Here is a 56,964-nt window from a genome sequence, read left to right on the forward strand (position 1 = left end):
TGATCCGCGGGCCGGAATCGCCGCCGGAGGATCCGCCGTCGGGCAGGGGGATAGCGGGAATGAAGGCCCGGGCCGCAGCCGCGGGCGGCTGGGTCGAAACCGTCTGGGGCGAAGAGACCTTCGAAGTGATGGCGTTCCTCCCATCGGCAGGTCCTGACCAGCACCCTGACCAGCACCCTGGGGCGGCCCCGGAAGAGCCGCGCCTCCGCGCTTTGGAAGGAGCTACGCCATGACCGCCGTCCCAATCCGGATTGCCCTGGCCGATGACCAGCCGCTGTTCAGCGCCGGACTCAAAATGATCCTGCGCAGCCAGCCGGACATGGATCTCGTCGGCGACGCCGTCAACGGAGAGGCCGCCGTCAAACTCGTGCAGGACACGTTTCCTGATGTGCTCCTGATGGACATCAGGATGCCGGTCATGGACGGAATCACCGCCACGAGGAAGATCCTGGAATCGCCTGCCGGGATTTCAACCAAGATCATTGTGCTGACCACCATCCAGCATGACGAAGCCGTGGTCCGTGCCATTCAGGCCGGTGCCGCCGGCTTCCTGACCAAGGACACCACGCCGGACTTCCTGCTGGCCGCCATCCGAACGGTTCACTCGGGCCACTCCGTCATCGCCCCGGCCCTCACCAACGAACTCCTGCGGGACTACACCACGCCTTCAACCGGGAACGACGGCGCGCTGGTAAACCTCTCGGGGCGGGAACGCGACGTGTTTCTCCTGACTGCCAAGGGGCTGGGAAACGCCGAGATCGCGGCGTCACTGGTGCTCAGCGAGGCAACCGTGAAGTCACACGTGGGCAGCATCCTGGCGAAACTCAAACTTAAGAACCGGATCCAGCTCGTTGCCTTCGCCTACGAAAACAACGTACTCAACTAACACCCGAAACCGCCCGACCCAACGAGGCCTTCCCGGAGGGAAGGTCGGCCACCGCATTGCCTAAAACAACCTAGGAGCCAACATGAATAAGAAGAAGATCTTCGGCGCTGCCGTCCTGATGCTCGGCACCGGCGCCGCGCTGGCCGCCGCAGCCATCCCGGCCGGGCCGATCGCCCCGTCAGCGGAGCCCGTCGCAGGGGTCGTCCGGCAGGCAGAGGCCTACGCCCAGACCGATCCGGTCGCCGAACAGGGAATGCAGGAAGCCGTCCGGCTCTGCATGGCCAGGGCCGGCTTCGACTACACGCCGCCCAGGTGGAACCTGACACTGGACCTCAACGAAGCCATCGGATCGAAGCGGCTCACGGTCGAGGCTGCCAAAGCCAGCGGGTACGCCAGCAGCGGCCCGCAAGGGCCGCACGAGCCGGCACCGGACTCGGCAGACGGCAGGCTGTTCGCCGATCAGGCCTTCAACAACGCCCTCACCGGCCCCGCCGGAACCGCACCAATGACCACGGTGCAGGGCAAGGGGACGTCCTCGGGCGGGTGCCGTGGCGAAGCCATGACGCAGATCTACGGCAGTCCCGAAAACTACATGCTCGCCACCGGCATCGCGTACAACTCGTTCTACCCCGTCACCGACGCCGCCAGCCGCGACCCCGAGCTCGCCAAAGCCGATCAGGACTGGAAAGCCTGCATGAACGAAACCCCCTACTCCTCCTACGCCAATACCCAGCAGGCCACTGACGCAGGAAAGCGCGCCGGTGGCCAGGAGGAGTTCAAAATCGCCGTCACCGACGCCGTCTGCCGGGACAAAACCGGATTCCACGCGGCGCTCGACAAGATCCTCGACAAATACCTGACAACCCGCATGCAGCAACTTGCCCCGGAAATCGAAAAGGTCCAAGGGATCCGGCGCAACGCCGCCGCAAACGCGGCAGCCCTGGGTGTCCCTGCCGCGAAATAGCGCTACATCGAAACAGCCAGCGGCGTCCTGTCAGTATTCGGGGGTGACAGGACGCCGGCAACTTCGGTCTGTTTTGCAGCAGCGCTTGGGCTCGCCCGGCAAAGGCTCTTCAAACGTGCTCAGCGTTGCCGGGGGACTCTCCGGGAACCGTTGTCAGGGCGACCGGGGACGGCCTACGATGTGCGCACAGCCCCACTCCGGGGACCAGCTCCGGGACCTTCCCTCAATGTGCGTTGGGCACATCTTCGGATGCCCTCGTCCTGGACATCACGGGACAGGAAATACCATGACCAAATATCTGTTCGAAGCGAACTACGTGGGCGAGGGAATTAAGGGCCTCATGCGCGAAGGCGGCACAAAGCGCCGTGATGCGGTGGTCGAAGCCCTCAAATCCGTAGGCGGCTCGCTCGAAAGTTTCTACTACGCCTTCGGGGAGACCGATGTCCTGGGGGTCTTTGACATCCCGGAACAGGCCGACGCCGCCGCCCTGTCGCTCATGATCAATTCAACGGGCTCCGTGAACCTGCATATGAAACCTCTCATGACACCGGAGGATCTCGACGAAGCATCCAAGAAGACACCGTCCTACCGGGCCCCCGGGCAATAGACCAGGCCGCAGGCCAAGGCGCTGGCCTGGCAACACCTCGGTCATAACTCACCGAAGGCGGCAGCTCCGGGTCGTACTAATCGGGTCAAGGGGTCTGCGGCGTCTCCTTGGCCATTCCGGGATGAACGGGAACGAACTCGATCTTGTTCGCGGGGTGGATCGTCTTCTTGGGTGCCCGCGAGAATCCTTTCGCATCCAGGCGGTTCTCGGCCCGGTATACGGCCAGCGCCTCGTCATAGGCCTTGTTGAGCTGATGGCCGAAGAATTCCTCCGAGGACCCATCGCTGAAAGTGATGGAAATGACGGTGCTGCCCGGAAAGTGCCGGTTCATACGGATGAAGCCATCGGCGTCCTGCTGGAGATTGATCAATGTGGATCCTGCCTTCGTAATCGGGAGCTTCCAGTCTCCCGCACTTGGCGCCCCCGCATTCCACGGGCCGGCACAAGCGGAAGGCCCCTCGCTGAGGGGCCTTCCTTGGCCTTGCTGGGGCTAGACCTTCTCACGGGTCCGGTCGGCCGTCGCCGGCTCCTCGACCGTGAATTCCCGGCTGCGGCGGGGGAAGGCCCAGAACTTGAAGTCCTTCGCGTCCACCCGGGGCTCCGGGCGCACTTCAGGTTCCTTTGCGGCATCCTTCTGGACGTCCCGCCGGAAATCCCTGTTGTACTGGTAGCACATCACTGACCTCCTTCTGGTGACTGCCCTTTAATCCTCCTCCGTATCGGCCCAGCCGTCGATACTCGCGGGAGGCGCTCCGGGGAATTGTTCGGGCCGGTCCCATCCCTCGGCCCGCGAACAACGAACTCTTCTTCGGGAGGCCGTTGCGGACGTGGTCCAGGCGGCGGTCCGGAAGTGCAACCCTTCCATGCCGGACACCCCGGTGTTCCATGGAAAATCGCCGTTTTTACGCGGACGCCAGAGTAGCGTTATGCCGTTCGCCGTCGAATATAAGGAGCCGTAGTGAAGTCGTTTGCATGTGGTGATGTAGTGCCCGGTTGCGAGGCCCGATGGGTATGCAGCACGGCAGATGAAATCCTCGTCAATGTTGCCGCGCATGCCGCGTCCACGCATGGGCTGGTGGAGCTGCCGGCAGAGCTGGTCCAGTCGGTTCACAAAGCCATCGTTCCGGTTAGTTGAGCCGGCCCGCGGCAGGCGGACCGCCTCCCGCCGGCTCGTCGGCGGGCCAGGACTGGGAAGAGCTTTTGGCGGCCGCCTGCCGCGGTGAAGGCCTCGCCGCGGCATACCAGCCGATTATCGACACCTCCCGCGGTACGGTGGTCGGGTACGAAGCCTTAGCCAGGTTTCCCGGTTTCGCCGAGAAGAACCCGGACGCATGGTTTGCAGCCGCCCGGACCCACGGAAAGTCGGCGGAACTGGAAGCGGCCGCCCTCCGCACTGCGCTCGCGGCGCGGGCCACCCTGCCGCTCAACTGCTTCCTGACGGTCAACGTCTCACCCGAGCTGCTCCCCACGGAATGCATCCGCAGCGTCTGGCGGGACGAGGGGAACCTGGCCGGCGTCGTCGTCGAACTGACCGAGCAGACCCCCATTGACTCCTACGTCGAGCTTGAACCGGACCTCGATCAGCTGCGCGCGGCCGGCGCCCTGATCGCCGTCGACGACGCCGGTGCCGGTTACGCCGGATTGCGGCACCTTCTGGCGCTGCGGCCGTCGCTGATCAAGATTGACCGCGAACTGATCCAGGGCGTGGACCAGGACGAGGCGAAGCGTGCCCTGGTCAGCATGCTCGGGACTTTCGCCTGCCACGTGGATGCGTGGATCCTCGCCGAGGGCGTGGAACGGATCGAAGAGCTCGATGCCCTCGTGTCCCTCGGCGTGCCGCTGGTGCAGGGCTATTGCCTGGCCCGGCCTGCCCCGCCGTGGGCCAACATCGACCTCGATCTGGCGCACCGTCTGGCGTCGAAACGGCCGGCGGCGCACAAGAGAGTCATCCGGGACATCCTGGAAACGGCGGCAACGGCCACCAGCCCCGCGCTCGCGGCGGAGGCGTTCGCGGAGGACCCTGCCCTGCAGTCGGTGGTGCTGCTCGGGGACCACCTGCGGCCAGTCTCGGTGCTTGACGCCGGGACCGCCGGGCTCGGCATGGTCAGCCCGGGGATGCGTGTGAACCTGGATACGCCGCTGGGCGAAGCGCTTGCCCGGTCCATGACACGGACCAAGGCGAGCCGGTTCGAGCCTCTGCTGGTGACGGACAACGCCGGCCGCTACGCCGGCCTCGCGCGGATGGAACGCATGATCACCGCCCTGACGGTAAGCGGCGACTGAGCCCGCGCTTACCCAGGCCGTCCGAGGAGCTGGTCTGTGGCGGCATCGGGCAGCCCCTCGAAGTACTGGTCGAGAATCCGCTGGAAAACAGGTTCCTCCGGGTTTGTCCGCAGGAACAAGGTCATCGACGAGTGCAGTTTCCGCTCGTCCGTGCCGCCGAAGATCTGCCCGGCCGTGCGTCCGGCGATGCCGGCCACTGCCCCGGCACTTTCGATCAGGCGCGGACCCAGCACCGGATGGCGCAGGTAGGCTTTCGCCTCATCCAGCCCGGAGATGGCATATCTCCTGGCAGTCGGGCTGTGCCCAAGGCCCGCAAGCTGGGGGAAGATGAACCACATCCAATGGCTGCGCTTGAAGCCCCCACGGAGCTCCCGCGCGGCCTGAAGATAGGTCCCTCCCGCGTCCTGGGCGGTGATGAAGCGTTCAATATCATAGGGATCTTCCACGGTATCCTCCTGAGTTTCCTCCTCCGGACCGCTGCCACTCGCCTCCATCCAAGCACCGATCCGGTGCCGCCGAAAGCCTACTGAGCCCCTGCCAGCCGGTCCTGGGCCCGCTCGCCCCGCGGCCCCACCAGCACCAACTCCGTGGCTTGTCCCAGTCCCTGCGCCGGCATCGAGACATACATGCTCTCGGCCCGGTTCACCTGGAAGGTTTCATGCCAGATGCCGACGACGCCGGGGGACTTCCGTGCCCGGCGGTTGAAGTCCGTCCACGCGGGCCGGTGCTCCGACGCCGGGGCACCCGCATAGGCATACAGTTTGTCCACCGAATCCCAGTACTGCACGATCACGGGACCGCTTGAGCCCACGGTGAAACGGAAACCCAGCAGGCCGGACCCGGGTTCACGCAGGAGTTCGGCCAGCATCCTGGGCATGGCGAAGAATACCGGTAGCCACAGGTCCGGACGCCAAGGGCGGTTGATTCTCATTCCGATCAGGAAGACCACTAGCTCACCGGAATGGCGGTGCGTGAATCGCCCTGCATTGATGCGTGCCATACTTTTCTCCTCACTGGATACTGATACTCCCCAATAATGGGGAGTAGTACTATCCAAGTCAAGGAGAATCGGTTGCGTATTTCACAGCTGGCGGCGGCCACGGGCGTTCCGGTGGCGACCATCAAGTACTACCTCCGGGAGAAGTTGCTGCACGAGGGGGTGCTGACCTCGGCCACCCAGGCGCGGTACGACGACTCGCATGTCCGCCGGCTGAAGCTGATCCGCGCGCTCGTCGGCACGGCAGGACTGAGTGTCGCCGCCGCCCGCGAGCTGCTCCTGGGCGTCGACAACCCCCCGGAGGCCGGGCACGACTTGCTCGGCCTGGCCCACCGCGCGGTCACCCGCCCGGCGCCGGACGACGTCGACCTCGCGCCGGCGCAGGAGCTGCTGCGCCGCTGGGGCTGGGGGGAGCAGGCCTGCGACCGCAACACCCAGGCCGCCCTGGTGGAGGCTCTGGCCGGACTCTCCAGCGCCGGATTCGAGCTGCCGTCGCCGGTGCTGGACCGTTATGCGCAGGCCATGCGCGACGTCGCGGATGCCGACGTGGGAAGTGTTCCCACGGACTCGCCGGAGGCCGCGATGCGGTACGTGGTCCTTGGGACCGTGCTGATGGAGCCGGTACTGCTGGCCATGCGCAGGCTGGCCCAGCAAAGTGCCTCGTTTGAACGGTTCGGTGCCGGGGAGTTGGCCGGGGAGCCTCATCCCGGGTGAACCCCGGCGGCGGCTATTCGTCGAAGCGGGCCGACATGTCGGTGTCCCTGGCCTGACGTTGCTAGAGTCGGCGGTATACGCAGATGCTACCGGCCGGGCCTGCTGACCTGCCCGGACAGGAAGGGCGCGGCATGGCCGAAATGTTGGGACTTTTCACCGAGACAAGCATGGTGGAACTCCTGCTTCTGCTCGCCACCTTCGTCCTGACCTCCCTGATCGGCATCGAACGGCAGTTCCGGCAGAAAAGCGCCGGCTACCGCACCCACGTCCTCGTGGGCCTTGGATCATGTGGATTTACGCTCGTCTCGGCCTACGGCTTCGCCTACGTCCGTGACCCCGGCGTGACCATGGACCCGTCCCGGATTGCCGCGCAGATCGTCAGCGGCATCGGCTTTCTCGGCGCCGGAGTCATCTTCAAGGGCCGGGACGTCGTCCGGGGTCTCACCACGGCCGCAACCATCTGGGTGGCCGCCGCTGTTGGCATGGCCTGCGGTGCGGGCATGGTTTCCCTGGCCCTGGCGCTGACCATCTTCCATCTCATAACGCTGTTCCTCGTTGCGCCCGCGGTCCGAAAGATCCCCACGGTGGACCGGAACCGCGTACTGCACATCAGCTATGCCGATGGCCAAGGGGTCTTGCGTCAGCTGCTCGAAATCGCCACCACCATGGGCTTCAGCTCCTCGATCCTGCGCACGCGGCGGACCGGGGATGAGCAGAAGCCGATGGTCTCGATGGATGTCCGGTTCTTTGGGCACCCTCCGCTGCGCAACCTCGTTCCGCACCTGATGGACCTGCCCGGCGTCGAAAGCGTGATTGTCCGGGGCAGCGACAGCAACGAGGACGACGACGGGGACGACGACGATGCGGCCTGAGCAGCTGGCGGCCACCGATCCGCGCGTTGACGCCTTCATTGCGGCACTGCCCGGCTGGCAGCGTTCGATCTGCCGCGAGGTCCGTGAACTGGCAGGGCGAAGCCATCAACGCTCCCGCCCTGACCGAGACGTTCCGGCAGATCATCGCCAACAACCGGGCCGGCGGCTGGCGGAAGCTCAAAGCCGGCGGCTGAGCACTCCGCACGCACGGGGGCCCTCTGCCATGATGGCCGGATGGGAATGATTCAAGATCCGTGGACATCCCGGACCGCAGCGGCCGCCGGTCTGGAACTCGAGCAAGTGGCCCCGGCGGTGCTGGACGCGCTCGCAGACGGCGACCTGGACGCCGCCCGCGCTGCGGCCGCCCTGGAAATCACGCCCTACCTCGCGGGCCCCGAATGCGTCGGCGTCTGGCGCATGCGGCGGGACCAGATTGCCCGCAGTCCTGCCGATGCGGCATGGGTGACGCGGCTCGTGATCGATTTGGTATCCGGCAAGGTGGTGGGGCGGGCCGGCTACCACGGGCCGCCGGACGACGCCGGCATGGTCGAGATCGGCTATTCGATCGATCCCGTGCGCCGCCGCCGGGGCTACGCCCGCGGGGCCCTCGTGATCTTGCTGGAGACGGCAAATCGCCATCCTGAAGTCGCCGTCGTCCGTGCCTCGGTCCGCCCGGACAACCTTCCTTCCCGGCGGCTGCTGGACCAGTACGGATTCCGGGCCGTGGGGGAGCAGTGGGACGACGAGGACGGTCTGGAAACGATTCTCGAAGTGTCCGCCACTGGATCGTGAACCCGGGGCCGGCGAGTCATATCAGCCGTGTGACTCAAGGACCCGGCGCAGCTTCTGAAAGCTCTCCGACCAGCCGTCCCGGTGCAGGGCGAGCCGCTCCTCGGTGGCGAAGAGGCCGTGCCAGAGCGCCACGCGGGTGACGGAGCCCTCCGCGTCGAGGGTGAACGTGGCGGTGGTCTCCCGGTCGTCCGGCGTTGGCTCCTCCCAGTTGAACGTGTACGCGAGGCGCCGTGGAGGAGTGATCTCAAGGAACCTTCCCGAGAGATGGAAGGGATCGCCGTCGGCCGGTTTCATGGTGAAGCGGTAGCGGCCGCCCACCGTGAGGTCGAGCCGGGCTTCGGGCAGCGTGAAGCCGTGCGGACCCCACCAGCTGGCGAGTCCGTCCGGCTCGGTCAGCAGGGCGAAGATCCGCTCTGGCGGTGCGCTGAACACTGGATTCAGTTCCAGGAGCAGACCGTCGACTTGCCCGTTCATGTTTCGACTGTGGCACTTTGTTGGCCGGACGGGAAGATTCTGCCAGTGTCTTCCGGGTTTGATTTACTTGAGGACATGGAAACTCTCGCATCCGGCACAACCCTGACGGGCAGCGTCCACGTGAGGGTGTTGTGCGTGTCCGACGCCGAGCTCCTGAGCGCCGCGTATCAGCGCAACCGGGAACATCTGGCCCCCTGGGAGCCGCGGCGGTCTGAGGAATTCTTTACCGTGGCCGGGCAGGCGGCCAACATCGAGTCCAAGCTGGCGATGTTCATCGCCGGTTCCGAAGTCCCGTGGGTCCTGCTGGACGGCGGACGCATCGTGGGGATGATGACGCTGAGCGGTGTTGTCCGGGGCCCGCTCCTCAGCGCACACCTGGGGTATTGGGTGGACAAGGAATACAACGCGCGCGGGATAGGCTCGGCGGCCGTGGCCTACGCCGTCGGCGCGGCGCAGACGGAGCTGGGACTGCACCGGCTCCAGGCCGCGACCCTGCAGCACAATGCTGCATCGCAGAAGATCCTGAAGCGCTCCGGCTTCGAGGAAATCGGAATGGCACCGGCGTACCTGAAGATTGCCGGCGCCTGGCAGGACCACATCCTGTACCAGCGCATCCTGTACTGAGGGCAGGGCAGGGCAGGGTGCCGCGGCCGCCGGCTACCGCACCATGCGCATGATCCGCACCATCGTTTTTGTTACTGGCGGGTAACATGGAGACCATGCATCTGCTGCTCCGCACCCTGGTCCTGCTGTTCACATCCTCGCGGCGAACCCCATTGAGCATCTGGGACACGGCATCCCTGCCCCTCCGGGTCCTGCCCACGGACATCGACGTTGCCATGCATGTCAACAACGGCATGTACTTCTCCCTGATGGATCTGGGCCGCTTCGACCTCATGGCCCGCAGCGGAACCTGGAAGGCCATGCGCCGGCGCGGCTGGAGCCCGGTGGCCGCGGGGGAGACCATCGCCTTCCGCCGCTCACTGCAACTCTGGCAGCGGTACACGGTCGAAACGAAGATCATCGGCCTCGACGCGAAGGCCATCTACTTCGAGCAGCGGATGGTGGTGGACGGCGAAATCTATGCGCGCGCCTACATCGCCACCCGGCTGGTCGGCAAGGGAAAGCCGGTCAGCCAGGAGGAAATCCTGCGCGAGTTCGGCGAGCCGCCGGCGGGTCTCGAGTTGCCGGAATGGATCCACGAATGGCGCGAAACCAACGCGCTGCCCGGCGCCCGCCGTCCCGCGCCGCACGCCTGGGCTTGACTCCGACGGCAGATCCCCGGCGTCGCGGGCTGAGCCATCAGCGAAATGCGGGGGACTGCGGGGGACAAGGCACGGCTGCTCGCGTACCGTTGAACACATGGCAACCGTAGACATTACAGGTGAACAGTTCGCATCGACCGTCGAGAGCAACGACATTGTCCTTGTCGATTTCTGGGCAGAATGGTGTGGCCCCTGCAAGCAGTTTGGCCCGACCTACTCAGCAATTTCCGAGAAGCACCCGGACGTGGTCTTCACCAAGGTTGACACCGAGGCCGAGCAGCAGCTCGCCGCCGAGGCGGGCATCACGTCCATCCCCACACTGATGGCCTTCCGCGAAAAGGTGCTGGTGTTCTCCCAGCCCGGCGCCCTGAACGCCCAGCAGCTCGAGCAGGTCGTGGACGCGGTCAAGGCCCTGGACATGGAAGAAGTCCACGCCCATGTGGCCCGCTCGCAGGCCGAGGCCGCCGCCGCCGCGAACCAGCAGGACGGCACCCAGATCCCCGAGGCCTAGGCCCCTGGACCTGCAACGCGGGTTCTCCGCGTCCAAAACCTCCCTGCCCGGCGCCGTCCGGGGGCACTTTGACACGAAACACCGGGCCGGCGTCGTACGTTCGGCGCCGGGACGCCCCAAAGTAGCCCCGGACCGTCGGCGGACGCGCCCAGCAGCTGGGCGGTGTCCTCGGGGTCGGGCAGCGGGAGGAGTAGCGGGAGTAGCCTACATGGCTAGAGCTGTTCGAGCTTGATCGGCTCGGCCAGCAGGGCGCTGAGGGACTCGTGGAGGTCCTGGACCGCGCTGCCCTTGGAGTGAGTGTCCAGGTGGGCCTGCGAGGCCCACTGTTCCGTCAGCACCAGCTTGTCCTCGCGGGCCTCGGTGAGCTCGTAACGGATGCAGCCGGGCTCGGCCACCACCTCGTCAATCGCGATTTCCAGCGCGAGCTTCACGCGGAAGAACTCGCCGTCGTTGGGGATGAAAATGGCCTGAAGGTCAACGGGTGCACTCATGGTTTTCACAATACCGGGCCGTGGCATCCACCTCCGAACATTTCGTAGGACTTCCAAGCATCGCTCTTCTTTTGCCGCCGGTCTGTTGGTAGCGTCACACCATGCTTGCTTACACAGCCGGGGACACTGACGTCCCGCTGCTCGAGGAAACCATCGGCCAGAATTTCGAACGGATCGTCGCGAGGTTTCCCTTCCACGACGCCTTGATCGAGGCCGCCGCGGTGCCTGGCGAGGAAGCCCGGCGGTGGAGCTACACCAAACTGAACGACGACGTCGACCGCGTCGCCCGTGCGCTGCTGGCCCTGGGCGTCGCCAAGGGCGAGCGGGTGGGCATCTGGAGCCCGAACTGCGCGGAGTGGACCATCCTGCAGTACGCGACGGCGAAGGTCGGGGCAATCCTGGTCAACGTCAACCCCGCCTACCGCAGCCACGAGCTCGGGTTCGTGGTCAGGCAGAACGGCATGCGCATGCTGGTCGCGGCGCCGTCGGACCGGAACAGCGACTACACCGGCATGGCGCGGCAGGCGCTCGCGGAATGCCCCGAGCTGCGCGAGCTGGTCTTCTTGCCGGACGCCGGACTGCCCGGTCTCACCGCCGGCCTCCCGGAAAGCGAGGCGGAGCGGACCTTCGCGGAGCTGCTCAAGCGGGCAGACGACGTCGCGCACTCCGCCCTGAAGGCGCGCATGGCGGAACTGGACCCGCACGACGCCATCAATCTGCAGTACACCTCCGGAACCACGGGTTTCCCCAAGGGTGCCACGCTCACGCATCACAACATCCTGAACAACGGCTACTCGATCGGCGAGCTGCTCGGGTACACGGAGCATGACCGGGTGGTGCTGCCCGTGCCGTTCTACCACTGCTTCGGCATGGTGATCGGGAACCTGGCCGCGCTCAGCCACGGCGCCGCCACCATCATCCCGGGCCGCGGCTTCACCCCGGCCGCAGCGCTCGAGGCCGTTCAGGACTTCGGCGGAACCTCGCTCTATGGGGTGCCCACGATGTTCATCGCCGAGCTGGCACTGCCCGACTTCGACTCCTACGACCTCTCCACCCTGCGCACCGGGGTGATGGCCGGATCGCTGTGCCCCTTCGAAGTGATGAACCGGGTCATCTCGGAGATGAACATGGTGGACGTGGCCATCTGTTACGGCATGACGGAGACCTCGCCGGTGTCCACGATGACCCGCAGCGTGGATACCATGGCCCAGCGCACCGAGACCGTGGGGCGCACCATGCCGCAGCTCGAAAGCCGGATCGTGGACCCGGTCACGGGCGACGTGCTGCAGCGCGGGGAGATCGGTGAACTGTGCACCTGGGGGTACGCGGTCATGAAGGGCTACTGGAACCAGCCGGAGAAGACCGCCGAGGCCGTCGACGCCGAAGGGTGGATGCACACCGGGGACCTGGCCCGGATGGACGAGGACGGATACCTCGTGATCGAGGGCCGGATCAAGGACCTGGTGATCCGCGGCGGCGAGAACATCTACCCGCGGGAGATCGAGGAGTTCCTCTACACGCACCCGGACATCCAGGACGTGCAGGTGATCGGTGTCCCGGATGCCAGGTACGGCGAGGAGCTGATGGCCTGCGTGATCATGAAGCCCGGGGCGGCGCCGCTGGACGCGGCCGCCCTGGCGGAGTTCTGCCGCGGCAAGCTCGCGCATTACAAGATCCCGCGCTACGTCGACGTCCGGGAGAGCTTCCCCATGACCGTTTCCGGCAAAATCCGAAAAATGGACATGCGCCAGGAAGCCGTGGCCAGGCTGGGCCTGTAGCGCCGCCTTCCCAGCGACGCGGCTCCGCCTGCAGGGCGTGGCGCGTCTGCACCCCTCCCGTTAGCATGGGCGGATGAGGCGATACGGCAGGCGAGCTCTGATTGGATGTATTGCCGTTGGCTGGGTCCTGGCGGGGTGCACTTCGCCGCCGGCCGTGAACGGCACAGGCTCGATCGACCACGTTGTGGTCATCGTCGAGGAGAACAAGCCCGCCTCAAGCATTCTCGGTTCAAGTTCTGCCCCGTACCTCAATAAACTGGCCGACGAGTCTGCCCTGGCCGCCAACTACGCGGGAATTACGCATCCGAGCCTGCCGAATTATCTGGCCTTGACCGGCGGCACCACCGCCGGAATAACGGAAGACTGCAGCCCCAAGGACTCCAGCTGCACAGCAAATGTGAAGAGCATCGCCGAGGCACTAACGCAGTCCGGACGAAGCTGGAAGATGTACGCCGAAGGAATGCCGGCGCCCTGCAAGTCGGACAACTCCGGACGCTACGCGGTGCGGCACAACCCCTTCATGTATTACCCAGGCGTCACGGGGGACACGGGCTCCTGCGCGGCCCATGTGGTGCCGTTTACCGAGCTGGAAGAGGACCTGAAGTCCGCTTCCAGCCTTCCCAATTACGTGTTCATTAGTCCGGATCTCTGCAACGACATGCATGACTGCTCCGTAAAGCGAGGGGACGACTGGCTCTCCCGGGAGGTCCCCAAGATTCTCGGCTCCCCGGCCTTCACCACGCAGAAATCCCTCCTGGTCGTTACATGGGACGAAGGCGACGACTCCAGCAATCAGTCAGTCACGATATTTGCCGGTCCGGCCGCCCGAACGGCGGTCAAGTCCGATACGACGTACAACCATTACTCATTGCTGCACACGATCGAAAACGCGTTGGGCCTGTCACCGCTGACGGAAAACGACAAGAACGCACCCATCATGAGCGATCTGCTCAAATAGGCGACCGGCTCGGTCAGCATTGCGTGGAATGGGTTAGCGCAGATCCCAGATCGAATACTTGGGGACTAACTGCTCGGGATGGTCCGACGCAATTATCGCCACACCTGGATAGGACCGAAGGATATTTGCCAGCGGCTGGCACCCGTCCGGCCCAAGGTCAAAGTCAATGTGGTTCAGGAGCAGCAAGGGTGGGTTGCCGAGGGTGGCGCGGGCGATCTGGAGCTTGGCACGGTCCGAGACCGTCAATGGCTGGCCACCCCTCCGAAGCACGGTGTGCTCACCCTTCGGCAATTGCGCGACCCTGCTGGCCAGCTCAACCCGCGCCAGCGCGTAGGCTGTCTCGTCCTCCGGCAGGTCGGGGCGACGATAACGCACTGCCCGGGCAATGGTCCCGCGCTCTGTGTACGATCCTTTAGCCGCGTAGCCTGCCAGACGACGGCGCTCCGAACCAAGTGCCGAGCGCAGGTCCTGCCCGTCAACCCAGGTGTTCAGTTGTGTACCCGTCCGCAGGGCCAGGAGCAATTCAAAGAGTTCCGTCGATTCGCCCGGATCCGAGGTTTTGAGGATGATCCGGTCTCCTGGTCTGGCGATCAGGTCCGGCACCGGCCGGTGCCCGTTGAGGCGCAGGCCGGATATCCGCACGATGAAGTCGTCCGGGGCCTCCGGCTCAGCTTTTGTCCGGGCCGGACCGGGGTTGCCTGCCTTGGGTTCTTGTTGTACTTGTAGTACGGATTCGGCTGATGTCTCCGGGGAGAGGGCGGGGCCGATCATCCTTTTCGCTGCGTTGAATGTCTGGCGGTACTCCGCAGCCCGGCCAAGGTCGTTCACATGGTGCGCCAGCAGGCCGACAAGGGTCAGTGCAGCGGCTGTCGTGGCCGTGTGGATCGACAGCCAGGAACCAGTGGCAGCTACGCTTACTGCCGTCACTGCTCCGCTGGCGCCTGCGGCGGCGCGGATATAGCCTCCTACCCTGGCCCGGTCAATGGCAGCGGCGGATACTTCGCCACCCAGTCTGTGAATCTTCTCGACTTCACGCCGTTCGCCGCCCCCGGCTCGGATACTGACCGCGGCTGCCAGGGTATCGGAGACCTGCGCCGCCAACAGGCCGCGCTTTCTGCGTAGCTTCCTGGCCTTATTGAAGGCCGGCCGCGCAAGCAGGGCCAGAGCCACGCTGAGAATACATAGCGGAAGTGCCATGGCGACTGCCAGCGGCGGCGACAGAAGCCACAGCGCGGTCGTCGTACCGGCGATCAGCGGTATGCCCGCCGTCAACGGTGCTATGCCCATGGAGACCCAGTTCCGCACGCTGGAGAGGTCATTGGTGATCCGCGCTATGGTTATCCCCACGGACGGTCCGTTCATCTTCGCCAGGACAGCGGTCATCAAGCCCCGGCGAAGTTCCTGGACGTAGCTCTGGCCCAATCGTTCCGCCAGGACGCGCTCCGCGATGCGTCCGACTCCTATGCCGCCTGCCGCGGCCAGTAGGCCCCCTACCGCGGTAAGACGAGTCTGGTTATCGGTCGCCCTCAACAGAAACGCCACCAAGAACGCGCTGGCGCCTGATAGGGCTGCCATACCCAGGCCAGTCCCGACGAGGAGCGCCATCAACCTCCGCCGCTGTCCCACCAGCAGCTTCGGCAGTGCAGGCGCACCAGGCTCCGCTCCTAACTCGTTCATTTCGGAACAGGGGCGGGTTCCTCGGCACCTCGCGGCAGCAAAGCCACTGCCACCTCCGGCTCGCACAGAGAGACGGAGGTGAGTACCGGAACATCGATTGCCTCCGACGCTTCCTGGACCGCCAAGGGGGATGACGTCAAAACACCGGACACAGCGGCAACCGGAATATTTGCGGAACGGAGAACCTGCAGTCCTGCGCTGGCCCCGAGGGAATCGGTCGCGGTAAAGATCGCCCGATCGACAACGGCCTGGAAGATCGGGGATGAAAGGAGCCGGCGGGTCTCGCCTTGGTAAACGCCGTCAGCAATCTCTACGAGAACAACGTCCGTGGTTGAATCGATGAGCGCGGCGACCAAGCCGGTGAAAACGGCTTGAATACTGTTGTCGTCCAGCCGGAATGTGGTCGGAAAACCGAAATCGGTGAAGTCCAGGACTTTGACCGCACCGGCATCCACATACATTCCCGGGTCGTTTCCGGCCCCCGTGCCGGTGGCCTTGCCCGCCGACACCCTCAGTCCGGCAAGGGACAATCCTCTGACCAAGCAACTCAGTACTGTCGATTTGCCGGAATTCATCGACGTGCCCAGCACTGCTATGACCGGTGGACGGTGTACGGCAACGTCTCGGGCCGAAATAGCCTTAAGGGCCATGTTGGTCGTTGTGATGTCCGGCTGATGCGGCGCCAAGCTGCGGAGATTAACTACACCTGCGTCATCGGCGAGCAGACCGACCGGGGCCAGCAGTGTGGGCTGGCTCATCAGCGAATGCTGAGCGGTCACCAGGCCGGCTACTCCACCGGCGGCGACGAGATGGCACTGGCCCAGTCCGGACGGGACTTGGGCCAGGAACTGGTCAGGGGCGTAGCGGTGCCCATAGGGCACTAGGATCTCGTCGCCGACGAACAACGCCTGACGGCGGGAGGAAGGGCTTTCCAGCCTGGGATGCTGGCCAAGCTTAACAATCCTGGCCAGCACAATATCGCCCGAATCGGGCGCAATGCTGGCTCCGTCCTGCAGGTAGAATCCCTCGGGTGAATGGTCCAGGCGACTAGCGAGGAAGCGGGTCGTGTATGCCTTCTTGGCGCGAACCAAGCGCAGCGGCGGCAACGGCTCCGTCCGGACCAAGTCATTGCGTACCTGCCCGGGTCGGCTGGCGGTCACGTCATATGGGCTAAGGATATGTGCCATCTGAATTCTCCAATAGCGCTGGCTGGATCCAAGAAGAGACCCGGAACACCAGTGCGCACCTTCATTCTGGCGGTGAGCGTGAATCCCTAATTGCCATAGCAGGACACCGCGGCGGTCCACCAAGTGAAAGCACCAGTCAGGGTTGACCCCGGCTGCCCCATTTTCCCGAATCGTCCCCAGCGCCCGCCCATGGCAGCCAGCACACAGAGCAAGGTTTAACGCATTGGGAAGGTTTCAATTGTTTTTTAGATGAACTCGGCCTCATTGATCTGGCCCGCCCTATGGCACAGTCCCCGGGGGTGAGGAGGCTTACGTCGCAGCCCCTCATCAGCAGCACGATGCACACTTTTCGCCGACTCGGCCAACCGCGCCGAATGGCTCACGTTTTTATTCTAACAGTCTGCACTATTCTCTTCCGATCCCCGCTGGAAGTCCATCCCCCGCGATGCTCCTATTGATTGTCAACCCGCAACGACTGCCGTGGCCGGACTACCAGCCACTGAACCCGGCCGCATCCAACGCCGGATCCAGGCGCTCTCAGGCGAACTGCTCACCTCCACCACCTCAAAACAGGCTCCCAAAGCCCGGGCGCCCATCCGGGCAAAATCAAATGATTCCGCGAATCAGCCCAGGAGTGCTTCTTGACATGATTCCCCGGGCCCCGACGGCGGCGCGACGGTTGCCGAAGACGGTTGCCAAAGTCTCCAATGACGCTCAAAGTATTATTGTGCTTTGTCGCGTCGGGGCTTCCACATAGAGACCCCTGTCCTTGCAGCCGAGAACGCTCGGCGGTATGCGGTTGGCGCCTCGCTTGGTGGTGGGCAGGCAGCCGAGGCCAGCTCGCGTGAGCCGGGAATTGTTTCCCGGATACCTTCATCTGTTTCACGCATATAAACCATTTTCAGGAGCTGAATATGCCTGATACGCGCCGCGATTTTCTTCGGTATGTAGGAATAGCAGGCGGTGCTGGAGTCATGTACGGCGTCATGAGCGCGCTGGGTCTAACCCCCACGCCGGCGGATATACCCGCATTTGTGGCGCCGAGGTCGGGCGAACTCAATGGCCGCAACAAGACCGTCATTGTGCTCGGCGGCGGCATTGCAGGACTGACGGCCGCCTATGAACTGGGGAAGGCCGGTTACAACGTAACCATCCTCGAGGCCCGCAACAGGCCGGGCGGACGGAACTGGACCGTCCGCCGCGGGACCATGGAGACAGACCTCAAGGGGAGCATGCAGGTGGCGCAATTCTCCAAGGGGGAGTACATGAATGCCGGACCGGCCCGGATCCCGCAGCATCACGTCACGCTGGACTACTGCCGCGAACTCGGCGTCCCGATCGAACCGTTCGTGAACCAGAATGCGGACGCCTACCTGTACCGCGAGGACCACACCGCCTTGTCCAACACGGCAGTGCGGCATCGCGCAGCCAAAGCCGACGTGTACGGCTACGTTTCCGAGTTGCTGGCCAAGGCCACCGACCAGGGATCGCTGGACGGCTATCTGACCGCCGCAGACAAGGAGTCGCTGATCGACTTCCTGACCGGGTTCGGCGACATTGGCCCGAGAGTGCCCGGAGACGCCGCTGCCAGCTTCAGGTACACCGGAACCGGCCGCCGCGGCTACTTGACACCGCCCGGCGCCGGCCAGGAGGAGGGTACCCCGGTGCCGCCGTACCCCCTGAGCGACGTACTGGCCAGCGGCGTGGGCAACTACTTCTCCTTTGAGTTCGGCTGGGACCAGGCGATGATGATGTTCCAGCCCGTGGGCGGAATGGACCGCATTCCGTACGCATTCGAGAAGGCGATCGGCCCGGGAAAAATCTGCTACGGCGCTAGGGTTCTGGGGCTGCGCAACACCCCGGCAGGCGTCGAGGTGGACTACACGAACTCCGACGGGCAAACACGGCGGTCGGAGGCTGACTTCGCCATCTGCGCACTGCCTCCGCACATCGCCGCCAAGGTCCCGAGCAACCTGCCCGCCGAAACGATAGCGGCGCTGCAATTCGCCCAGCCAACCGATGCCGGCAAGATGGGCATCGAATACGGCCGGCGCTGGTGGGAACTGGACCACCGCATCTACGGCGGCATCACCAACACCGATACCGATTTAAGGAACATATGGTACCCGTCCAGCGGCTTCCACGGGGAGCGAGGGACGATGATCGGTTACTACAACGTTGGAGCCAAGGCCCGGAAGTTCGGTGCCATGCAACCCGCCCAAAGGCTGGCGAGCGCGTTGGAACTGGGGGCGAAGATCCACGGACCCGTCTATACCAAGGACGTTGCAGCATCCTTCTCGGTGGACTGGTCCAGCGTCATGCACACCGAAGGCGCCTGGGTGGATTGGCCCTCGCAGACAGACCCCAAATACAAAGAACTGCTGGAGCCAACCGGAAACATCTACTTCGCGGGCGACCACCTGAGCCACACCATTGCCTGGCAGCACGGTGCCATGGTGTCGGCCCGGGCAACGGTCACGTCCCTGCACAGCCGTGTCATGGGGGCATGACCCACGGGCGTGGTTTCGAAACAACGGTCCGCGCCACCTCCGCTGGAACCTGGGGCTGTATGCCGTCAGTGGCCGCGGTGGTCCTGGATGGTCATGCGGGGGCCGAAGGTCGGCTTCCGGAAGCCGCTCAGCCCGATCATCCGGACCACCCGCTGCCTGTGCCCGGACCACGGCGCGAGCAGCCGCAGCATGCCGGCGTCGTCCGTCCTGCGCCCGGTCAGCGCCGCGCCCACCCAGGCCGCCAGATGATAATCGCCCACCGCGATGGAATCCGGGCAGCCGTGCGTGCGCTGCACCACCTCGGCCGCCGTCCAGGCCCCGATTCCGGGGATGGTCTGCAGCTTCGCCCCCGCTTCCGCCGCCGGCAGGGCCGCGAGGCGTTCCAGCGCGACGGCGGAACGAAGCGCCCGCATGACGGTCGCGGAGCGCTGCGGCCCGACGCCGGCCTTGTGCCACTCCCAGGACGGGATGCGCAGCCACTGCCCGGCCGTTGGCTGGACCAGCAGATTGGCGGGAGCGACGGTGCCGGCCCCGGGGGCGGGGGTTCCGAAGCGGTACATCAGGTAGCGGTACCCGCGGCGGGCCTCTATGACGGTGACCTTCTGCTCCAGGATCGTCGGCACCAGCGAGTCGATCATTCGGCCGGTGGCGGGCAGCCGCACGGCAAGGTTCCGCCGTCGGGCTTCAACCACCATCCGGGGCAGAGTGGCGTGGAACGCGGGCTCATCAAAGCCGGACCAGTCGTCGTCGCGCCCCAACATGCGCGGTACGGAATCGACGGCATCGGCGGCGCCGGTACCCCAGGCCTGCACATCGACGGCCGGGTCCGCCCGCGGGCCGGCGCCGCTGAGACGAAGCGTGGCCGGACCGGACGGCGTCGTAAACGCCAGCCAGATCCCGTCCGGGGTGGTGCGGATGGAGGGATCGCCGTGGCCTCGCAGGAGCGTGCCGAGGGTCTGCATGAGGTCGAAAGGACCGCCCGGGTGCCACCGCGACGAGGCGTCCGCCGCGGCGGCAAAGCCCGCGGGGACGTCTGCGATGGTCATTCAAACATGTTCCCATGAACGACAGACAGGCACCGTATCCGCGGGCAGGCGGGGTGGGCCAAAAGGCCCTTAACTCCGTGGTTGCCCGGGACTAGACTCCGGTTGTGGCGTGGACCGCCCGCGCCTGGCCTTTCTGGCCAACTTTGGAATATCAGGTGAGCGTAATGGCCCGAGGAGTAGTGCACTTCGAGATCCCCGCCGACGACGAAGTCCGCGCCGGGAAGTTCTACAGCTCGGCGTTCGGGTGGACCGTCAATCCGGTGCCGGAGCTGAGCTACACCATGATCCAGACAACGCCGACGGACGAATCAGGCATGCCTTCCGTTCCGGGCTCCATCAACGGCGGCATGTTCCGCCGTCAAGGAACCGTCACCTCGCCCGTGGTGACTGTGGACGTCGACGACATCGACGCCGCGCTGGAGTCGATCAATGCCCTGGGCGGAGGCACGGTCATGCCCCGGCAGGAAGTGGGCAACATGGGGTGGTCCGCCTACTTCAAGGACACCGAAGGCAACATCGTCGGCCTCTGGCAGAACGCCGTGCCTGAAGGCGGCGCTGGCACCACTTCCAGTACCGCTGCCTCCGGGGACGACATCGGCGCCTGAGCGAACCCGGAGCCGTATCCGGGCTCCGCGACCGGGCCCGGGCCGGCGAGACGGTAACTTTGTACCTATGAAGTACGCCCAGTCCGTCCTGGACCTCATCGGCAATACGCCGCTCGTCAAACTCAACCACGTCACCGACGGCATCGGGGCCACTGTCCTGGTGAAGCTGGAATACCTGAACCCCGGCGGGTCCATCAAGGACCGCATCGCGGCGAAGATGATCGAGGAGGCCGAACGCACCGGCAAGCTCCTGCCCGGCGGCACCATCGTCGAACCCACCTCCGGCAACACCGGCGTCGGCCTGGCCCTCGTGGCCCAGCAGAAGGGCTACCGGTGCATCTTCGTGGTCCCGGACAAGGTCGGCGAGGACAAGCGCGCCGTGCTCCAGGCCTACGGCGCCGAGGTGGTGGTGACCCCCACCGCCGTGGCCCCGGACAGCCCGCAAAGCTACTACAGCGTCTCGGACCGGCTGGTCACCGAGATCCCCGGAGCGTACAAGCCGGACCAGTTCTCCAACCCCGCCGCCCCGGCCAGCCACTACGAATCCACCGGCCCGGAGATCTGGCGCGACACGGACGGCAGGGTCACGCACTGCGTGATCGGCGCCGGCACCGGCGGCACCATCACCGGCACCGGCCGGTACCTGAAGGAAATCTCCGCCGCGCGTCCCGAGGCCGACGGCGGCGTGGTCAAGATCATCGGCGCCGACCCGGCCGGCTCGGTCTACTCCGGCGGCACCGGACGGCCGTACTTCGTCGAAGGCGTGGGCGAGGACATGTGGCCGACCAACTACGACAAATCCGTCCCGGACGCCGTCATCGCCGTCAGTGATGCCGACTCCTTCGCGATGACGCGCCGGCTGGCCCGGGAGGAAGGCCTGCTCGTGGGCGGATCCTCGGGCATGGCCGTCATCGCCGCACTGGAGGTCGCGGAGGACCTGCCGTCGGACGCCGTCGTCGTGGTTATCCTGCCGGACTCCGGCCGCGGCTACCTGGCCAAGATCTTCAACGACCAGTGGATGCGCTCCTACGGCTTCCTCGCCAGCGGCGACGAAGCCTCCGTGGGCGAGGTCCTCAAGTCCAAGACCGGGGAGCTGCCGGACCTGGTCCACATCCACCCCAACGAAACCGTGCGCGACGTCATCAACATCATGAACGAGTACGGCGTCTCGCACATCCCCGTGCTGTCCCAGGAGCCGCCGGTGGTGATGGGCGAGGTGCTCGGCGCCGTCGACGAACGCACGCTCACGGCCAAGCTCTTCCGCGGCGAGGCGAAGCTGACGGACAAGATATCCGAGCACATGGAGCCGCGGCTGCCCGTGATCGGTTCGCTCGAATCGATCTCGACGGCCCGCGAGCTCCTCTCCGACGCCGACACCCTGATGGTGACGTTCGTCGGGGCTCCGGTGGGGATCCTGACCCGCCACGACCTCCTCGCCTACCTCAGCAACTGACCTCAAAACTGACCGCAGCAACTGACCTCCTCAACTGAACCGGAGCCCGGGCCCGCCCTTCCCGGGCGCCCCGGACACCGGCCGAAAGGACCGCACATGTCTTTGGCAGAAAGCTCTTCCTCAAAAATTCCCGGTTTCAACACCCGCGCCGTGCATGCCGGCCAGGCCTTCGAGCCGCGCACCGGCGCCGTGGTGCCGCCGGTGCACTTCTCCTCCACCTATGCCCAGGAAGCGATCGGCGTGCTGCGCGCCGGCTACGAATACGGCCGGGGCACCAACCCCACCCGTGACTCGCTGCAGGAACAGCTGGCCGCGCTGGAAGGCGGGACCGCCGCGTTCTCCTTCAGCTCCGGCCTCGCCGCCGAGGACTCGATGATCCGTGCCCTGACCCGGCCCGGCGACCACATCGTGCTCGGCAACGACGCGTACGGCGGCACCTACCGGCTGATCAGCCGCGTCCTGGGGGAGTGGGGCATCGGCAACACCCCGGTGGACATGTCCGATCTTGACGCCGTGGCGAAGGCCATCGCCGCTGGTGGTGCGGCCGACGGCGGCAGCGCGGCCGACGGCGGCAAGACCCGGCTCGTGTGGGTGGAGACGCCGTCGAACCCGATGATGAAGATCACCGACATCGAGGCCCTCGCCACGCTGGCGCACGACGCCGGCGCCCTCCTCGTGGTGGACAACACCTTTGCGTCGCCGTACCTGCAGAACCCGCTGGCCCTCGGCGCCGACATCGTGGTGCACTCGACCACCAAGTACATCGGCGGGCACTCCGACGTCGTCGGCGGCGCGATCATCGTCAACGACGCGGAGCTGGCCGAGAAAATCGGCTTCGTGCAGTTCGCCGTCGGCGCCGTGTCCGGCCCGATGGACGCCTTCCTCACCACCCGCGGCCTCAAGACCCTGGGCGTCCGGATGGACCGGCACAGCGACAACGCCCAGGCCGTGGCCGAGTGGCTGCTGACGCGGCCCGAGGTCGAGGCCGTGCTCTACCCGGGACTGCCCTCGCACCCCGGCCACGAGCTGGCCAAGAAGCAGATGACGAAGTTCGGCGGCATGATCTCCGTGCAGTTCAAGGGCGGCGAGGCGGCGGCACGCAAGGTGGCCGAATCGACCTCCGTGTTCACCCTCGCGGAGTCCCTTGGCGGCATCGAGTCACTGATGAACTACCCCTCGGAAATGACCCACGCCTCGGTCAAGGGCACCGAACTGGCCGTGCCGGTCAACCTGATCCGGCTCTCCTGCGGCATCGAGGACGTCGAGGACCTCATCGCGGACCTCGAGCAGGCCCTCGACGGCCTCGCCGGCACCGAGTCAGGCAGCTAGCACGCAGTGACCACCACCAGGGCCACGGCCTCCACCACCGTCGGCTGGCTCGCGACGGCGGCCGGCGCGCTTGCCGTCGTCGGCGCCCTGGTGGTGCTGTACAGCGCCTACATCCCGCTGCTGAACGACTTCGAGGTCTACTTCTACGGCGGCAGCCGGGTGCTGCAGACCGGCGAGACCGGCGTCAACGAGCTGTACGCGCCGCGGGACGGGCTGCCGTTCACCTATCCGCCGTTCGCCGCGCTGCTGTTCGCGGCGCTGGCCTCGCTCGGCCAGGGCGCGGCCAGCCTGGTGTTCATCACGACGGCGCTGCTGGGCGCCGCGATTGTCTCCGCGTGGCTGGCACGGCACTACTTCCGCCTCGGCCGGTGGCGGGACGCGGTGGCCGACTGGCGCTTCCGCACCATGGCTCTCTGCGGCACCGCGGCGATCCTGCTGCTGGGACCCTGGCGGGACACCTTCGACTTCGGCCAGATCAACATCATCCTGATGGGCCTGATCCTGGCCGACTTCGCGCTGCACGGAAAGGTCCGGGCCGGGGAAATCCGCTGGCCTGCCGGGCTGCTGATCGGCATTGCGGCCGGGATCAAGCTGACCCCGCTCGCGTTCGGGCTGTACTTCCTGGTCCGCCGCGACTTCAAGGCGCTCGGCTGGATGGCCGCCGGCTTCTTCGGCTCCATCGCCGCGGCCTGGGCGCTGCTGCCGACGGCCTCGGTCACGTTCTGGACGAAGATCCTGCCGGACACCGGGCGGATCGGCGGCCCGGCCTATGTGGACAACCTCTCCGTCAAGGGCCTGCTGCTGCACCTGGGCCTGCCCGACTCCGGCGTGACCAGCGTGGTGTGGCTGGTCCTGTCCCTCGCCCTGGCCGCAGTGGCCGCGCTGGTGATCAAGTGGGCGGTGGACGCGGACGAGAACTTCGTGGCCGTGTCCGCCACCGCCGTGCTGATGCTGCTGGTCAGCCCCGTGTCCTGGTCCCACCACTGGGTCTGGATGGCCGTGGCGCTGCCGTCGCTGGGGTTCGCGATCCACCGGGTGCCGTCCCGGGACGGGAAGATGCGCCTCGCCGGCTGGATCATCGTGGCTTTCTCCGCTGTGGCCTTCTACCTGACGCCCAAATACCTGTCGGTGATGGCCGGCGCGCAGGAGTGGGGCAAGGATCCGCAGACCCAGTGGCAGGTCATCGTCGCGAGCCTGGGCGTGGTCTGCGGCATCGCCATGCTGGCCTACTGGGCGCTGGCCTACCGGCCCTCCCGGACCCCGCTGCGCCAGGTTAAGTAGCCGCGGTAACTCCTGCCCCCGCCCCCGCCCCCGCCCCGCCGAGATGACAGTTCGCGGCAGTGTTGGCGGGGATTTATTGCCGCCAAGTGTCATCTCGATGCAACCTCTAGCTTTCTTGAAAAGAGTCAGCTAGGGTTTCGGCATGGCACTTCGATCCGACTGGTCCGCACAGACCTGCAGCATGGCCCGCGGCCTGGACATCCTGGGCGACCCCTGGGGCATGCTGGTTCTTCGCGAGATCTTCTTCGGCAACGGCCGCTTCGACGCCATCAAAGCGCGGCTGGGGGCAGCCGATTCCGTACTGACCAGACGCCTCGCGGCACTCGTGGACACCGGGCTGCTCACCCGCCGGCCCTACGACGACGGCGGCCGCACCCGCCAGGAGTACGCGCTCACTGCCAAAGGCGAAGACGCCCTGCCGGTGCTCAACGCCGTCGTTCTCTGGGCCGAAAAGCATCTCCCGGCGCCGTCCGAGCAGGCCCACATGTTCGTGATCCATTCGGGCTGCGGGGCCCGCACCTCCTCCGCGGATACGTGCACGGCCTGCGGCGAACGGCTCACGGCCGAGAACACCAGCTGGCACAGCCTCACCCGCACCACCGAGCCCGTATCCCTCGCCACCTCCACCCCGGCCACGTCCCTCAAGGCCCCCTCCCAGAACGGAACCGCGGCATGAGCGCGCCCAAAACCACCCCTCGGCAACGCCCCCGGCAGGTCCCCAAGCGGCGGCTGCACCCGGCCTGGACCGTCGCGGCAGTCGCTTTCCTCGCGCTGGTCGGAGCCGCGGGCTTCCGGGCCGCGCCCGGGGTGATGATGGTGCCGCTGCAGAACGAATTCGGCTGGTCCACCACGGTGCTCTCCTCCGCCGTCAGCATCAACCTCGTGCTCTTCGGCCTCACGGCACCGTTCGCCGCGGCCCTGATGGAACGCTTCGGCATCCGCGCCGTCACGTCCGTGGCGCTCGTGCTGATCGGGGCCGGCAGCGCCCTGACCGTCCTGGTCAACCAGTCCTGGCAGATCCTGCTCACCTGGGGGCTCCTGATCGGGCTCGGCACAGGCTCGATGGCCCTCGTCTTCGCCGCCACCATCGCCAACACCTGGTTCGCCCGGAGCCGCGGCCTGGTGATCGGCATCCTCACCGCGGGCAGCGCGGCCGGGCAGCTGGTCTTCCTGCCATTCATCGCCATGCTCGCCCAGGACCCGGGCTGGCGCCAGGCCTCGCTGCTGATCGCCGCGGGGGCGCTGGCCGTCGTCCCGCTCGTGCTGAAATTCCTCAAGAACTCCCCGGCCGACGCCGGCGTGCTGCCTTACGGTGCCGAGTCGGAAGCCGCCGCGGAACCATCCGACGGCGAACCATTTACGGAAGATCCGGAAGTCCCGGCGGAGCCCGCGGAGCCCGCGGAACCGCGCCGGAACGCGGCCGTGCGGGCGCTGCAGGCGCTCAAGCGGGCCAGCAAGGTCCGGACCTTCTGGGCCCTCGTTGCCGGGTTCGCCATTTGCGGCGCCACGACGAACGGGCTGATCGGCACACACTTCATCCCCTCCGCGCACGATCACGGCATGGCCGAAACCACCGCGGCAGGCCTGCTGGCCGTCGTCGGGATCTTCGACATCCTCGGGACCATCGCCTCCGGCTGGCTCACCGACCGCTTCAACCCGCGGATCCTGCTCGCGGTGTACTACCAGTTCCGCGGGATCGGCCTGCTGGTGCTGCCGCTGCTGCTCAGCGCCACCGTGCAGCCCAGCATGATCGTCTTCGTGGTGATCTACGGCCTGGACTGGGTGGCGACAGTACCGCCGACCGCCGCGATCTGTCGCCAGGTGTTCGGTGCCGACGGCAGCGTGGTGTTCGGCTGGGTGTTCGCCGCCCACCAGCTCGGGGCGGCCGCCGCGGCGCTGGCGGCGGGCGCCATCAGGGACGCCACCGGCCAGTACACCTACGCCTGGTTCGGGGCCGCCGCGATGTGCACCATCGCCGCCGTCATCAGCGCGACCATCCGCAAGGACGCCGGCAAGCGGGAGGCCGTCCCGGTTCCGGCGTAGCGTTCTCCTGGCCCGCACGGCGCCGAGATGACAGTTCACGGCAGTCGCGGCGCCGGACATTGCCGCGAAGTGCCATCTCGCGGCCAGCGCGGCGGTCCTAGCGGAACGCGGCGAGCCCGGTGATGTGCTGGCCCAGGACCAGGGTGTGGACCTCGTCGGTGCCCTCGTAGGTGCGCACGGACTCGAGGTTGGCGGCGTGCCGCAGCGGGGAGTAGTCCAGGGTGATCCCGTTCCCGCCCAGGATGGTGCGGGCCTCCCGGGCTATGGCGATCGCCTCGCGGACATTGTTCAGTTTGCCCAGCGAGATCTGCTCGGGTCGCAGCTGTCCGGCGTCCTTGAGGCGGCCCAGCTGCAGCGCCAGCAGGGTGCCCTTCTGGATTTCCAGCAGCATGTTCACCAGCTTCTCCTGCGTCAGCTGGTAGCCGGCCAGTGGCTTGCCGAACTGCAGCCGCTCCTGCGAATACTTCAGCGCCGCCTCGTACGAGTCCCGGGCCGCGCCCATCGCGCCCCACGCGATCCCGTACCGCGCCTCGTTGAGGCAGGTGAACGGGCCGCGCAGCCCGCGGGCCGCCGGCAGCAGCGCCTCCGGATCCAGCGCGACGCCGTCGAACGTGACGTCGCACTGGATGGAGGCGCGCATTGAGAGCTTCTGCCCGATCGGCGTGGCGGTGACCCCGGGGGTGCCGGCAGGGACCAGGAAGCCGTGGACGCCGTCGTCGGTCATCGCCCAGACCACCAGCACGTCCGCCACCGAGGCGAGCCCGATCCAGCGTTTGGCCCCGTCCAGGATCCAGCCGGCGTCCTCGCCCGTGCCGTCCCGCCGGGCGAAAGTCGTCATTGAGGCGGGGTCCGAGCCGGCGGCGGGTTCGGTCAGGGCGAAGCTGCCGATCAGCTCGCCGGCGGCCATCCGGGGGAGCCACTCCTGCTTCTGCTCCTCGGAACCCCACTTGTGGATCGCGGTCATGGCGAGGGAGCCCTGCACGGACACGAAGGTGCGGATGCCGGAATCGCCGGCTTCCAGTTCCATTGCGGCCAGGCCGTATTCGACGGCGGTGCGGCCGGGGCAGCCGTACCCGTCCAGATGCATGCCGAGGACGCCGAGTTCGCCCAGTTCCGGGGCCAGCTCCAGCGGGAAGACGGCGTCGTCATACCAGCGCGCGATGCCCGGACGGATCCGCTGGCTGGTGAAATCACGGACCTTCTCCCGGATGGCCAGTTCCCCGGCGCTCAGCAGGGAATCGATCGCCAGGACATCGGAAACGTCGGAAACTTCAGAAGGACGGCTCATGCCAGCATCCTACGGCCACGGCCGTACTCCCGGGCTACATCCGGGCCGGCGCGGGCTGCTGCTGCAGGAAGTAGTCCCGGGTGGACGGGGAGAAACGGCACACGGCCGCCAGCACGACGCCCAGCGCCAGCAGAGCCACGCCGCTGACGAAGGCCCCGCCGACGCCGAAGATCTGCGTGTCGCCGTACCCCGGATCCCACATCTGCACTGCCGAGACGAAGAATGCCGCGGTCAGCATGAGTGCGCCGAGCAGGGGCAGGATGCCGCGGAACCAGAGGTTGCGTGCCGAACTGCGCAGCGTCGCGCGGAAGTACCATACGCAGGCGAAGCCGGTCAGGGCGTAGTAGAAGGCGATGAACAAGCTGATGGAGCTGATCGAGTCGGCAAGCAGGTTCTCGCTCAGGAGGCTCATCAGCACGTAGTAGGCGGCGGCTGCGGCACCCATGACCCGGGTGGAGAAGCCGGGGGTCCGGTTGCGCGGGTGGACCTCGCCGAACTTCGGCGGCAGCGCCCCGTGCACGCCCATGGACAGGGTGCCGCGGGCGGTGGGAAGGATGGTGGTCTGGGTCGAGGACAGCACCGAGGCCAGCACCGCGACGACCATCAGCCAGCCCCAGGGGCCCAGCACCACGTCCTTCATCGCGAGGAAGACGTCGCTCTGGTTGGCCTCGTTCCCCAGCCCGATCCCGTCCGTGCCCACCGTGGCATACATCATCACCAACAGGGCCACGGAGACGTAGATCGCCACGAGGACAAACGCCGAAATCACGGCGCCGCGGCCGGGGGTCGTGGCGGGGTTCTCCGTCTCCTCGTTCACCGCGAGGCAGGTGTCCCAGCCCCAGTAAATGAACAGGGCCAGCAGGACGCCGTGCACCACGGCGCCCGGATCGGCGAAGGCGCCTGCCGGGTTGAACCACTCCGGGTCGAAGGCCTGGCCGGTTGTGGCCCCGCCAGGGACGCCGCCCGCGATCCGGAACACAATCGCCATAGCGAAAATGCCCAGCGAGACATATTGCACGTAGGTCAGGATGCGCTGGACATGCTCCCCAAGGCGGATGCCGCGGTAGTTCACGAGGGTCATGAAGACGATGAACAGTACGCCGGTGGCGGTGACCACGAGGCTGTTTCCGGCCAGCGAACCGTCGCCGATCAGCAGCCACAGGTACTGCCCGGCGACCTGGGCAAGGTTCGCCAGGACCACGAGGCCGGCCAGGGCCACGCCCCAGCCGCCCAGCCAGCCGGCCCACGGACCGAAGGCCCGGCGGGCCCAGATGAACGTGGTCCCGCAGTCCGGCATGGCGCTGTTGAGTTCACGGAAGGCGTAGGCAATGAAGAGCACGGGCACGAAACCCAGCAGCAGGATCAAAGGAGTGTAATTGCCGTTCACGGCCACGATCAGGCCCAGGGTCGCCGCGAGCGAATAGACCGGCGCGGTGGAGGCCAGCCCCAGCATGACGGAGTCTCCGAGGTCCAGGATCCCGGCGCGCAGTCCCTTGGCGGGAACGGCCACCGGACCTCCGGAGCCTCTGGCCGCCGTCGTCGTCTCTTTGCTCATAGTGTCACCGGGTTCATAAGGCGATACCTGCCTTGCTGGAGTGGGCCTGGTTCGAGCTCGGAACGGGCGGGGCCGGAGCGTCGATGGTGTTCGGCACGAAGCGGCAGAAGTAGTCGGTGATGGGGCCGTCGGATTCGCGGATGCCGCAGCCCACCGATTCGCCGTCGACCACCCACAACCCCAGCACGGGGCGGTTGCCGTCGAAATCGGGCAGGGCGTGGAACTGCTGGTAACACCAGCCTTCCCGGCCATAGCCGCCGGGCTGTTCCAGGTTGATGCCGGCGGCGTGGATCTTGATGTTGTCCCCTTCCCGGCCGTGCAGCGGCTTGGCCACCCATTCCTTGAGCGGGCCGGGGCCGTCCAGGTATGCCGGCAGCAGATTGGGGTGGTCCGGGTAGAGGTGCCAGAGCGCCGCGAGCAGGGCCTTGTTGGAGAGGAGCATCTTCCAGGCGGGCTCCACCCAGCGCGGATTGTGGGCGCGCTGGAGCAGCCGGTGCCCGAACGGCTCCTTCATCATCAGCTCCCAGGGGTAGAGCTTGAACATGGTGCTGATCATGAAGTTGTCCAGGTCCACGAAGCGGTTGAGGTTAGGGTCCCAGCCGATGTCGGAGATGTTGATCCCGATGGTGGTCCAGCCGGCCTGGCTCGCGACGTCCCGCATGTAGGCCGCCGTCATCCAGTCCTCGCCGGATTGCTCGGCCTCGGAGTGGGCGACGTGGAGCGTGCTCATGCCGGTGCGGTACTGCAGCTTCTTCCATTGCCGGATCAGAGCCTCATGGATGCCGTTCCACTGGTCCTTTTCGGGGAACACGTCCTGCAGCCAGAACCACTGGGCGACGGCGGCCTCGATGAGTCCCGTGGGGGTGTCGGCGTTATATTCGAGCATCTTGGCCGGGCCGCCCTGGCCGTCGTAGACGAAGTCGAAGCGGCCGTAGACGTCCACGTCACCGGCCTGCAGCGATTCGGCCGCCAGTTCCAGTGCCTGCGGCCCGATCCCGAGGGTGCCCATGGCTCCGGTGGCGAGGAACTTCGCGGCTTCCAAGCACATGCGGTGCATGTCCGCGGCGGTCTGTTCAAGGGTTTCCACCTCGTCCACGGTGAATTCGTAGTAGGCGCCCTCGTGCCAGTACTCGATATTTGTGCCGTCGGGCAGCGCGGTGGTGGAAAAGACCAGGCCCTGCTGCTCGATCCGCTCTTTCCAGTCCGGCCTCGGCGCGGAGATCAGTCGTTTCATCCCTAGCCTCCCGTGCTTCCGCCCTTGGAACTGCTGCCGAAGCCGCCCCTGCTGACCGTGCCGCCTGTGGGGCTGTACCCCGTGGACGCCTTGGCCCCGGTGGGGACGGTCCTGCTGTAGCTGGGGTAGCCTGACCGGTTCTGGCCCAGGCCGGGCACGCTGGCGCCGCGGGAGTAGAAGTACCAGGCGTAGATGCCGGAGCTCCGGCCGTCCGTGCTGCTGTTGCCGCACTGGGTGTCCTCGACGCGCTCGCCGGTGTCGTCGTTGAAGCACACCTGGGCGTAGTCGGCCTCGTCCTCGTTGCTGGCCACCATGGCGGTGATCGTGCTGGCCAGGAGCGCCGTGACGCCCAGCCCGACGACGACGGTGCGGCGCTGCGAGCGTTTCTTCCGCGCCGCCGCGCCCGCCAGTTCGCGCTCGCGTTCCCGCTCCAGTTCCCGGGCGAAGGGGTCAAAGACGGCGCCGGGCGGGGTTGGGTCCCCGGGAAGTCCCGGCGGTGCGGGCTCGGCGGGGTGGCCGGGAGGGTTCTGCTGCTCGGGCCGCAGTTCCGGCTGCAGTTCCGGCTGCGGGACCTGCCACGGGGGCTGCTTCCGGTCCTGCCGCGGAGGCTGTTTCCGATCCTGCGGCGGCTCATCCCTGCCCAAATCGTTCCCCTCACGTATGCCCGCAGGACGTGCCTGTCCCGCGGAAGACTTGCGTGCTTTTCCCGACGCCAGCCTAACGGGTTCCGGATCCGGGGCGATGAAGGGCTCCCCGTGTCTGCGCCGGGGCCGCGGCCTGTGGACGCAGGCCTACACTGGTGCCATGGACACCGCATCTCTGCTTGCCGTCTGCCGGGTACACCAGCTGCTGAGTGACCCCGGCAGCGTCGGCGTGACCGCGATCGACAAACGCCCCGTGGACGGGCCTGTCCGGGTGCACAAGCTCGGCCTGCACGGGGACATCCAGGCCAGTCGGGTCCACCACGGCGGCGAGGATCAGGCGCTCTACGCCTACTCCCAGGAGGATGCAGACTACTGGGCGGAGGAGCTGCAGCGCGCGCTGCCGCCGGGTATCTTTGGCGAGAATCTCCGCATCGCCGGAATTGATGCAAGCAACGCGATCATCGGCGAACGCTGGAAGATCGGACTGGACGTCGAGGTGGAGGTGACCTCGCCCCGCGTGCCCTGCGCCACCTTCCAGCGGCGGATGCACGAGCCTCAGTGGGTCAAGAGATTCGGCGAGGCCGGCAGGGTGGGCACCTATCTCCGTGTGGGCCGCACCGGTAGCATTCAGGCCGGGGACCACATCCACCGGATCTTCGTCCCGACGCACGGGGTGACGATCGGCAAGTGGTTCAGCGATCCCACGGTGGAGGACATGGAGGCCCTGCGGGACGCGGATGCCGACGGCCAGATCCGGCTCCAGCCCGAGTACCACGAGGAATTCGACAAGCTGCAGCGCCGGCTGGGTGTCTAGCGGACGGACCGTCATTCCGCCGGGCCGGACAGGCTGTGTGCGCAAGCTCACCGCCGCCGTCGGCCTCTTCAGTTACCCATGCGCGGATCAATGCCTTACTATTGAAATATCCCCCACTCCGGAAATCCCTTATTTCCTGCCCAATTCTTGAGGCAAGACTGGTAAGTGTTGGGGCCCGCGCGATTGAGATGCGGGCATTTTCATAGGGAGAGCCGGCTAAAGAAAACGCTGTACAGACTGCTGGGATAGCAGCCAAGAGTTGCAGCGGGAAGTCCTGCCACGGGATTGCGAAAGCGCCGGACTTCTATGTGACCGGCCGGTCAAAGTATGCCCGGCACGCTTTTGGTCACGCGTACTGCGGCTCCGCTCACCTCGGGTTGTGCCGCCTGGCCCCTATGGATGAGGAAATTTCACCTATGCCCGAAAATCAGAACAACTCCGTCGACACCGAAACCGTTCAGAGCGACGTCGAGACTTCTGAAACGGCTGCCCCCGCAGCCGAGTCCGCCCCGGTATTCACCGAGGCTCCTGCCTTCACGGAGGCTCCTGCGAGCACCGAAGCGCCTGCCGCCGCGGCTCCTGCGTTCACGGAGGCTCCGGTAGCCGAAGCGCCCGCCGCCGCGGCTCCTGCCTTCACGGAGGCCCCGGTAGCCGACAAGGCCCCCGAGACCAAGGCCGCTCCGGCCAAGGACGAAGACACCGAAGATGAAGGCGTCAAGTTCGTCGATCTCGGCATCGACGGCCGTGTCCTCGCTGCCCTGCAGGACGTCGGCTACGAGAAGCCGTCCCCGATCCAGGCAGCAACCATCCCGCTGCTGCTCGAAGGCCGCGACGTCGTGGGCCTGGCCCAGACCGGTACCGGTAAGACTGCAGCATTCGCAGTACCGGCACTGTCCCGCCTGGCCGAGCTCCACGACCTCAACGGCCCGTCCCGCAAGACCCAGGCCCTGGTGCTGGCTCCGACCCGCGAGCTTGCACTCCAGGTTGCCGAGGCATTCACCTCCTACGCCAAGCACATCGACGACTTCACCGTCCTCCCGGTGTACGGCGGCTCCGCCTACGGTCCCCAGCTCGCCGGCCTGCGCCGCGGCGCCCAGGTTGTTGTCGGTACCCCCGGCCGCGTCATCGACCACATCGCCAAGGGTTCCCTCGACCTGTCCGAACTCCAGTACCTGGTGCTGGATGAGGCTGACGAGATGCTCCGCATGGGCTTCGCCGAAGACGTCGAGCAGATCTTCCAGCAGACCCCCGAGGGCCGCCAGGTTGCACTGTTCTCCGCCACGATGCCGAGCCAGATCCGCCGGCTGTCCAAGCAGTACCTGAACAACCCGGCCGAGGTGCAGGTCAAGTCCAAGACCACCACGGGCGCCAACACCCGCCAGCGTTACCTGCAGGTCATGGGCCCGCACAAGCTGGACGCGCTGACCCGCATCCTCGAGGTCGAAGAGTTCGAGGGCGTCATCGCTTTCGTGCGGACCAAGATGGCCACCGAGGACCTCGCCGACAAGCTGCGCTCCCGCGGCTTCCAGGCTGCCGCCATCAACGGCGACATCCCGCAGCAGCAGCGTGAGCGCACGGTCGAGGCCCTGCGCGACGGCAAGATCGACATCCTTGTCGCCACTGACGTTGCCGCCCGCGGCCTGGACGTTGAGCGTGTCAGCCACGTGGTCAACTACGATATCCCGCACGACACCGAGTCCTACGTCCACCGCATCGGCCGCACCGGCCGTGCAGGACGTTCCGGCGACGCCATCCTGTTCATGACGCCGCGGGAGAAGTACCTGCTGCGTTCCATCGAGAAGGCGACCCGTCAGCCGGTGGAGCAGATGCACCTGCCCACCGCCGAGACGGTCAACACGCTGCGCCTGGGCAAGTTCGCCGAGCGCATCACGGAGACCCTTGAGTCCGAGGACGTCGCGGCGTTCCGTGACCTCATCTCCTCCTACGAGGAAGAGCACAACGTTCCGGCCTCGGAGATCGCCGCAGCACTGGCCGTTATGGCGCAGGGCGGACAGCCGCTCCTGGTCAAGGAACTGCCGGCAGCTCCGGAATACCAGAAGCGCGACCGCGCCAAGGACGGCTTCGGCTCACGTGGCCCCACCCGCACCCTGACCGAGGGCAACGCCACCTACCGGATCGCCGTCGGACGCCGCCAGCGCGTCATGCCGGGTTCCATCGTTGGCGCCATTGCCAACGAGGGCGGCATCTCCTCGGCCAACATCGGCGGGATCGACATCCGCGCGGACCACACCCTCGTGGAGCTCCCGGCGGACCTCAGCGCCGACCAGCTGAAGGCCCTGTCCCGCACCCGGATCGGCGGCGAGCTGATCCACCTCGAGCTGGACAAGGGCCGTTCACCAGCGAGCGACCGTGGCGGTGACCGCGGCGGCTACCAGGGTGGCAGCCGCGGCGGCGACCGTGGCGGTTACTCCGGCGGAGGCTCCGGCGGCGGCGACCGTGGCGGCAACTTCAAGGGCAACGGCGGCTTCAAGCGCGAGTTCCGCAAGAGCGACGGCGAGCGGTCCTCCGCCGACCGTGGCGGACGCTCCTTCAGCGATCGAGCCGAGCGCGGCGTCGGTTCCGACGCGGCACGCAAGCCCCGCGCCGAAGGTGGCTTCAAGCCCCGGAACAAGTGGTAACCACTGGTTCTAAGGTGAACTGAGAACGGGCCGGCTTCCAGCCGGCCCGTTCTTGCTTAAGTTCGCTTCGTCACATCCGCCCCGGAGGACGTTCCCGGGTCCGTTCCCGGGCCGGCCGGAGGCCCCTGGGGCCCGGATTTCCGCTGTTTCCGGCGGGCCCGGCCCGGCCCGGGAGCCGATTTGTTGAGCGGGCAATCTTCCGGTAGAGTATTTACTCGTTGCCCCCCTAGCTCAGTGGTAGAGCGCGTTCTTGGTAAGAACGAGGTCACCGGATCGATTCCGGTGGGGGGCTCTGGATGAGGGCCTGTGTCAAGGCGGTTTTTGACCGGCTGAGCACAGGTTTTCCTCATTTATGGCGGTGTAGCTCAGTTGGTTAGAGCGCACGACTCATAATCGTGAGGTCGGGAGATCGAGCCTCCCCACCGCTACCAGATAAGACCCCCGGATTCCTTGAGAGTCCGGGGGTTTTTGTTTTGCTGATGGGATTGATCGGGGAAATTTCTCCCGAGACGCCCCCTACGCCAGTTACCGCGCGCAATGTCGCGTCTGCCCGCCCAAGGTTTTCCCAAGCTGCTCTTCCTAGCGTCTGTCTTGTGACTTAGGACCAGTACTGCAAGGGGGCGCAGATGGATCGCAGAACAGCGCCGATCCTCTTCCCCGTGACCAGATCCCTTGGGAGGCACTCCAGCCAGGGGCGCCCGCGTGCTTCCTTCCGGCGGCGCCGCACCACACTGGTTCGATCCCTCAATTTGGGGCCGACGGCCGGCCGGCATCGGGCTGGCGGCGGCGGAACGCGGGGGCCAGTGATCCTGGAGGCGCCGCGTGTTGGAATTCTCCGCGCATCCACACTTCTGGTGACAGTCCTCCTGATCATGGGGTATGTGGCGGCGGCTCCGCGCGACTCCCCAAGCGCGGCCGTATCGCACCTGCACAGCCCGCCGGTTGGGTGGCAAGTGCCAGCGATGAAGAGGTGGCCGGCGAGAACGGGCGAGCCAGCAACGTGCTCGACGGCAATGCTGCCACGTTCTGGCATAGCAAGTGGACCGCACCTGCCATCCCGCTGCCGCACACCATCACGATCGACACCAAGGTGACGCGAAGCATCTCGGGGTTGCGCTATCTCCCGCGTTCCAACGTGAAAGGACGGGTCGGCGCCTATTCGATCGGAGTCAGCTCCAATGGAGCCATCTGGAGCCCGGTCGCCAGCGGCATGTGGCCGGACACGAGTGCGGAGAAGACGGTGGCCTTCACTCCGGTCAGCGCCCGGTACGTCCGGCTGACTGCGACCACCGAGGCCGGCAACCGCGGGCCCTGGAGCAGCGCCGCGGAGATCAATCTCCTCGGCCAGAGCGGCAACCCGCCGCCCGCGCCAGGTGGGTCGCGGGGGTCCTGGGGTCCGACGATCAACTTCCCGATCGTCCCGGTCGCGGCGGCGCTATTGCCCGGCAACAAGCTGCTGACCTGGTCCGCCTATGCCCCCACCGCTTTCGGTGGCGACAGGGGCTACACCCAGACGTCCATCCTGGACCTCACCACCGGCAAGGTGAGCCAGACCCAGGTGTCCAACACCGGTCACGACATGTTCTGCCCCGGGACCTCGCTGCTACCGGACGGCAGGATCATGGTCAGCGGCGGCAGCAGCAGCACGAAAACCAGCCTGTACAACCCTGCGACGAACACCTGGAGCCCGGGGCCGGACATGAAGATCGCCCGCGGCTTCCACAGCAACGTGACCACCTCCACCGGTGAGGTGTTCACCATCGGCGGCTCGTGGTCCGGCGGTATCGGCAACAAGAACGGCGAGGTGTGGTCCGCCGCCGGCGGCTGGCGAAAGCTGCCGAATGTCCTGGTGGACAACATCCTGACCGACGATCCCCGTGGCGGCTTCACTTCCGACAATCACCCCTGGTTGTTTGCCGCCCCCGGTGGCCGCGTGTTCCACGCGGGGCCGAGCCGCCAGATGAACTGGATCTCCACCACCGGCCAGGGCAGCATCACCTCGGCCGGACTCCGGGCTGACAGCGCGGACGCGATGAACGGTGACGCCGTGATGTACGACGTCGGAAAGATCCTCACCGTGGGCGGGGCGACCGCCTACGAGAAAACCCCCGCCACGGCGCGGGCGTACACCATCGACATCAACAACGGTGTCAAAGTGGCCCGGACCGCAGACATGGCCGTGACCCGGTCGTTCGCGAACGGGGTCGCGCTGCCCGATGGCCAGGTTCTCGTGGTCGGCGGTCAGGCCACCCCGGTTCAGTTCACGGACACCGGCGCCAGGATGGCCCCGGAAATCTGGAACCCGGCAACCGGAAAGTGGACCACGCTGGCCCCGATGGCCATCCCCCGGGCGTATCACAGAGTCGGCCTGCTGCTTCCCGACGCCCGGGTCTTCGTCGGCGGTGGCGGGCTGTGCAACACCTGCACGACCAACCATCTGGACGGCGAAATTTTCACCCCGCCCTACCTGTTGAACGCCGACGGCAGTGCACGCACCCGGCCAGCGATTGTGACCGCACCGGCCACCGCCGCGGCCGGCAGCACAATTTCGGTGACCACCAAAGCGCCCGTCACCAACTTCTCCCTGATGCGGATGAGCACCGTGACCCACACCGTGAACACCGACCAGCGGCGGATCCCGCTGACCGCAACCGCGGTGTCGGGCAACACCGCCTCGCTGAACTTGCCGGCGGACCACGGCGTGCTGGTGCCGGGCAGCTATCTGCTCTTCGCAATGGACGCCAACGGAGTGCCCAGCGTCGCCTCGACGATCATGATCAGCTGATGACGACGACACAGGGTGGTGCGCGCGAGATCCTCCGTTGCGCTGTCACCTGGAGTCCCTCTGAGGCCCCGCAGCCGCGATAAGTGATAGCGCAACGCGTGCGGGGCAGTGGTGAGGTGGGACGGGACGAACAGCCGCTATCCCGGGAAGTCCACCTGGATGAAGTTCCTCGCCGGGTCGAGCCGGTTGATGTCCACCGTGTACCAGATGCCCCCGATGGCGAGGTCTCCGTCGCCGCCAACGACACGGACCAGCCACCCGCGCTGTTCGGGACCACCTGGATGTCCTTCGTGGCCAGCACCGCCCCGGCCTGGGTGACGGCGGGCTGGTTGGCCCGGAACGTGATGACCGGGTTCTGCCCCGGGAGGGCGGCAAGGCCGAAGTCCTGCAGCGTGCCAGAGAATTCGGCACGGGTGCCTTCTGGGGCGTGATGTATTAATTTGTGGATCCAGTTAATTCGTGGATCCAGCCGCTACACTCACGGCATGGGAAAACTTGCGGGACTCGTGCTTGTTGCTCTGCTCGGAATCACTGGATGCTCAGCCCCGGCGGCAACCGAATCGGCACCTACCGAATCGGCACCTACCGAATCGGCACCTACCGAATCGGCAACGACCGAACCCGCAACAACCGAACCCGTACCTGCAGAGACCGCGAGCGCAGACGCATCGCAGCAGATCGCTCCGCTGCTCCCGGCACCCGCCCCGGCAGAAGGCGAGTCGTCATCCGCAGAGACCGGGCCCGCCGCCCCGGAACCGATCGGCCCGCTGCTCGTTGCACCCGCACCCGCTAAGTCCGTAGCTCCGGAATTCGATGACGAGTCCGCGCAGAGGACATACCTTGAAGGCGTGAAGAAGGTCTGGCGTGGGGACATACCGTCGGACGAGGTGCTCCTGAAGGACGGCGGCGCTTCCTGCACGCTCTTCTCAGAGGGTAAGAACTGGTCGGAAATTGGGACTACGGCGGGTCCGGGTCCATTGGACATCGAAAACGCGGCGGCGGCCGCCACCTACGCCAGCCGGAACCTGTGTATGCAGTTCAACACGGACCGCTAGATGATCCGCGTCAGGGTGCTCGATCCCTCAAGATAGAGGTTGGGTTTTACTCCGCTGATGGCGGGAAGGCCTCAGCTGAATGCTGGGCGCAACCCGAACCCGGACAACGATGACACCGATCCGTTGGGGAAGTTTGCCCCGCCGCCCGTGCCCGTATTATCCAGAGTCGGCCCTTCGCGCAGACCGGCTTCTCATCGAACGTCGCCGAGGAGGTGTTCGTCCAGGTCACCGGTCCACAGAGAACCGGATAGGCGCCGGGTCCCAACAAGCCTACGAAGCGGCGTGGACACACTACCTCCAAAGCCGGCGGGAGGACGTCCGGGCCACCGACGTGACTGCCGCCGGTCTGAGGGAGTGGGTGGATACCGTCCCTGCTCACCGTCCACGGCAACCACTCTCCGCCGCCTATGACGGCGGAGCCTTCAGAAACGGCGGCCCGCCGGTTGGCGGGCCGCCCTTCCTGCACGACGTAGGCGGGGATCTTCCTGCCCGACGTAGGCGGGGATACTGCCTATCAGACCGTCGTCAGCACGGGAGCGGTGAGGTTACCGTCGCGCATGGTGGCGACCGAGTCGGTCAGCGGGACGAATTCGGTGTCGTGGGTGACCATGACCGTGGCGACCATGAAGTCGTCGGTGACGCGGCGCAGGAGCCGGACGATGGAGTCGCTGCGTTCGTGGTCCAGGGCCGCGGTTGGTTCGTCCACGAGCAGGACCTTGGGATCGCCCATCAGGGCGCGGGCGATGTTGACCCGCTGGCGCTGGCCGCCGGAGAGCTGGTGCGGGCGTTTGTTGGCGCTGGAGCTGAGTCCGACAACGTCGAGGAGTTCGGCGGCCTTGGCCCGGGCGGCAGCGACGGACTTTCCGCGCAGGTGGTCGCCGATGATGAGTTGTTCGGCGGCGGTCAGGGACGCGAGCAGGTTCGGCTGCTGGAAGATGATGCCGATCTTCTCCCGCCGTAGCGCGGTGAGGTCCTTGTCGGCGAGCCCGGTGGCGTCGGTGCCGTCGATGATCACCAGTCCATGAGTGGGGCGGACGAGGGTGGCGGCGGCGGCCAGAAGACTGGATTTTCCGGACCCGGAGGGTCCGACGAGGGAGATCATCTGGCCGGCCTGCACGGTGAGGTTCACGGCGTCCAGGGCCTTGATGGTTCCGTCCCCGTCCGGGTATTCGAGGGTTACATTGACGAGGTTCAGGGGGCTGGGGGTGGAGGACATGGTGTTACTTCCTTTCAGAATGTGCTCAAGCTTTCAGAATGTGCGCAGGCGGAATCTGTGGTTCGGCCGCGAACGGGACCGGCTGGCCGCAGACGGGACCAGCTGGCTGCGGAGAGTTTTAGTTCCCGCCGAGGGCGATCAGGGCGTCGACCTTGGTGACGCGGCGGACGGCCAGTGCCGCTCCGGCCAGGCCGAGGCCGATGATTCCGAGGATGGGCAGGAGTGTCGTTGCGGGGTTGACCAGGAAGGGGGCTGCCTGGGCTGCGAAGTAGCCGCCGAGGATGCCGATCCCGCCGCCGATTCCAGCCCCGGCCAGTAGGACGATCGCGGCCTGGGTGATGGCGTCGCGCAGGACGTAACTGCCGGATGCTCCCATGGCCTTCAGGACCGCGATGTCGCGGGTCCGCTGGGCGGTCCATACGGTCAGGAAGGCCACGATGACCATGGCGGAGATGCCGTAGAGGAAGGCCTGCATCAGCGTCAGGGAGCCGTTCTCGCTCTTATAAGAGCCCAGTGCCTGGAAGGATCCGGTGCGCGAAGCGCTCACGGTGTGGGCTGCGGCGTTGGCGGCGGCCTCGTCAACGGTGGCGCCGTCCTCGTACGTGATGGCGGCGACGGTTCCGAGCTGCTCCGGGTCGGTCAGGTGGGCGAGTTTTGCCCAGGTGGGAAGGACGGTCCAGACGACGCTGGTGTGGGAGTACCACTGGTCCTCGACCACGGCGCTGACGGTCAGTTCGATTCCGCCGACGCTGGCCTTGTCCCCGATGCTCAGGGAAAGGGCCTTGGCCGCCGTTTTGCCGATCACGACCGTGCCGGCGGTGACGTGTGAGGGTGCCAGCTGGCCGTCCGGTGCGACGCCGAAGACGGCGACGTTGGTGGTGCCGGTGCCCGCGCCGGTGTCGGCGGCCACGGCCTGGAACCGGGTCTGGCTGATGCCCAGGGCTTCGGCGTTTCGTACGCCGGCCCGGTCCTTCCAGCTGTCGACCTGCGCGGCGGTGACTTCGCTTTCGGTGAAGGAGGCCTTGGGCGCGTTGGTGCCGGGGGCGCCGAAGACGATGCTGTCCACCGCCCTGGAGTCGACGGCGCTGCCGTTGACGGCGCCGAGTTTGTCAATGGCCGACGTCGACTGGTCGCCCAGGCCGGCCGTCAGTCCCGAGAGCATGACGAGCAGCAGGGTGATCAGGGCGACGACGCCGCCCATCAGGGCGAACCGGCCCTTGGCAAAGCGGATATCGCGGATAGCAAGGAACACGTTGTTCTTCTTTCAGTGGCTGTTGGTGGCCGAAAGGCTCTTGTGTCCACTCTTCCGCGGGCCGGTGCCGGCGCCATCGCGCAGTTGGTTGATACGCGGCGGATCAACGGTTGATCCCCGGGTCAACCATTTGGTTGACCCGGGGCGTCGGGCTGCGGCGCCGGTTTGAATTCGACGGCGACCCCGCCACAACACGAGCGCGTGACAAGTGCCTCGTTTCGCCGTAGCTTTGCGGCACCGACGAATGGGGATATCGGATGGAGTTCTTTGACACAATCATGTTTCCGTTCAGGTGGCTTGTGTCCGCCATCATGGTGGGCTTCCATGAGGGTCTGGGCGTCATCGGCTTGCCGGCGGCGAACGGCTGGACGTGGACCCTGTCCATCATCGGGCTGGTGCTGGTCATCCGTGCCGGCCTCATTCCCGTGTTCGTGAAGCAGATCGACGCCCAGCGCCGTATGCGGCTCCTGCAGCCGGATCTGAAGAAGCTCCAGGACGAGTACCAGGGCAAGACCGACCAGCTGTCCCGGCAGGCCATGGCGCAGGAACAGATGGCCCTATACAAGAAACACGGCACCAACCCGTTCTCGGCCTGCCTGCCCCTACTGATCCAGACGCCGTTCTTCTTCGCACTCTTCACCGTGCTATCAGGCATTGCGACGGCGGCCGGTAGGGGCCAAGGCATCGGAGCGATGAGCCACGACCAAGTGGTGCAGTTCAACGATTCCAGCATCTTCGGCGCCCCGCTGTCCGCGTCCCTGCTCCACGGTGGCGGCGGTGACGCTGTTGCGGTCACGGTGCTGACCATCCTGATGATCGTTGCCATGACGGCATCGCAGCTCATCGCGCAGAAACTGATCATGGCCAGGAACCTGTCCGAGGAGGCCACGGCCAGCCCGTTCCTGCGCCAGCAGAAAATGATGCTCTACAGCCTGCCGGTCGTCTTCGGCGTGGGTGGCATCATTTTCCCCATCGGTGTCCTGATCTATTGGACCACAACGAACCTCTGGACCATGGCGCAACAATTCTTCGTCACTGACCCGCGGGCGCCCGGTCACGGCAGGGGTCATGCCGGACAGCGTCAGCCCTGAGGAGCTCCGCACCCCAAACCTGAAACAATCCAGCCGCCGGAAGCGGTCCGGCTGACACCCACGGTCCAGTCACCACTCCGCACCGTCCGCTCGCCACTCCTCTCCATCCCCTCCCGAAATACACGTATGCCCTTCCCCGCCGCCTGCACCGTTCGTGCCCGTTGGTGGCGGTGGGGCCGGTATTGACGGTGGTGCGAGGATGATGGAATGTCCTTCTTTGATGATCTTCCGGAACGGCCGGACAGGCCACGCCCGCCAAAGCACGTGCCGCCCGTCTGGGCGGGCCCGCCAGCGGATGAGCTGCCCGTTGTTGTCTCCTTGGGGCAGTTCTTTACCGGTCCGCACAAATGGTCATGGCCGCGAAAAGTGTCGAGGTCTTTTCCACGGGCTGTCTTATCGAGGTTGTCTGGTCTGTCCGCCGGGGGACCGAGTCGGATCGCGACTGGAGCACGGTCACTGATCAGTGCTTCAACCGGGGCCGCTACCGACTGGATTCGGAAGACGGCCGCGGCGGTGCCCTTCGGTTCGGCGTCGCCCTTCCCGATGGACGGAAGGCGACGACGACCCAGCTGTTCCCGGGGATGTTTGACGGCACGGATCAGGTGACCGGGCCGGTATTGCTGATGTCGGGCGGCGGCGGCGGAACGGGCAGTGACGACGAGGTCTCCTTGTCAACCAAGTTCTGGCTCTGGCCGCTGCCCCAGGGCGGGGACACGCGCGTGGTTGCGCAATGGGATGACATCGGCATGAAGGAGGAATCCATCATCGTGACCGGTGAACAGTTGAGGACTGCGGCAGCCAAGGTGCAGAAATTCTGGGTTGCCCCGGCTCCTGGCTAGTCCCTGGACTGATCCGGTGGACTGCCGCCTGAACGGCCGGACGGCCTGGCACCGTCGGGACCCCCCGCGAAAGAGTTGGCCGGGTCCAGCGTGGGCGAAGTGGGCCAGAATGGGTCCATGACACGAATCGCAATCGTCGGCGGCCACGGAAAAGTGGCTTTGGAACTGTCCAGGATCCTCGCAGCGGACGGGCAGGACGTCACGTCCTTCATCCGCAACCCGGACCATGCGGCCGGCGTCGCGGCCACCGGCGCGACGCCGGCTGTCCTGGACGTTGAGAACTCGACGACGGCGGAGATCGCCGAGGCCCTGCGGAACCACGACGCCGTGGTGTGGTCCGCGGGCGCCGGCGGCGGAAGCCCCGAGCGCACCTACGCGGTGGACCGTGACGCGGCTATCCGTTCGATGGACGCGGCGGGGGACGCCGGCGTCGGACGCTACATCATGGTGTCCTACCTCGGCGCAGGGCCGGACCACGGTGTCCCCGAGGACAACGGTTTCTACGCCTATGCGGAGGCCAAAGCCGCCGCGGACGCCTACCTCCGCGGCACCAGCCTGGACTGGACCATCCTGGGCCCCGGCTCGCTCACCGACGGCCCCGGCAACGGCCTGATCGATGTCAACCCCGACGGCACCTGGCAAAGCAAGGAGACCTCCCGCGCCAATGTCGCGCTCGTCGCGGCCGCGGCACTGGGGCTGGCCGCCACGATCAGGCGCACCATCGAATTCCGGGACGGCAGCCTGCCCATCGCGGCGGCTCTGGAGGCCTCGGCCTAGCCTCCGTCGGCCCCCGGTAAGGTCCGGCCCGCTTCCCGATAAAGTGGTGGGGGCGGTCGACGCCTCCGGAACGGATGGCGGCCGCGATGACTTCTGGGGAAAGTGAGCTTATGGACCAGCTGGCACTCATCATAGGACTGCTGCTGGCCACGGTGGTGGCTGTGGGCGTGGGGGACAGGCTGCGGCTGCCTTTCCCGGTCCTGATGCTGATCCTGGCAGCTTCGCTGACCTTCATTCCGGGGTTTCCGGAGATGGAGATCTCGCCGGAGCTGATCCTTCCCATCTTCCTGCCCCCGCTGCTCTTCGCCACCGCGCAGCGCAGTTCGTGGGCTGTCTTCAGGGTCCGCTGGCGTAGCCTGCTGATGCTGGCCGTCGCCCTCGTGGTTGTCTCGACGGTTGTCGTCGCCGGCGCGGCCTGGCTCATGATCCCGAGTATCGGCATCCCCGCCGCCATCGCACTGGGCGCCATGGTGGCTCCGCCTGATCCGGTGGCCGTGGAATCGATCGCCGGGCGCGTCCATATGCCGCGCCGGCTCATCACTGTGCTGCAAAGCGAAGGCCTCTTCAACGACGCGGCCGCCATCGTCATCTTCCAGGCCGCGGTGGCCGCCACGGTCTCCGGCACGAAGATCGGCCCCGGCGTTGTCCTGCAGTTTGCGCTTGGCGCCGCGACCGCCGTCCTGGTGGGCATCGGCATGGGCTGGCTCACCAGCCTGATCACCCGGCTCGTGCAGTCCATGGTGGCCCGCAGCGCCGTCACCCTCGTGGTGCCGTTTGCCGCCTATATCCTGGCCGAAGAGGTGCACGCTTCCGGTGTGATCGCCGTCGTCGTCACCGCCCTGGAGATGCAGCGCCATTCCAGGCCGCAGGATGCCGCCGAAAGGGTCACCCGGACGGCTTTCTGGGACGTGGTGGAACTGCTGGTCACCGGGCTGGCCTTCGGCCTCGTCGGACTGGAAGTACGGCAGGTTATCCGGGAAGAAGGCACCGGCATTTTCGACATGATCGGCACCGCCGTCGTGATCTGCGTGCTGGCGTTCGCGGTCCGGTTCGCTTGGCTGGCTATGATGTCCGGCCTGTCGCGCACCAAGAAGGATTCGCTGCGCCCCACCTCCGCCAAGGAAGTCCTGATCCTCACCTGGTGCGGCATGCGCGGCCTGGCCACCCTGGCGCTTGCCCTGGCTCTCCCGCTGACGCTGGCCGACGGCAGCCCGTTCCCGGCCCGGGGCCAGCTGATCGTGATCGCCTGCGCGGTCCTGCTGGCCACCCTGGTGCTCCCGGGCCTGACGCTTCCGTGGCTGATGCGGGTCCTCAAGGCTTCCGGGGACGGTTCGGAAGAACGCGACGCCGCCCGGGTCCTGGCCGGACGCGCCCAGCAGGCTGCAATCGCGGCGCTCAAGGACAACGAGCTCATGAAGGAGCTGCCGGCCGAAAAGGTGGCGCTGGTCAAGGAAAAAATGACCCGCTTGCACGCCGAACTGCTTGACGGCAGCCTCCGCAATGAAAGCGTGGGGGAGAAACGCAAGCGTGGCCGCGAACTCGCGATCGCCGTGCAGACCATTGCGCTCGACGCGGCGCGCCAGGAAGTCGTGGCGGCGCGCAACGAACCGGACATGGATCCTGAGGTGGCGGACCGGGTGCTGCGCCAGCTGGACCTGCGCACCATGATCATGCCGGAGTAGTCCCGGCCGGAGTCCCGGCCGGAGTCCCTGCGAGCGCCCCTGCCGGAGTGGACCAGGCGTGATCCCTGGAGCGATCACGCCGGCGCAGGAAGCTCCAGCTCCAGGGCATTCTCCTCCACGTAGTCCAAGGCATGCCGGATGGCGCCCATAGTGACGATCGAATTGCCCAGCGGGGAGACCGTGACCCGCGGCGGGGTCGCGGTGAAGCGGGGGAGCAGGGCGCCGATGCGGGGCAGCAGCACGCCGGCCGACTCGGCTACGGCACCCCCGATCACCACCTGCTCCGGGTTGATCAGGCTTGCTATCGAGGCAATGACCCGCGCCATCCGCTCCGAGATCCGGTCCAGGACCTGCAACGCCGCGGGGTCCCCGGCGCGGGCATCCTCGAAGACCCGCCGGGCGCTGGCCGCGCCTTCCGCCGCGGGCCCGCCTTCCGCCGGGGGCCCGCCATCCTGTGTGCCTCCGGCTGACGGCCCGCCGCCAGCCGCGGACCACTGCCGTGCCAGGCTGGCGATGCCGTCGCTGGAGCCCACGCCCTCGACCATGTCCAGGTAGCCCATTTCGCCGGCCGCGCCGCCCCGGCCATGCAGCAGCCGGCCGGACTCCATCACACCGGCACCGAGCCGTTCGCCGGCGAGGAGCACCACGAGGTCGTCCACGCCCTTGCCCGAACCGCGCCAGCGTTCGCCAAGCGCGGCGAGATTGGCGTCGTTCTCCAGCAGGACCGTCCAGCCGTGCAGCTCCTTGAAGGCGGAGCGGAGCCCGACGTCGAACAGGCTCCAGAAGTGCTGCGTCACCAGGACGTTGCCGTCGCGGTCCACCGGAGCCGCGATGCCGGCCCCGGCTGCCAGGACCTTGGCGGGATTCGTCCCCGCCGCAGCCAGCGCCTGCCGGCAGGCCCGGTCCACGACGCCGATCCGCTCCTCCGCGGGGATGTCTGTGGCCCGGAAGCTCTCACTGGAGCGGCCCACCACCGTGCCGCGGAGGTCCGCGACGGCGGCCGTGGTGGTGGCAGCGCCGATATCGATGCCGAGGACGTAGCCCGCCTGGCGGTTGAGTTCGAAGCGCCGGGCCGGCCGGCCCTTCCGCGGGGTGCCGGGCGAGACCTTGTCCCGCTGGGGGGCGTCCAGCTCGCGGATCCAGCCGCGCCGGATCAGGTCCTCGCAGACGGCAATCACGGACGCCCTGGTGAGCCCGGTCCGGGCCATCAGCTCGGTGCCGGTTGCCACGTCGGTGCTTCGGACATAGCTCAGGACCGCCTGGGCGTTGACCCGGCGCAACAGCTGCGGGGTGGCGGCGGCTGCCTGCGGCATCAAATCTTGACCTCCCATGAATCCCGACTCATAATTGTTCAGGCAATAGATTTAGCTTGTATCTAAAATACCAGAATCCTGTTCCGAGCCCGAAGGAATCTCCCTTGACCACCACCGCCACGCTGGCAACCCTGTCCGGTTCCAACCTCGCAGCCGATCCCAACTGGTGGCGCCAGGCATCGGTGTACCAGATATACCCGCGCAGCTTCTCCGACTCCAACGGCGACGGCCTGGGCGACATCAAGGGCATCACGGCCAAGGTCCCGTACCTGTTGGAACTCGGGATCGACGCCGTCTGGCTGAGCCCGTTCTACCCCTCGGCGCTGGCCGACGGCGGCTACGACGTCGACGACTACCGCGACGTGGACCCCAAGCTCGGCACGCTGGCGGACTTCGATGAGATGTCCGCCGCACTGCACGCCGCCGGCATCAAGCTGATCGCGGACATCGTCCCGAACCACTCCTCCAACCGGCACATGTGGTTCCAGGAGGCCCTCGCCTCCCCGCGCGGATCCGCCGCCCGGGACCGCTACATCTTCCGTGATGGGCTTGGGCTGGACGGCGGGATTGCGCCCTCGGACTGGGAATCGGTCTTCGGCGGCCCCGCCTGGGAACGCATCACCGAACCGGACGGCACACCCGGCCAGTGGTACATGCACATCTTCGCCAAGGAACAGCCGGACCTGAACTGGTCCAACCGCGAGATCCGCGATGACTTCCTCAAGACCCTGCGCTTCTGGTCCGACCGTGGCGTGGACGGCTTCCGCGTCGACGTGGCGCACGCCCTGACCAAGGACCTCACCGAGCCGCTGCTTTCCCGGCTCGAACTGGGCCCGGAGAGTGGCGCCGCCGACGGCTTCGACGACGGTTCGCACCCGTTCTGGGACCGCGACGAAGTCCACGAGATCTACGCCGAATGGCGCGAGGTTTTCAACGAATACAACCCGCCGCGCACCGCCGTCGCCGAGGCCTGGGTCCACGCCAGCCGCCGCGCCCGCTACGCCAGCCCGCAGGGCCTCGGCCAGGCCTTCAACTTCGACCTCCTGCAGGCCGACTTCGACGCCGACGAGTTCCGCGAAATCATCACCCGGAACCTCGCCGAAGCCACCGAGTCCGGGGCATCATCCACGTGGGTCTTCTCCAACCACGACGTCGTCCGGCACGCCACCCGCTACGGCCTGCCCAAGACCGGCGGCCAGCACGCCAAAGGCCAGGACGGCAAGGGCTGGCTGCTGGCCGGCGCCTCGGCCGAGGAGCTCGACGTCGAACTCGGCCTGCGCCGCGCCCGCGCGGCCACCCAGCTGATGCTCGCCCTGCCCGGTTCCGCGTACCTGTACCAGGGCGAGGAACTCGGGCTGCAGGAAGTCGCGGACATCCCCGACTCCGAACGCCAGGACCCCACCTTCTTCCGCAACAAGGGCGTCGAGATCGGCCGGGACGGCTGCCGCGTGCCGCTGCCCTGGGCCGTTGACGGTAGCTCCTTCGGCTTCGGCGACGGCGGGGCGCACCTGCCGCAGCCGGCCTGGTTCAGCCGCTATGCGGTCGCTGCCGAGGACGGCGTGGAAGGATCCACCCTGGAGTTTTACCGCAAGGCCCTCAAGCTGCGCCGCGGACTGCAGACCTCGGAGGAACTGGAATGGCTCGAAACCGGCAACGCCGACGTCCTGCACTTCAGCCGCCAGGGCGGTTGGCAGACGGTGACCAACTTCGGCGACGAACCGGTGGAACTGCCCGCCGGTGACGTGCTCCTGAGCAGCGGACCACTCGACGGGAATCTCCTGCCTGGCAACACCACCGCCTGGCTGCGGTGAGCCACGCGTCCGGAGGCCCCGAACACAGCAAGTTGCCCGCCCCGGAGCTGATCCCTGTCCAGGAACTGATTTATGGCAGCATGGGCCTCGGTGGCAGCTGGTCGGCGGAGCCGTACTCGTCCGCGGACGTGGACGAGGCTGCTGCCGCCGTGGACGCCGCCCTGAATGCCGGCATCACGCTGTTCGACCACGCCGACATCTACCGCAACGGCAAGGCCGAGGCGGTGTTCGGTGAGGTGCTGGCCCGGACGCCGGGGCTGCGGGAACGCATCCGGCTTCAGACCAAGTGCGGCATCCGGCTCAACGAGCAAGGCCTGGAGACGCACTACGACCTGAGCCGGGACGGCATCCTGACCCGGACCAACGAAAGCCTGGCCCGGCTCCGCACGGACTACGTGGATGTGCTGATGCTGCACCGCCCCGATCCGCTCTTGGACCCCGCCGAGGTGGCCTCCGCCGTCGGGCAGCTGATGGCCGAAGGCAAGGTGCGCGCCGTGGGTGTGTCCAACATGTCCGGGCCGCAGATCGAGGTGCTGCAGGCCCGGCTGGAGGCCCCGGTGGTGGCCAACCAGCTGGAAATGAGCCTGCTGAAACGGGCCTGGCTGGAAAGCACCGTGCTGGTCAACCACGCGGAGGGCGCCGACTACAGCTTCCCGCACGGCACCGTGGAGCATTGCGTCCGGCAGGGGGTCACGCTCCAGGCCTACGGCGCGCTGGCCCGCGGCCTGTACACCGGGGCGCCGGCCGCCATGCCGAGCGCGGCGGAGGTCGCCACCACCGCCCTGGTGGCGCAGCTGGCCGGGGAAAAGAACACGACGGGGGAGTCGATCCTGCTGGGCTGGCTGATGAAACACCCGGCCGGGATTTCGCCGGTGATCGGTACGGCCAAACCGGACCGTATCCGGGCCTGCGCCGGCGCCGCGGAGATCGCAGCCGGCATGAGCCGGGCCGAGTGGTACCGGCTGTGGGTCACCGCGCGGGGCAGCAACATCCCCTAGCCGGACGCCGTCGGGCTGGCCCATCCGGCTCTCCCGACTGACTCGCAATAGTTGTCGTTTTGGGCGTCCAGAACGACAACTACTGCTAGCTACTTGGGTGGGTTTGTGATTTTGGTCGTAATGGACACCCCGCGGGCCGGAATACTTGGCTGGAGGGGCCCGGGTGCGGCTAGCGTAGAGACATGACCTCTACCACCGCAGCCGGGACCGTCCGGCCTCAACGCAACGTTCCAGCAGAAATCGCCCGCTCGTGGCTCCTGGTCAACGCGATGAAACCCGAGCTCTTCGACCAGTCCGCCGTCTCCCGCGCGGACGCCATCATCCTTGATATCGAGGATGCCGTGGATCCTTCGCAGAAGGACGACGCCCGCGCGCACGTGGTGGACTGGCTCACCGGCGGCGGCAACGCCTGGGTCCGGATCAACGATGCCACGAGTCCTTTCTGGGCCGATGACCTCGCCGGTCTCCGCGGCACCCCCGGCCTGCTCGGGGTCATGCTGGCGAAGACCGAGTCCGCGGACCAGGTCACCGAAAGCTTCCACCGCATGGACGGCAAGATCCCGGTGATTCCGCTCGTCGAGTCCGCCGTCGGGATCGAGGAAGCCAACCACATCGCCAAGGCCCAGGGCGCGTTCCGGCTGGCCTTCGGTTCCGGCGACTTCCGCCGCGACACGGGCATGGCAGCCACCCCCGAGGCCATGGCCTACCCGCGCGCCAAGCTCGTGGTGGCCAGCCGTGTAGGCAACCTGCCCGGTCCCGTCGACGGCCCCACGGTGGGAACCAACCACCCGATCCTGCGCGAACAGACCGGCATCACGGTGATGATGGGCATGACGGGCAAACTCTGCCTCGCCATCGACCAGACCAACGTCATCAACGAGGTCATCAGCCCGACGCCGTCCGACGTCGCCTGGGCCACGGACTTCATGGCCGACTTCGAGGCCAGCGGCCGGGTCATCCGCGACGGTTCCGACCTGCCGCGCCTGGGCCGCGCCGAGAAGATCATGAAGCTCGCGGTAGCCTTTGGGGTGCAGCCGGCCCTGTAGCCGCACCCGCATCCAGCAAGGAGACCCCGTGGCCGATACCCGATATCTGGTCCACGGGGTCTTTTGGGATGGTCCGGCGCCCGCTGCGGACTTTCCCGGGGGCGGACCGCCGTCGCTGCGGCTGCAGGACCCCTCCGGCACCTTCACCGAACTGGCGCACGACGCCGGCACCCGCCTCGGTTTCCGGCTCGCCGCCGCCGGGAAGTCCTGCCTTGGGCGCCACTTGGTGCACGGTCCCGCGGACCGGGACCACGTCCTCTGCCCCGACCGTGATGCCGCCACGAGGGGGAGCCAGTGCGAGCGCTGCTTCGTGCTGGACGATTCGCGGCTCATCCACGACTTCCACCGCGGCGGGCGGGTCCCGCCGGGGCTGCGCGCGTACCTGATGCAGCAGCACTGGCTGTACGTTGCCACCTTCGCCAACGGTGCCAGCAAGGTGGGCACGGCATCCCACGTGCGCAAATGGAACCGGCTCGCCGAGCAAGGCGCCGTCGTCGCCCGGTATGTCGCCCGCGCCGACGACGGCCGGGTGGTCCGGATCCTCGAAGACCTCGTGACCCGCGACGCCGGACTGCCGCAGCAGGTCCGCTCGGCCGCCAAAGCGGCCGCGCTCGTGGCGCCGGCAGCCGCCGTCGAACTCGACGCCATGAACGGACGGCTGGCCGCGGAGGTCCGGACGCTGCTCTCCGGTGCCGGCATTGAGGACTTCGAGGTGGTGAATGAGCGGTGGGCGAGGCCGGAGCTCTCCGCCAACGCGTGCGCACCGGCCGCCCGGCATGCCTACCCCCACCACCTGAGTGCCGGAACGCACGGGTTCCGGATTGACTCGCTGAGCGGCAGCATCGCGCTCGCGGCGCTGGACGGCAGCGAGCTGGAATTCGTGGTGGACCTGGGGCAGCTCAAGGCACGGGTGATCGAACTCGGTGACCATGGCTCGGACGTCCCGGCCGTGCAGGAATCGTTGTTCTGAGGATCCCGGGAAGGGATCCGACGGCGGCGCCGGTAGACTTGCACGGTGCTGAACGAATTCTGGGCCTCCGCGTCAACCACCTACAAGGTGCTCGTTTTCAGCGCCATGGGTCTGATTGCCCTCGGCATCATCCTGAACATCGTGGGCAACACCTCCCACAACCAGGGCCTGGCCGTGGCCTCCCTGCCGGTCATCGGCCTCGGGCTGATCCTGCACATCGTGGGGCTCGTGGTCCGCGGCCAGACGATCCGGAAGAACCTCAAGCGCTGACAGGAGCGTTCCGCCGGACCTGCTGCGCGCGGTCCACGGCCGCCGGCAGGGCCGTGAACAGGTGCCGTGGTGCCGCAGGGACCTGATCACCCCAGCCGTCAAGTGGTCCAGCTGATCCGGCTGGACGCCCTTCAGCAGCACCGTGACGCCCCGCAGCCCCAGCGCCGAAATGACCTCGGCAAGGTGTGAGCGCCGGTGGCGTCCAAGCATCCGCACCTGCGAGAGCCGGTGCCGGCCGCCGCGGGAGTCGACCTGGAAGCACTGCCGTTCACCGGCTCACCGCTGAATCAAATAGTCCGGGAACTTCTGCACCCGCGCCAGGAGCTGTCCGGGTAGATACCTCCTGCCCGGGGCGATCGTTTCGGTGACCTGGTGGAGGGTAGCCATGCGAGGGGGTTGAGCCGGCGTCCCCGGCACCCCTTTGCTGCGGACGGTCTGGTTGTAGACGATCCGACTTTCAAAGACCGGCAGCCAGCATTGACTCACATAATGAGTTCATGTTCATACTGTAGGAGTGTGACCTGACTTACTGACCGACATGGATCCAATGGAGGATTACTCATGGAAGATTGGCAAATACTCAGCATCACGGGGGCGGTGATCATCGGCATCGTCGTCATGATCCTTCGTCTCCGGATCAATCCGGCGTTGTCGCTGGTGATCGGAGCAACTGCACTGGGCCTTCTTACGGGTCTGGGAGCGGCCGAGACCACGAAGACGGTGATGACCGGCTTCGGCGACATCATGACCAAGGTGGGACTACTCATAGCCTGGGGCGTCCTGATGGGGGCCATCCTGAACGAAATGGGAGCCATTTCGAAACTGGTGGACAAGTTGCTGCACGTCTTCGGACCCAAGGGTGTGCCATATGCGCTGGGCCTGACCATCGGCACGCTGCTGCAGTCAATATTCCTTGACGTGCTCCTGGTGATGAGCGCTCCGCTGGCGCGCAGGATCGCCCCGAAGCTGGGCAAGTTCGGCACCGCGAAAATGGCGACCGCCATGGCCATCAGCCTCGAGTGCGGCATCGTCCTGATGGTCCCCGGGGTCGCCACAGTGGCCCTCGCCGGCCTACTCCAGGTTCCGCTGGGCGAAATGCTCATCTTCGGCCTCCTGGTTATCATTCCCACGATCCTCGTATCGATCTTCCTCATGAACTTCTTCATCCAGCGCGGGCTGTGGAATACCGAGACGGATGAGGAACAGGCCGTGGCGGAATCCCCGGAGTTGGAGGATGCCGACGGGATGGTGGTCCACACCGTTTCGCACGTGCACGGACACAGCGAGCACGCTGTGGTTCAGGGCGGCGGGACCGAACGCACGACGACGTCGAGCCGGGTGGGTCTGCTGCCCCATGACGTACGCGAACCCGGGACCAGTGCCTCCCGGGAGCCGGGGCTCCTGCTGATGTTCGGGCCCATGCCCGTTTCCCTGGTGCTGATCGCTTCCGGAGCGTTCCTGAAAATGGCGGGACTCACCTCGGAGATCACGGTCTTCCTCTCAACGCCGGTGGTTGCCCTGCTTATCGGCCTGCTGGGAACCAGCCTCGTTGCGCGGATGACAATCGGCACAAAGCGGGTCGAGGCTGCAGTGGCGAACGGTTTCAAGGAATCCGGACAGATCCTGATCCTGACCGGCGCCGGCGGATCGCTCGCTGCGATGGTGGCTACCAGCGGAATGGGAGAGATCATGGGGAAGTACTTCTCAGCCTCAAGCGTTGCCCCGCTGCTCGTGGTCTGGGGCATCGCCGCTGTCCTGCACATCGCCGTCGGATCCGTATCGATTTCGGCGATCACTGCTGCAGGGCTGCTCGCCCCGATCGCGCCCGCGCTGGGAATCAACCCGGTGCTGCTGGCACTGGCAGCCGGCGCCGGATCGCTGTTCGTCGTCCACGTCACGTCGAACACCTTCTGGCTGCTGCAGTCCATGCTCGGCCAAACCACCCGCGGAACACTGAAAAGCTGCACCCTGGGTGTCTCCCTCGCCTCCGTCGTGGCCCTGGGCTTCACGCTCGTGCTGAGCATCTTCATCTAAGAAAGAACTAAGGCTAATGACAATTGACAACATCGTGGCCCCGCTTCAAGGCGTCCGAGTCCTGGAACTGGGCAATTACATTGCCGCCCCCACCGCCGGCCGCCTGCTTGCCGACTTCGGCGCGGAAGTCATCAAGGTGGAGCGGCCCCGCACCGGCGACGAGCTCAGAAACTGGAGACTGTACGCGGGGGACACCTCGATGCTCTACCGGACCATCAACCGCAACAAGAAGTCCGTCGTCATCGATCTGCGGACCGAGGAAGGCCGGGAACTTGTCCTGGAACTGGCCGCGGCCTCGGACATCGTGCTGGAGAACTTCCGTCCCGGCACGCTGGAAAAATGGGGTCTTGGCCCGGAAGTGTTGAACGAAGCCAATCCGGAGCTGATCTTGACTCGGATTTCCGCCTTCGGCCAGACCGGCCCGATGGCGGCACGGCCCGGCTTCGCCGCTGTCGCGGAAGCCTTCGGAGGTTTCCGGGACCTGGTGGGGGATCCTGACCGGCCCCCGGTGCGGGTGGGAGTTTCCATTGGTGACACGATCGCCGGCCTGTACGCGGCCTTCGGGTCGGTCATGTCGCTCTTCGAACGCGAAATCAAGCGCGGCAAAACCCCGATTCCGCTCGGGCAACGGATGATCGACGTCGCGCTGAACGAAGCGATGCTGTCGGTAACGGAGTCCCTAATTCCCGACCACACGGCCTTTGGCATCAACCGCCAACGGACCGGCGGACGGATGGAAGGCATCGCCCCTTCGAATGCCTACCTGTGCCTCGGCGGAAGCATCGTGGTGGCCGGCAACGGCGACGCCATCTTCAAACGCTACATGGATGTCATCCGGCGCCCTGATCTCGGCATCGATCCTGGGCTGCAGACGAACGCGGACCGGTGGGAACGGCGGGACGAGCTGGACCAGGCCATCGGCGACTGGTCAAAGAACCTGACGGTAAAAGAAGCCCTGGCCGCCCTCGACGCAGCAGGGGTGCCCGCCGGACCCATCTACACCGCGGCGGACATCGTCTCCGACGCCCAATACGCCGCCAGGAACATGATCCAGAGATTCGATGTATCCACAGGCCAGGAAACACTGTCCAATGTGGCATTCCCCGGAATCATCCCGGTCATCGGGGGAAAATCCCTGCCGATCAGGAACCTCGGGCCGGATCTCGGCGCGGACACCAGGGCGGTTCTCGAACGGGTGCTCGGCAAGACGCCGGACGAGGCCGATTCCCTGATGGCAAAGATGGAGATGGAAACAGTATGAACACCAACGGACATGATTTTCAGTTGCGGGACGTGACCCTCCGGGACGGACTGCAGCTCACCGGCGGCATGCTCTCCACCGAACGGAAGGCCGCAATCGTGCGGTCGCTCCTGGACGCCGGTGTGCCGGCCGTTGAGATCGGTTCGATGGCGCGCGCCGACCTCGTGCCGTCCATGGCCAACACGGTTGAGCTCATAGCTTCCCTCACCCCCAAGGAACTGGAAAAGTGCTGGATCTGGGTGGCCACCCCCGGGCACGTGGCCAAGGCCGCCGCTGCCGGGGCGCGCAACTTCCAGTACTGCCTCTCGGCGTCCGACTCGCACAACAAGGCGAACATCGGCCGCACCACGGACGAGAGCCTTGCCGCACTGCCCCAGGCGGTGGAGTACGCCCAGGCGGTCAACGGGCACATCCAACTCTGCATCGCCACCTCGTTCACGTGTCCCTTCGAAGGAACGGTCCCGGAGGAGCGCGTGCTGTCCATCGCCAATGACCCGCGCGCTGCGGGCACCACGGACGTCGTCCTCTGCGACACCCTCGGCCAGGCCATCCCCGCGCAGGTTTCCGGGCTGATCCGGCTCGTCCGGGAAGAGTCCCCGGCGAGGCGGATCGTCTACCACGGTCACGACACCTGGGGGCTGGGCGTGGCAAACACCCTTGCCGCCATCCAGGCCGGGGCCGCCATGGTGGACGGCGCGCTGGGCGGCCTGGGCGGCTGTCCCTTTGCCCCGGGCGCCAGCGGAAACACCTCCACCGAGGACATCCTGTTCGCCACCCGTCCCGGCTGGCTGACTGTCGAAAGGTTCGCAGGACTGGTCGGAATGTCCGAGAAGCTGCTGGCAGAACTTGGCGAACCCAACCGGTCGAAGGCCGCCCAGGGCGCCCGGTCCAAGGCGGCGGCCTTCGAATGGGTGATCCCGTCAGACAGCCCGCCTGCCGGGAACATGCCCTGCGGCACGGGAGGCAACTGAACATGGTCAGCAACTTTCTGGTGACCACCGCCATCCCGGATCCGGGACTTCAACTGCTTCATGACGCCGGCCGGGTGACCGTGCTGCCCGAACCTCCCGACTACGAGACGCTCGCGGCGCTGTGCGCCTCAGGTGATTTCGACGTCGTCCTCACCCAGCTGCGCGACGTGATCGACGCGCCACTCTTGGCCGCCGCCCGCGTGCGGGGCGTGTCCAACTTCGCCGTCGGGTACAACAACATCGACGTCGATGCCGCCACCCGCTACGGCATCATGGTGGGCAATACGCCCGGTGTCCTGACGGATGCGACGGCGGACATCGCCATGCTGCTCATCCTCGGCACGGCCCGCCGTGTGGTGGAAGCGGACCGGCTGGTCCGCGACGGCCAGTTCCATGGCTGGGAGCCGGAGCTCCTCCTGGGCCGCGATGTCTCCGGTGCCGTGCTGGGCCTCGCCGGGTTTGGCCGGATCGCCCGTGCCACCGCCCGGCGCGCCCTCGGCTTCGGCATGGAGGTCCTCTTTTCGCCGCGGCCGCCGGGCGACCGCCCCGTCAGCGACGAGGAACTCGGCGAGTTCGCGGGCAACGTCCGGCAGGTGCGGTGGGAAGACCTCGTAGAGCGCAGCGACTTCCTCTCCGTGCACGTGCCGCTGACTGACCAGACCCGGCATCTCGTGGACGCCGACGTGCTGCGCCGCA

54 protein-coding genes and 2 tRNA genes (2 of these 56 cut by a window edge) are annotated in these 56,964 nt (G+C 66.6%); 40 read left to right on the forward strand and 16 right to left on the reverse strand.

The genetic code is table 11. The features are described from left to right. The 4 genes from ABIB26_RS06055 to ABIB26_RS06070 form a co-directional block, all read left to right on the forward strand. Nucleotides 1-233, forward strand: partial view of a sensor histidine kinase gene (locus tag ABIB26_RS06055; protein WP_354240541.1) — the 3' portion only. It extends 1,039 nt beyond the left edge of the window; 233 of the gene's 1,272 nt are visible here — the last part of the coding sequence; the start codon falls outside the window, past its left edge; its stop codon occupies nt 231-233. Next, entirely contained in the window at nt 230-886 is a 657-nt protein-coding gene (locus ABIB26_RS06060) for a response regulator (protein ID WP_354240543.1), read from the forward strand. The genes ABIB26_RS06055 and ABIB26_RS06060 overlap by 4 nt, the downstream gene beginning before the upstream one ends. A gap of 82 nt (nt 887-968) precedes the next feature. After that, nucleotides 969-1,850 carry a hypothetical protein gene (locus ABIB26_RS06065; protein WP_354240545.1) on the forward strand — a complete coding sequence of 294 codons (882 nt, stop codon included), beginning with the start codon at nt 969-971 and terminating at the stop codon, nt 1,848-1,850. Nucleotides 1,851-2,136: 286 nt separating this feature from the next. After that, the gene (locus tag ABIB26_RS06070; RefSeq protein ID WP_354240547.1) at nt 2,137-2,457 is read left to right on the forward strand and encodes a GYD domain-containing protein; all 321 of its coding nucleotides are present in this window, start codon (nt 2,137-2,139) and stop codon (nt 2,455-2,457) included. An 85-nt stretch (nt 2,458-2,542) separates the two neighbouring features. Here ABIB26_RS06070 and ABIB26_RS06075 read toward each other — a convergent pair whose 3' ends face one another. Continuing rightward, nucleotides 2,543-2,827, reverse strand: coding sequence for a hypothetical protein (locus ABIB26_RS06075; RefSeq protein ID WP_354240549.1), 285 nt, complete (start codon nt 2,825-2,827; stop codon nt 2,543-2,545). A 120-nt stretch (nt 2,828-2,947) separates the two neighbouring features. Next, complete coding sequence (locus ABIB26_RS06080; protein ID WP_354240550.1) at nt 2,948-3,133, reverse strand: hypothetical protein; 186 nt, start codon at nt 3,131-3,133, stop codon at nt 2,948-2,950. 282 nt (nt 3,134-3,415) lie between these two features. Between ABIB26_RS06080 and ABIB26_RS06085 the strand changes: the two genes are divergently transcribed. Then, the gene (locus ABIB26_RS06085; protein WP_354240552.1) at nt 3,416-3,592 is read left to right on the forward strand and encodes a DUF1059 domain-containing protein; all 177 of its coding nucleotides are present in this window, start codon (nt 3,416-3,418) and stop codon (nt 3,590-3,592) included. A 65-nt stretch (nt 3,593-3,657) separates the two neighbouring features. Next, a complete protein-coding gene (locus ABIB26_RS06090; protein WP_354240554.1) occupies nt 3,658-4,740 on the forward strand; it encodes an EAL domain-containing protein in 1,083 nt (360 codons plus the stop codon). Nucleotides 4,741-4,748: 8 nt separating this feature from the next. Here ABIB26_RS06090 and ABIB26_RS06095 read toward each other — a convergent pair whose 3' ends face one another. Together ABIB26_RS06095 and ABIB26_RS06100 are read right to left on the reverse strand one after the other, a co-directional pair. Then, complete coding sequence (locus tag ABIB26_RS06095; RefSeq protein ID WP_354240556.1) at nt 4,749-5,186, reverse strand: DUF1810 domain-containing protein; 438 nt, start codon at nt 5,184-5,186, stop codon at nt 4,749-4,751. 77 nt (nt 5,187-5,263) lie between these two features. Then, complete coding sequence (locus tag ABIB26_RS06100; protein ID WP_354240557.1) at nt 5,264-5,740, reverse strand: DUF4188 domain-containing protein; 477 nt, start codon at nt 5,738-5,740, stop codon at nt 5,264-5,266. Nucleotides 5,741-5,812: 72 nt separating this feature from the next. On the opposite strand from ABIB26_RS06100, the gene ABIB26_RS06105 reads away from it, so the two are divergent. From ABIB26_RS06105 to ABIB26_RS06115, 3 genes are all read left to right on the forward strand, one after another. Beyond that, on the forward strand, nt 5,813-6,451 hold the full coding sequence (locus ABIB26_RS06105; protein WP_354240559.1) for a MerR family transcriptional regulator: 639 nt from the start codon (nt 5,813-5,815) through the stop codon (nt 6,449-6,451). 131 nt (nt 6,452-6,582) lie between these two features. Further along, nucleotides 6,583-7,323 (forward strand): MgtC/SapB family protein, encoded by a 741-nt coding sequence (locus tag ABIB26_RS06110; RefSeq protein ID WP_354240561.1) that lies wholly within the window; start codon nt 6,583-6,585, stop codon nt 7,321-7,323. Nucleotides 7,324-7,557: 234 nt separating this feature from the next. Further along, nucleotides 7,558-8,115 carry a GNAT family N-acetyltransferase gene (locus ABIB26_RS06115; RefSeq protein ID WP_354240563.1) on the forward strand — a complete coding sequence of 186 codons (558 nt, stop codon included), beginning with the start codon at nt 7,558-7,560 and terminating at the stop codon, nt 8,113-8,115. Between the two features lie 21 nt (nt 8,116-8,136). Here ABIB26_RS06115 and ABIB26_RS06120 read toward each other — a convergent pair whose 3' ends face one another. After that, nucleotides 8,137-8,589 carry an SRPBCC family protein gene (locus tag ABIB26_RS06120; RefSeq protein ID WP_354240565.1) on the reverse strand — a complete coding sequence of 151 codons (453 nt, stop codon included), beginning with the start codon at nt 8,587-8,589 and terminating at the stop codon, nt 8,137-8,139. A gap of 75 nt (nt 8,590-8,664) precedes the next feature. Between ABIB26_RS06120 and ABIB26_RS06125 the strand changes: the two genes are divergently transcribed. The 3 genes from ABIB26_RS06125 to trxA all read left to right on the forward strand — a co-directional run bounded on the left by ABIB26_RS06125 (nt 8,665) and on the right by trxA (nt 10,365). Continuing rightward, nucleotides 8,665-9,213 carry a GNAT family N-acetyltransferase gene (locus ABIB26_RS06125; protein WP_354240567.1) on the forward strand — a complete coding sequence of 183 codons (549 nt, stop codon included), beginning with the start codon at nt 8,665-8,667 and terminating at the stop codon, nt 9,211-9,213. A 95-nt stretch (nt 9,214-9,308) separates the two neighbouring features. Then, nucleotides 9,309-9,854 carry an acyl-CoA thioesterase gene (locus ABIB26_RS06130; RefSeq protein ID WP_354240935.1) on the forward strand — a complete coding sequence of 182 codons (546 nt, stop codon included), beginning with the start codon at nt 9,309-9,311 and terminating at the stop codon, nt 9,852-9,854. 97 nt (nt 9,855-9,951) lie between these two features. Further along, nucleotides 9,952-10,365, forward strand: coding sequence for a thioredoxin (trxA, locus tag ABIB26_RS06135; RefSeq protein ID WP_354240569.1), 414 nt, complete (start codon nt 9,952-9,954; stop codon nt 10,363-10,365). A gap of 212 nt (nt 10,366-10,577) precedes the next feature. On the opposite strand, the gene ABIB26_RS06140 is transcribed toward trxA, so the two are convergent. Continuing rightward, entirely contained in the window at nt 10,578-10,856 is a 279-nt protein-coding gene (locus ABIB26_RS06140; protein ID WP_354240571.1) for a putative quinol monooxygenase, read from the reverse strand. A 101-nt stretch (nt 10,857-10,957) separates the two neighbouring features. On the opposite strand from ABIB26_RS06140, the gene ABIB26_RS06145 reads away from it, so the two are divergent. After that, on the forward strand, nt 10,958-12,634 hold the full coding sequence (locus ABIB26_RS06145) for an AMP-binding protein (protein ID WP_354240573.1): 1,677 nt from the start codon (nt 10,958-10,960) through the stop codon (nt 12,632-12,634). A gap of 184 nt (nt 12,635-12,818) precedes the next feature. Next, nucleotides 12,819-13,592: an alkaline phosphatase family protein gene (locus tag ABIB26_RS06150; RefSeq protein WP_354240575.1), complete on the forward strand. Its 774-nt coding sequence runs from the start codon at nt 12,819-12,821 to the stop codon at nt 13,590-13,592. Between the two features lie 33 nt (nt 13,593-13,625). On the opposite strand, the gene ABIB26_RS06155 is transcribed toward ABIB26_RS06150, so the two are convergent. Then, complete coding sequence (locus tag ABIB26_RS06155) at nt 13,626-15,269, reverse strand: ABC transporter transmembrane domain-containing protein (protein ID WP_354240577.1); 1,644 nt, start codon at nt 15,267-15,269, stop codon at nt 13,626-13,628. Beyond that, nucleotides 15,266-16,456: a DUF1611 domain-containing protein gene (locus ABIB26_RS06160; RefSeq protein ID WP_354240579.1), complete on the reverse strand. Its 1,191-nt coding sequence runs from the start codon at nt 16,454-16,456 to the stop codon at nt 15,266-15,268. Before ABIB26_RS06160 ends, ABIB26_RS06155 begins: the two co-directional genes overlap by 4 nt. A 914-nt stretch (nt 16,457-17,370) precedes the next feature. On the opposite strand from ABIB26_RS06160, the gene ABIB26_RS06165 reads away from it, so the two are divergent. Continuing rightward, nucleotides 17,371-18,966 carry a flavin monoamine oxidase family protein gene (locus ABIB26_RS06165; protein ID WP_354240581.1) on the forward strand — a complete coding sequence of 532 codons (1,596 nt, stop codon included), beginning with the start codon at nt 17,371-17,373 and terminating at the stop codon, nt 18,964-18,966. Between the two features lie 65 nt (nt 18,967-19,031). Here ABIB26_RS06165 and ABIB26_RS06170 read toward each other — a convergent pair whose 3' ends face one another. After that, nucleotides 19,032-20,012 (reverse strand): DNA-3-methyladenine glycosylase family protein, encoded by a 981-nt coding sequence (locus tag ABIB26_RS06170; RefSeq protein WP_354240583.1) that lies wholly within the window; start codon nt 20,010-20,012, stop codon nt 19,032-19,034. 164 nt (nt 20,013-20,176) lie between these two features. Between ABIB26_RS06170 and ABIB26_RS06175 the strand changes: the two genes are divergently transcribed. From ABIB26_RS06175 to ABIB26_RS06200, 6 genes are all read left to right on the forward strand, one after another. Next, entirely contained in the window at nt 20,177-20,617 is a 441-nt protein-coding gene (locus tag ABIB26_RS06175; protein ID WP_354240584.1) for a VOC family protein, read from the forward strand. Between the two features lie 67 nt (nt 20,618-20,684). Continuing rightward, nucleotides 20,685-22,070, forward strand: a complete 1,386-nt coding sequence (locus tag ABIB26_RS06180) for a cystathionine beta-synthase (protein ID WP_354240586.1) — start codon at nt 20,685-20,687, stop codon at nt 22,068-22,070. 96 nt (nt 22,071-22,166) lie between these two features. Next, nucleotides 22,167-23,399, forward strand: a complete 1,233-nt coding sequence (locus ABIB26_RS06185; RefSeq protein ID WP_354240588.1) for a cystathionine gamma-synthase — start codon at nt 22,167-22,169, stop codon at nt 23,397-23,399. A 6-nt stretch (nt 23,400-23,405) separates the two neighbouring features. Continuing rightward, nucleotides 23,406-24,680 (forward strand): glycosyltransferase family 87 protein, encoded by a 1,275-nt coding sequence (locus ABIB26_RS06190; RefSeq protein WP_354240590.1) that lies wholly within the window; start codon nt 23,406-23,408, stop codon nt 24,678-24,680. Nucleotides 24,681-24,822: 142 nt separating this feature from the next. Next, nucleotides 24,823-25,356, forward strand: coding sequence for a winged helix-turn-helix transcriptional regulator (locus ABIB26_RS06195; protein ID WP_354240592.1), 534 nt, complete (start codon nt 24,823-24,825; stop codon nt 25,354-25,356). Next, nucleotides 25,353-26,723 (forward strand): MFS transporter, encoded by a 1,371-nt coding sequence (locus tag ABIB26_RS06200; protein ID WP_354240594.1) that lies wholly within the window; start codon nt 25,353-25,355, stop codon nt 26,721-26,723. The genes ABIB26_RS06195 and ABIB26_RS06200 overlap by 4 nt, the downstream gene beginning before the upstream one ends. A gap of 97 nt (nt 26,724-26,820) precedes the next feature. Here the strand turns inward: ABIB26_RS06200 and ABIB26_RS06205 are convergent, their stop codons facing one another. The 4 genes from ABIB26_RS06205 to ABIB26_RS06220 are packed head-to-tail and all read right to left on the reverse strand — an operon-like array spanning nt 26,821 to nt 31,444. Continuing rightward, nucleotides 26,821-28,011 (reverse strand): acyl-CoA dehydrogenase family protein, encoded by a 1,191-nt coding sequence (locus tag ABIB26_RS06205; RefSeq protein ID WP_354240596.1) that lies wholly within the window; start codon nt 28,009-28,011, stop codon nt 26,821-26,823. Nucleotides 28,012-28,045: 34 nt separating this feature from the next. Further along, complete coding sequence (locus ABIB26_RS06210; protein WP_354240597.1) at nt 28,046-29,566, reverse strand: APC family permease; 1,521 nt, start codon at nt 29,564-29,566, stop codon at nt 28,046-28,048. A gap of 13 nt (nt 29,567-29,579) precedes the next feature. Next, entirely contained in the window at nt 29,580-30,800 is a 1,221-nt protein-coding gene (locus tag ABIB26_RS06215) for a glutathionylspermidine synthase family protein (protein WP_354240599.1), read from the reverse strand. Between the two features lie 2 nt (nt 30,801-30,802). After that, on the reverse strand, nt 30,803-31,444 hold the full coding sequence (locus tag ABIB26_RS06220; protein ID WP_354240601.1) for a Tat pathway signal protein: 642 nt from the start codon (nt 31,442-31,444) through the stop codon (nt 30,803-30,805). A 160-nt stretch (nt 31,445-31,604) separates the two neighbouring features. On the opposite strand from ABIB26_RS06220, the gene ABIB26_RS06225 reads away from it, so the two are divergent. The 6 genes from ABIB26_RS06225 to ABIB26_RS06250 all read left to right on the forward strand — a co-directional run bounded on the left by ABIB26_RS06225 (nt 31,605) and on the right by ABIB26_RS06250 (nt 38,737). Continuing rightward, on the forward strand, nt 31,605-32,258 hold the full coding sequence (locus ABIB26_RS06225; RefSeq protein ID WP_354240603.1) for an MOSC domain-containing protein: 654 nt from the start codon (nt 31,605-31,607) through the stop codon (nt 32,256-32,258). 416 nt (nt 32,259-32,674) lie between these two features. Then, nucleotides 32,675-34,897, forward strand: a complete 2,223-nt coding sequence (locus ABIB26_RS06230) for a DEAD/DEAH box helicase (RefSeq protein WP_354240604.1) — start codon at nt 32,675-32,677, stop codon at nt 34,895-34,897. A 220-nt stretch (nt 34,898-35,117) separates the two neighbouring features. Continuing rightward, a tRNA-Thr gene (locus ABIB26_RS06235) sits at nt 35,118-35,189 on the forward strand. A gap of 62 nt (nt 35,190-35,251) precedes the next feature. Beyond that, nucleotides 35,252-35,328, forward strand: a tRNA-Met gene (locus ABIB26_RS06240). Between the two features lie 515 nt (nt 35,329-35,843). After that, nucleotides 35,844-37,682 (forward strand): galactose oxidase family protein, encoded by a 1,839-nt coding sequence (locus tag ABIB26_RS06245; RefSeq protein ID WP_354240606.1) that lies wholly within the window; start codon nt 35,844-35,846, stop codon nt 37,680-37,682. A gap of 485 nt (nt 37,683-38,167) precedes the next feature. Beyond that, entirely contained in the window at nt 38,168-38,737 is a 570-nt protein-coding gene (locus tag ABIB26_RS06250; protein ID WP_354240608.1) for a hypothetical protein, read from the forward strand. Nucleotides 38,738-39,251: 514 nt separating this feature from the next. Here the strand turns inward: ABIB26_RS06250 and ABIB26_RS06255 are convergent. Both ABIB26_RS06255 and ABIB26_RS06260 read right to left on the reverse strand, forming a co-directional pair. Beyond that, complete coding sequence (locus tag ABIB26_RS06255) at nt 39,252-39,953, reverse strand: ABC transporter ATP-binding protein (protein WP_354240609.1); 702 nt, start codon at nt 39,951-39,953, stop codon at nt 39,252-39,254. Between the two features lie 118 nt (nt 39,954-40,071). After that, the gene (locus ABIB26_RS06260; protein ID WP_354240610.1) at nt 40,072-41,205 is read right to left on the reverse strand and encodes an ABC transporter permease; all 1,134 of its coding nucleotides are present in this window, start codon (nt 41,203-41,205) and stop codon (nt 40,072-40,074) included. A gap of 257 nt (nt 41,206-41,462) precedes the next feature. Here ABIB26_RS06260 and yidC point away from each other — a divergent pair, with 257 nt between their 5' ends. The 4 genes from yidC to ABIB26_RS06280 all read left to right on the forward strand — a co-directional run bounded on the left by yidC (nt 41,463) and on the right by ABIB26_RS06280 (nt 45,594). After that, the gene (yidC, locus tag ABIB26_RS06265) at nt 41,463-42,296 is read left to right on the forward strand and encodes a membrane protein insertase YidC (protein ID WP_354240611.1); all 834 of its coding nucleotides are present in this window, start codon (nt 41,463-41,465) and stop codon (nt 42,294-42,296) included. A gap of 347 nt (nt 42,297-42,643) precedes the next feature. After that, nucleotides 42,644-43,135 (forward strand): hypothetical protein, encoded by a 492-nt coding sequence (locus tag ABIB26_RS06270; RefSeq protein WP_354240613.1) that lies wholly within the window; start codon nt 42,644-42,646, stop codon nt 43,133-43,135. Nucleotides 43,136-43,252: 117 nt separating this feature from the next. Then, nucleotides 43,253-43,912 (forward strand): NAD(P)H-binding protein, encoded by a 660-nt coding sequence (locus ABIB26_RS06275; RefSeq protein WP_354240615.1) that lies wholly within the window; start codon nt 43,253-43,255, stop codon nt 43,910-43,912. A 110-nt stretch (nt 43,913-44,022) separates the two neighbouring features. Continuing rightward, nucleotides 44,023-45,594: a Na+/H+ antiporter gene (locus tag ABIB26_RS06280; protein WP_354240937.1), complete on the forward strand. Its 1,572-nt coding sequence runs from the start codon at nt 44,023-44,025 to the stop codon at nt 45,592-45,594. Between the two features lie 74 nt (nt 45,595-45,668). On the opposite strand, the gene ABIB26_RS06285 is transcribed toward ABIB26_RS06280, so the two are convergent. Next, nucleotides 45,669-46,907 (reverse strand): ROK family protein, encoded by a 1,239-nt coding sequence (locus tag ABIB26_RS06285; RefSeq protein WP_354240939.1) that lies wholly within the window; start codon nt 46,905-46,907, stop codon nt 45,669-45,671. A gap of 104 nt (nt 46,908-47,011) precedes the next feature. Here ABIB26_RS06285 and ABIB26_RS06290 point away from each other — a divergent pair, with 104 nt between their 5' ends. The 9 genes from ABIB26_RS06290 to ABIB26_RS06330 form a co-directional block, all read left to right on the forward strand. Then, a complete protein-coding gene (locus ABIB26_RS06290; RefSeq protein ID WP_354240617.1) occupies nt 47,012-48,718 on the forward strand; it encodes a glycoside hydrolase family 13 protein in 1,707 nt (568 codons plus the stop codon). Nucleotides 48,719-48,768: 50 nt separating this feature from the next. Continuing rightward, nucleotides 48,769-49,716, forward strand: a complete 948-nt coding sequence (locus ABIB26_RS06295) for an aldo/keto reductase (protein WP_354240941.1) — start codon at nt 48,769-48,771, stop codon at nt 49,714-49,716. A gap of 182 nt (nt 49,717-49,898) precedes the next feature. After that, nucleotides 49,899-50,762, forward strand: coding sequence for an HpcH/HpaI aldolase/citrate lyase family protein (locus ABIB26_RS06300; RefSeq protein WP_354240619.1), 864 nt, complete (start codon nt 49,899-49,901; stop codon nt 50,760-50,762). 28 nt (nt 50,763-50,790) lie between these two features. Continuing rightward, entirely contained in the window at nt 50,791-51,732 is a 942-nt protein-coding gene (locus ABIB26_RS06305; protein WP_354240621.1) for a DUF2797 domain-containing protein, read from the forward strand. A gap of 45 nt (nt 51,733-51,777) precedes the next feature. Continuing rightward, nucleotides 51,778-52,002 (forward strand): DUF3188 domain-containing protein, encoded by a 225-nt coding sequence (locus ABIB26_RS06310; RefSeq protein WP_354240623.1) that lies wholly within the window; start codon nt 51,778-51,780, stop codon nt 52,000-52,002. 561 nt (nt 52,003-52,563) lie between these two features. Continuing rightward, nucleotides 52,564-54,036 carry a GntP family permease gene (locus ABIB26_RS06315; RefSeq protein WP_354240625.1) on the forward strand — a complete coding sequence of 491 codons (1,473 nt, stop codon included), beginning with the start codon at nt 52,564-52,566 and terminating at the stop codon, nt 54,034-54,036. Between the two features lie 16 nt (nt 54,037-54,052). Beyond that, nucleotides 54,053-55,297, forward strand: a complete 1,245-nt coding sequence (locus ABIB26_RS06320; RefSeq protein WP_354240626.1) for a CaiB/BaiF CoA transferase family protein — start codon at nt 54,053-54,055, stop codon at nt 55,295-55,297. After that, on the forward strand, nt 55,294-56,268 hold the full coding sequence (locus tag ABIB26_RS06325; protein ID WP_354240628.1) for a hydroxymethylglutaryl-CoA lyase-like TIM-barrel protein: 975 nt from the start codon (nt 55,294-55,296) through the stop codon (nt 56,266-56,268). The genes ABIB26_RS06320 and ABIB26_RS06325 overlap by 4 nt, the downstream gene beginning before the upstream one ends. Nucleotides 56,269-56,270: 2 nt before the next feature. Further along, nucleotides 56,271-56,964 carry the 5' portion of a 2-hydroxyacid dehydrogenase gene (locus ABIB26_RS06330; RefSeq protein ID WP_354240630.1) on the forward strand. The gene runs 296 nt beyond the window's last position, so 694 of the gene's 990 nt are visible here — the first part of the coding sequence; it begins with the start codon at nt 56,271-56,273; its stop codon lies beyond the right edge, outside the window.

The organism is Arthrobacter sp. UYEF20 (assembly GCF_040546335.1).
In the GTDB taxonomy this organism is placed as follows: Bacteria; Actinomycetota; Actinomycetes; order Actinomycetales; family Micrococcaceae; genus Arthrobacter.

Coding starts and splice junctions, on each gene's coding strand:
- ABIB26_RS06060 (WP_354240543.1), top strand. CDS start 230: ATGACCGCCGTCCCAATCCGGATTGCCCTGGCCGATGACCAGCCGCTG.
- ABIB26_RS06065 (WP_354240545.1), top strand. CDS start 969: ATGAATAAGAAGAAGATCTTCGGCGCTGCCGTCCTGATGCTCGGCACC.
- ABIB26_RS06070 (WP_354240547.1), top strand. CDS start 2,137: ATGACCAAATATCTGTTCGAAGCGAACTACGTGGGCGAGGGAATTAAG.
- ABIB26_RS06080 (WP_354240550.1), bottom strand. CDS start 3,133: ATGTGCTACCAGTACAACAGGGATTTCCGGCGGGACGTCCAGAAGGAT.
- ABIB26_RS06100 (WP_354240557.1), bottom strand. CDS start 5,740: ATGGCACGCATCAATGCAGGGCGATTCACGCACCGCCATTCCGGTGAG.
- ABIB26_RS06110 (WP_354240561.1), top strand. CDS start 6,583: ATGGCCGAAATGTTGGGACTTTTCACCGAGACAAGCATGGTGGAACTC.
- ABIB26_RS06115 (WP_354240563.1), top strand. CDS start 7,558: ATGGGAATGATTCAAGATCCGTGGACATCCCGGACCGCAGCGGCCGCC.
- ABIB26_RS06120 (WP_354240565.1), bottom strand. CDS start 8,589: ATGAACGGGCAAGTCGACGGTCTGCTCCTGGAACTGAATCCAGTGTTC.
- ABIB26_RS06125 (WP_354240567.1), top strand. CDS start 8,665: ATGGAAACTCTCGCATCCGGCACAACCCTGACGGGCAGCGTCCACGTG.
- ABIB26_RS06130 (WP_354240935.1), top strand. CDS start 9,309: ATGCATCTGCTGCTCCGCACCCTGGTCCTGCTGTTCACATCCTCGCGG.
- trxA (WP_354240569.1), top strand. CDS start 9,952: ATGGCAACCGTAGACATTACAGGTGAACAGTTCGCATCGACCGTCGAG.
- ABIB26_RS06140 (WP_354240571.1), bottom strand. CDS start 10,856: ATGAGTGCACCCGTTGACCTTCAGGCCATTTTCATCCCCAACGACGGC.
- ABIB26_RS06145 (WP_354240573.1), top strand. CDS start 10,958: ATGCTTGCTTACACAGCCGGGGACACTGACGTCCCGCTGCTCGAGGAA.
- ABIB26_RS06155 (WP_354240577.1), bottom strand. CDS start 15,269: ATGAACGAGTTAGGAGCGGAGCCTGGTGCGCCTGCACTGCCGAAGCTG.
- ABIB26_RS06160 (WP_354240579.1), bottom strand. CDS start 16,456: ATGGCACATATCCTTAGCCCATATGACGTGACCGCCAGCCGACCCGGG.
- ABIB26_RS06165 (WP_354240581.1), top strand. CDS start 17,371: ATGCCTGATACGCGCCGCGATTTTCTTCGGTATGTAGGAATAGCAGGC.
- ABIB26_RS06170 (WP_354240583.1), bottom strand. CDS start 20,012: ATGACCATCGCAGACGTCCCCGCGGGCTTTGCCGCCGCGGCGGACGCC.
- ABIB26_RS06175 (WP_354240584.1), top strand. CDS start 20,177: ATGGCCCGAGGAGTAGTGCACTTCGAGATCCCCGCCGACGACGAAGTC.
- ABIB26_RS06180 (WP_354240586.1), top strand. CDS start 20,685: ATGAAGTACGCCCAGTCCGTCCTGGACCTCATCGGCAATACGCCGCTC.
- ABIB26_RS06185 (WP_354240588.1), top strand. CDS start 22,167: ATGTCTTTGGCAGAAAGCTCTTCCTCAAAAATTCCCGGTTTCAACACC.
- ABIB26_RS06195 (WP_354240592.1), top strand. CDS start 24,823: ATGGCACTTCGATCCGACTGGTCCGCACAGACCTGCAGCATGGCCCGC.
- ABIB26_RS06200 (WP_354240594.1), top strand. CDS start 25,353: ATGAGCGCGCCCAAAACCACCCCTCGGCAACGCCCCCGGCAGGTCCCC.
- ABIB26_RS06205 (WP_354240596.1), bottom strand. CDS start 28,011: ATGAGCCGTCCTTCTGAAGTTTCCGACGTTTCCGATGTCCTGGCGATC.
- ABIB26_RS06210 (WP_354240597.1), bottom strand. CDS start 29,566: ATGAGCAAAGAGACGACGACGGCGGCCAGAGGCTCCGGAGGTCCGGTG.
- ABIB26_RS06215 (WP_354240599.1), bottom strand. CDS start 30,800: ATGAAACGACTGATCTCCGCGCCGAGGCCGGACTGGAAAGAGCGGATC.
- ABIB26_RS06225 (WP_354240603.1), top strand. CDS start 31,605: ATGGACACCGCATCTCTGCTTGCCGTCTGCCGGGTACACCAGCTGCTG.
- ABIB26_RS06230 (WP_354240604.1), top strand. CDS start 32,675: ATGCCCGAAAATCAGAACAACTCCGTCGACACCGAAACCGTTCAGAGC.
- ABIB26_RS06250 (WP_354240608.1), top strand. CDS start 38,168: ATGGGAAAACTTGCGGGACTCGTGCTTGTTGCTCTGCTCGGAATCACT.
- ABIB26_RS06255 (WP_354240609.1), bottom strand. CDS start 39,953: ATGTCCTCCACCCCCAGCCCCCTGAACCTCGTCAATGTAACCCTCGAA.
- yidC (WP_354240611.1), top strand. CDS start 41,463: ATGGAGTTCTTTGACACAATCATGTTTCCGTTCAGGTGGCTTGTGTCC.
- ABIB26_RS06270 (WP_354240613.1), top strand. CDS start 42,644: ATGGTCATGGCCGCGAAAAGTGTCGAGGTCTTTTCCACGGGCTGTCTT.
- ABIB26_RS06275 (WP_354240615.1), top strand. CDS start 43,253: ATGACACGAATCGCAATCGTCGGCGGCCACGGAAAAGTGGCTTTGGAA.
- ABIB26_RS06280 (WP_354240937.1), top strand. CDS start 44,023: ATGGACCAGCTGGCACTCATCATAGGACTGCTGCTGGCCACGGTGGTG.
- ABIB26_RS06285 (WP_354240939.1), bottom strand. CDS start 46,907: ATGCCGCAGGCAGCCGCCGCCACCCCGCAGCTGTTGCGCCGGGTCAAC.
- ABIB26_RS06300 (WP_354240619.1), top strand. CDS start 49,899: ATGACCTCTACCACCGCAGCCGGGACCGTCCGGCCTCAACGCAACGTT.
- ABIB26_RS06315 (WP_354240625.1), top strand. CDS start 52,564: ATGGAAGATTGGCAAATACTCAGCATCACGGGGGCGGTGATCATCGGC.
- ABIB26_RS06320 (WP_354240626.1), top strand. CDS start 54,053: ATGACAATTGACAACATCGTGGCCCCGCTTCAAGGCGTCCGAGTCCTG.
- ABIB26_RS06325 (WP_354240628.1), top strand. CDS start 55,294: ATGAACACCAACGGACATGATTTTCAGTTGCGGGACGTGACCCTCCGG.